Annotated in this window: 46 protein-coding genes, 2 tRNA genes and 3 rRNA genes (2 of these 51 cut by a window edge); 26 read left to right on the top strand and 25 right to left on the bottom strand. The window is 49.3% G+C overall.

Annotated features, from left to right (window positions below; genetic code table 11):
- A protein-coding gene (gene putA / locus KZ771_RS00795; protein WP_290654072.1) for a bifunctional proline dehydrogenase/L-glutamate gamma-semialdehyde dehydrogenase PutA crosses the window boundary here: on the top strand, positions 1–2692 show its 3' portion. Its footprint begins 476 nt before the window's first position; the window shows 2692 of its 3168 coding nt (coding positions 477–3168); its start codon lies off the left edge, out of view; its stop codon occupies positions 2690–2692.
- Positions 2693–2755: 63 nt separating this feature from the next.
- Here the strand turns inward: putA and KZ771_RS00790 are convergent, their stop codons facing one another.
- The 4 genes from KZ771_RS00790 to KZ771_RS00775 form a co-directional block, all read right to left on the bottom strand.
- Positions 2756–3184, bottom strand: coding sequence for a hypothetical protein (locus KZ771_RS00790; RefSeq protein WP_133539564.1), 429 nt, complete (start codon positions 3182–3184; stop codon positions 2756–2758).
- Positions 3165–4949, bottom strand: coding sequence for an acyl-CoA dehydrogenase C-terminal domain-containing protein (locus KZ771_RS00785; RefSeq protein WP_290654071.1), 1785 nt, complete (start codon positions 4947–4949; stop codon positions 3165–3167). The genes KZ771_RS00790 and KZ771_RS00785 overlap by 20 nt, the downstream gene beginning before the upstream one ends.
- Positions 4950–5043: 94 nt before the next feature.
- Positions 5044–5778, bottom strand: a complete 735-nt coding sequence (locus KZ771_RS00780) for a general secretion pathway protein GspB (RefSeq protein WP_290654070.1) — start codon at positions 5776–5778, stop codon at positions 5044–5046.
- A 3-nt stretch (positions 5779–5781) separates the two neighbouring features.
- Positions 5782–7230 (bottom strand): AAA family ATPase, encoded by a 1449-nt coding sequence (locus KZ771_RS00775; protein ID WP_290654069.1) that lies wholly within the window; start codon positions 7228–7230, stop codon positions 5782–5784.
- A gap of 102 nt (positions 7231–7332) precedes the next feature.
- Between KZ771_RS00775 and KZ771_RS00770 the strand changes: the two genes are divergently transcribed.
- A complete protein-coding gene (locus tag KZ771_RS00770) occupies positions 7333–8430 on the top strand; it encodes a multifunctional CCA tRNA nucleotidyl transferase/2'3'-cyclic phosphodiesterase/2'nucleotidase/phosphatase (protein WP_290654068.1) in 1098 nt (365 codons plus the stop codon).
- Between the two features lie 24 nt (positions 8431–8454).
- Here KZ771_RS00770 and folK read toward each other — a convergent pair whose 3' ends face one another.
- Positions 8455–8967 (bottom strand): 2-amino-4-hydroxy-6-hydroxymethyldihydropteridine diphosphokinase, encoded by a 513-nt coding sequence (folK, locus tag KZ771_RS00765; RefSeq protein ID WP_290654067.1) that lies wholly within the window; start codon positions 8965–8967, stop codon positions 8455–8457.
- 8 nt (positions 8968–8975) lie between these two features.
- The gene (gene folB, locus KZ771_RS00760) at positions 8976–9359 is read right to left on the bottom strand and encodes a dihydroneopterin aldolase (protein ID WP_290654066.1); all 384 of its coding nucleotides are present in this window, start codon (positions 9357–9359) and stop codon (positions 8976–8978) included.
- A 96-nt stretch (positions 9360–9455) separates the two neighbouring features.
- Here folB and plsY point away from each other — a divergent pair, with 96 nt between their 5' ends.
- A complete protein-coding gene (gene plsY / locus KZ771_RS00755) occupies positions 9456–10052 on the top strand; it encodes a glycerol-3-phosphate 1-O-acyltransferase PlsY (protein WP_290654065.1) in 597 nt (198 codons plus the stop codon).
- A gap of 2 nt (positions 10053–10054) precedes the next feature.
- On the opposite strand, the gene tsaD is transcribed toward plsY, so the two are convergent.
- Positions 10055–11074 carry a tRNA (adenosine(37)-N6)-threonylcarbamoyltransferase complex transferase subunit TsaD gene (gene tsaD / locus KZ771_RS00750; RefSeq protein WP_290570225.1) on the bottom strand — a complete coding sequence of 340 codons (1020 nt, stop codon included), beginning with the start codon at positions 11072–11074 and terminating at the stop codon, positions 10055–10057.
- Between the two features lie 136 nt (positions 11075–11210).
- On the opposite strand from tsaD, the gene KZ771_RS00745 reads away from it, so the two are divergent.
- Positions 11211–12812, top strand: coding sequence for an amidase (locus KZ771_RS00745; RefSeq protein ID WP_290654064.1), 1602 nt, complete (start codon positions 11211–11213; stop codon positions 12810–12812).
- Here KZ771_RS00745 and KZ771_RS00740 read toward each other — a convergent pair whose 3' ends face one another.
- Both KZ771_RS00740 and KZ771_RS00735 read right to left on the bottom strand, forming a co-directional pair.
- The gene (locus tag KZ771_RS00740; protein WP_290654063.1) at positions 12813–13847 is read right to left on the bottom strand and encodes an alkaline phosphatase D family protein; all 1035 of its coding nucleotides are present in this window, start codon (positions 13845–13847) and stop codon (positions 12813–12815) included.
- The gene (locus tag KZ771_RS00735; protein WP_290570195.1) at positions 13847–14881 is read right to left on the bottom strand and encodes a type IV pilus twitching motility protein PilT; all 1035 of its coding nucleotides are present in this window, start codon (positions 14879–14881) and stop codon (positions 13847–13849) included. The genes KZ771_RS00740 and KZ771_RS00735 overlap by 1 nt, the downstream gene beginning before the upstream one ends.
- A 30-nt stretch (positions 14882–14911) precedes the next feature.
- On the opposite strand from KZ771_RS00735, the gene KZ771_RS00730 reads away from it, so the two are divergent.
- From KZ771_RS00730 to KZ771_RS00715, 4 genes are read left to right on the top strand one after another with little or no spacing between them, the layout of a single operon-like run.
- Entirely contained in the window at positions 14912–15619 is a 708-nt protein-coding gene (locus KZ771_RS00730; RefSeq protein ID WP_290570194.1) for a YggS family pyridoxal phosphate-dependent enzyme, read from the top strand.
- Between the two features lie 2 nt (positions 15620–15621).
- On the top strand, positions 15622–16446 hold the full coding sequence (proC, locus tag KZ771_RS00725) for a pyrroline-5-carboxylate reductase (RefSeq protein WP_290570192.1): 825 nt from the start codon (positions 15622–15624) through the stop codon (positions 16444–16446).
- Between the two features lie 8 nt (positions 16447–16454).
- On the top strand, positions 16455–16982 hold the full coding sequence (locus KZ771_RS00720) for a YggT family protein (RefSeq protein ID WP_290570190.1): 528 nt from the start codon (positions 16455–16457) through the stop codon (positions 16980–16982).
- Positions 16983–16991: 9 nt separating this feature from the next.
- Positions 16992–17423 (top strand): DUF4426 domain-containing protein, encoded by a 432-nt coding sequence (locus KZ771_RS00715; RefSeq protein ID WP_290570188.1) that lies wholly within the window; start codon positions 16992–16994, stop codon positions 17421–17423.
- Positions 17424–17431: 8 nt separating this feature from the next.
- Here KZ771_RS00715 and KZ771_RS00710 read toward each other — a convergent pair whose 3' ends face one another.
- Positions 17432–19159, bottom strand: coding sequence for a potassium/proton antiporter (locus KZ771_RS00710; RefSeq protein ID WP_290654062.1), 1728 nt, complete (start codon positions 19157–19159; stop codon positions 17432–17434).
- A gap of 89 nt (positions 19160–19248) precedes the next feature.
- On the opposite strand from KZ771_RS00710, the gene rdgB reads away from it, so the two are divergent.
- Entirely contained in the window at positions 19249–19863 is a 615-nt protein-coding gene (rdgB, locus tag KZ771_RS00705; protein WP_290570184.1) for an RdgB/HAM1 family non-canonical purine NTP pyrophosphatase, read from the top strand.
- Between the two features lie 5 nt (positions 19864–19868).
- The gene (gene hemW / locus KZ771_RS00700) at positions 19869–21008 is read left to right on the top strand and encodes a radical SAM family heme chaperone HemW (protein ID WP_290570182.1); all 1140 of its coding nucleotides are present in this window, start codon (positions 19869–19871) and stop codon (positions 21006–21008) included.
- A gap of 26 nt (positions 21009–21034) precedes the next feature.
- Here hemW and trmB read toward each other — a convergent pair whose 3' ends face one another.
- The gene (trmB, locus tag KZ771_RS00695) at positions 21035–21751 is read right to left on the bottom strand and encodes a tRNA (guanosine(46)-N7)-methyltransferase TrmB (RefSeq protein WP_290570180.1); all 717 of its coding nucleotides are present in this window, start codon (positions 21749–21751) and stop codon (positions 21035–21037) included.
- Between the two features lie 110 nt (positions 21752–21861).
- Positions 21862–22950: an OmpA family protein gene (locus tag KZ771_RS00690; RefSeq protein WP_290570178.1), complete on the bottom strand. Its 1089-nt coding sequence runs from the start codon at positions 22948–22950 to the stop codon at positions 21862–21864.
- 204 nt (positions 22951–23154) lie between these two features.
- On the opposite strand from KZ771_RS00690, the gene mutY reads away from it, so the two are divergent.
- The 4 genes from mutY (at position 23155) to KZ771_RS00670 (ending at position 27038) form a co-directional block, all read left to right on the top strand.
- Positions 23155–24213, top strand: a complete 1059-nt coding sequence (gene mutY / locus KZ771_RS00685; protein ID WP_290570165.1) for an A/G-specific adenine glycosylase — start codon at positions 23155–23157, stop codon at positions 24211–24213.
- A 43-nt stretch (positions 24214–24256) separates the two neighbouring features.
- Positions 24257–24532, top strand: coding sequence for an oxidative damage protection protein (locus tag KZ771_RS00680; RefSeq protein ID WP_133539604.1), 276 nt, complete (start codon positions 24257–24259; stop codon positions 24530–24532).
- A gap of 140 nt (positions 24533–24672) precedes the next feature.
- A complete protein-coding gene (gene proB / locus KZ771_RS00675; protein ID WP_133539605.1) occupies positions 24673–25788 on the top strand; it encodes a glutamate 5-kinase in 1116 nt (371 codons plus the stop codon).
- Entirely contained in the window at positions 25785–27038 is a 1254-nt protein-coding gene (locus tag KZ771_RS00670; protein WP_290570163.1) for a glutamate-5-semialdehyde dehydrogenase, read from the top strand. Before proB ends, KZ771_RS00670 begins: the two co-directional genes overlap by 4 nt.
- A 78-nt stretch (positions 27039–27116) precedes the next feature.
- On the opposite strand, the gene KZ771_RS00665 is transcribed toward KZ771_RS00670, so the two are convergent.
- Positions 27117–29102, bottom strand: coding sequence for a 3-deoxy-D-manno-octulosonic acid kinase (locus KZ771_RS00665; protein WP_290570162.1), 1986 nt, complete (start codon positions 29100–29102; stop codon positions 27117–27119).
- 2 nt (positions 29103–29104) lie between these two features.
- Positions 29105–29857, bottom strand: coding sequence for a glycosyltransferase (locus KZ771_RS00660; RefSeq protein ID WP_290570160.1), 753 nt, complete (start codon positions 29855–29857; stop codon positions 29105–29107).
- 120 nt (positions 29858–29977) lie between these two features.
- On the opposite strand from KZ771_RS00660, the gene KZ771_RS00655 reads away from it, so the two are divergent.
- From KZ771_RS00655 to KZ771_RS00645, 3 genes are read left to right on the top strand one after another with little or no spacing between them, the layout of a single operon-like run.
- A complete protein-coding gene (locus KZ771_RS00655) occupies positions 29978–30646 on the top strand; it encodes a flavin reductase family protein (RefSeq protein ID WP_290570158.1) in 669 nt (222 codons plus the stop codon).
- Positions 30639–32201, top strand: coding sequence for a cryptochrome/photolyase family protein (locus KZ771_RS00650; protein WP_290570156.1), 1563 nt, complete (start codon positions 30639–30641; stop codon positions 32199–32201). The genes KZ771_RS00655 and KZ771_RS00650 overlap by 8 nt, the downstream gene beginning before the upstream one ends.
- 25 nt (positions 32202–32226) lie before the next feature.
- Positions 32227–32754 carry a lipocalin family protein gene (locus KZ771_RS00645; protein WP_290570154.1) on the top strand — a complete coding sequence of 176 codons (528 nt, stop codon included), beginning with the start codon at positions 32227–32229 and terminating at the stop codon, positions 32752–32754.
- A 37-nt stretch (positions 32755–32791) separates the two neighbouring features.
- On the opposite strand, the gene KZ771_RS00640 is transcribed toward KZ771_RS00645, so the two are convergent.
- Positions 32792–34558: a DEAD/DEAH box helicase gene (locus KZ771_RS00640; protein ID WP_290654061.1), complete on the bottom strand. Its 1767-nt coding sequence runs from the start codon at positions 34556–34558 to the stop codon at positions 32792–32794.
- Between the two features lie 382 nt (positions 34559–34940).
- Between KZ771_RS00640 and KZ771_RS00635 the strand changes: the two genes are divergently transcribed.
- The 9 genes from KZ771_RS00635 (at position 34941) to nspC (ending at position 47689) form a co-directional block, all read left to right on the top strand.
- Positions 34941–36383, top strand: a complete 1443-nt coding sequence (locus KZ771_RS00635; RefSeq protein ID WP_290654796.1) for an NAD-dependent succinate-semialdehyde dehydrogenase — start codon at positions 34941–34943, stop codon at positions 36381–36383.
- A complete protein-coding gene (locus KZ771_RS00630; protein WP_290654060.1) occupies positions 36380–37750 on the top strand; it encodes an aldehyde dehydrogenase family protein in 1371 nt (456 codons plus the stop codon). The genes KZ771_RS00635 and KZ771_RS00630 overlap by 4 nt, the downstream gene beginning before the upstream one ends.
- 85 nt (positions 37751–37835) lie before the next feature.
- On the top strand, positions 37836–38687 hold the full coding sequence (trxA, locus tag KZ771_RS00625) for a thioredoxin (RefSeq protein WP_290570148.1): 852 nt from the start codon (positions 37836–37838) through the stop codon (positions 38685–38687).
- A 73-nt stretch (positions 38688–38760) separates the two neighbouring features.
- A complete protein-coding gene (gene zapE / locus KZ771_RS00620; protein WP_290654059.1) occupies positions 38761–39840 on the top strand; it encodes a cell division protein ZapE in 1080 nt (359 codons plus the stop codon).
- 140 nt (positions 39841–39980) lie between these two features.
- A complete protein-coding gene (locus KZ771_RS00615) occupies positions 39981–41405 on the top strand; it encodes a sodium-dependent transporter (RefSeq protein ID WP_290570144.1) in 1425 nt (474 codons plus the stop codon).
- A complete protein-coding gene (locus tag KZ771_RS00610) occupies positions 41405–43042 on the top strand; it encodes a GNAT family N-acetyltransferase (protein ID WP_290654058.1) in 1638 nt (545 codons plus the stop codon). Before KZ771_RS00615 ends, KZ771_RS00610 begins: the two co-directional genes overlap by 1 nt.
- 76 nt (positions 43043–43118) lie before the next feature.
- The gene (locus KZ771_RS00605; protein WP_290654057.1) at positions 43119–45278 is read left to right on the top strand and encodes a prolyl oligopeptidase family serine peptidase; all 2160 of its coding nucleotides are present in this window, start codon (positions 43119–43121) and stop codon (positions 45276–45278) included.
- 74 nt (positions 45279–45352) lie between these two features.
- Positions 45353–46552, top strand: a complete 1200-nt coding sequence (locus tag KZ771_RS00600; RefSeq protein WP_290570138.1) for a saccharopine dehydrogenase family protein — start codon at positions 45353–45355, stop codon at positions 46550–46552.
- A gap of 3 nt (positions 46553–46555) precedes the next feature.
- Complete coding sequence (nspC, locus tag KZ771_RS00595; protein WP_290570136.1) at positions 46556–47689, top strand: carboxynorspermidine decarboxylase; 1134 nt, start codon at positions 46556–46558, stop codon at positions 47687–47689.
- Positions 47690–47718: 29 nt separating this feature from the next.
- On the opposite strand, the gene KZ771_RS00590 is transcribed toward nspC, so the two are convergent.
- The 10 genes from KZ771_RS00590 to pssA all read right to left on the bottom strand — a co-directional run.
- Positions 47719–48375, bottom strand: a complete 657-nt coding sequence (locus KZ771_RS00590) for a tetratricopeptide repeat protein (RefSeq protein WP_290570134.1) — start codon at positions 48373–48375, stop codon at positions 47719–47721.
- Positions 48376–48402: 27 nt separating this feature from the next.
- Complete coding sequence (locus KZ771_RS00585; RefSeq protein ID WP_290570132.1) at positions 48403–49164, bottom strand: type III pantothenate kinase; 762 nt, start codon at positions 49162–49164, stop codon at positions 48403–48405.
- Positions 49151–50131: a bifunctional biotin--[acetyl-CoA-carboxylase] ligase/biotin operon repressor BirA gene (birA, locus tag KZ771_RS00580; RefSeq protein WP_290570130.1), complete on the bottom strand. Its 981-nt coding sequence runs from the start codon at positions 50129–50131 to the stop codon at positions 49151–49153. Before birA ends, KZ771_RS00585 begins: the two co-directional genes overlap by 14 nt.
- A complete protein-coding gene (murB, locus tag KZ771_RS00575; protein ID WP_290654056.1) occupies positions 50124–51143 on the bottom strand; it encodes a UDP-N-acetylmuramate dehydrogenase in 1020 nt (339 codons plus the stop codon). Before murB ends, birA begins: the two co-directional genes overlap by 8 nt.
- Before the next feature lie 126 nt (positions 51144–51269).
- Positions 51270–51385 (bottom strand): 5S ribosomal RNA (rrf, locus tag KZ771_RS00570).
- A gap of 122 nt (positions 51386–51507) precedes the next feature.
- Positions 51508–54386: ribosomal RNA gene (locus KZ771_RS00565) — 23S ribosomal RNA — on the bottom strand.
- A gap of 241 nt (positions 54387–54627) precedes the next feature.
- Positions 54628–54703, bottom strand: a tRNA-Ala gene (locus tag KZ771_RS00560).
- A gap of 127 nt (positions 54704–54830) precedes the next feature.
- Positions 54831–54907: transfer RNA gene (locus tag KZ771_RS00555), tRNA-Ile, on the bottom strand.
- Between the two features lie 108 nt (positions 54908–55015).
- Positions 55016–56558: ribosomal RNA gene (locus tag KZ771_RS00550) — 16S ribosomal RNA — on the bottom strand.
- Together the 16S, 23S and 5S rRNA genes with 2 tRNA genes alongside form the textbook arrangement of a ribosomal RNA operon.
- A gap of 361 nt (positions 56559–56919) precedes the next feature.
- Positions 56920–57671: the 3' portion of a CDP-diacylglycerol--serine O-phosphatidyltransferase gene (pssA, locus tag KZ771_RS00545; RefSeq protein WP_290654055.1), read on the bottom strand. The gene runs 76 nt beyond the window's last position; the window shows 752 of its 828 coding nt (coding positions 77–828); the start codon falls outside the window, past its right edge; its stop codon occupies positions 56920–56922.

Below are 57671 nucleotides of genomic sequence, written 5' to 3'. Positions count from 1 at the left end.
CCGGCGCCTGGTTCGTAAGATGGGCAAGCCGGTTATCCGCAAGGCAACTTATGCGGCCATGCAGATTATGGGTAAGCAGTTCGTATTGGGACGCTCCATCGAAGAAGCCCTGAAAGAAAGCCGCGACAACCGCGATAAGGGCTATACCCACGCCTACGATATGTTGGGTGAAGCCGCGTTGACGATGAAAGATGCTGACTATTACAAGCAGCAATACGTCAACTCAATTAAAACTATCACCAAAGAAGAGTTTAACAACCCTGACGCGCCCCGGCCTACTATCTCAATTAAGTTGTCGGCATTGCACCCGCGTTACGAAGCATCCAATCACGAACGCGTGCTGACCGAGTTGGCAACGACCTTAACCGAGCTGGTAAAGCTGGCAAAAGAGGCTGATGTTGGCGTAACAATAGATGCCGAGGAAGCCGATCGCCACGAACTGTCGCTGGAGCTATTCGAAAAAGTTTACCGCAGCGGCGTATGTAAAGGCTGGCCGCGCTTTGGTTTGGTTGTACAAGCATACTCGAAGCGTGCATTACCAACGCTTTGCTGGATTTCAGCACTGGCCAAAGAGTGCGGTGACGAAATTCCGGTGCGTCTGGTTAAAGGCGCCTATTGGGATAACGAAATTAAGTGGACACAGGAAAACGGTCTGACCGGCTACCCGGTGTTTACGCGTAAATCGCATAGCGATATTTCTTATCTAGCCTGCGCACGTTATCTGTTAACAGATGATACCGACGGTGCTATCTATCCACAGTTTGCAACCCATAATGCGCAAACCATCGTCGCCATTCAGCACATGAACGAAGCGGCACAGCGACGCATTGAGTTCCAGCGCCTGCACGGTATGGGCGATAACCTTTATGACACCTTGATGGCCCAGGACAGCAATATGGTGGTGCGTATATACGCGCCGGTAGGCCCGCACCGCGACTTGTTACCGTACCTGGTACGCCGACTGTTGGAAAACGGTGCCAACTCGTCCTTCGTACACAAGCTGTTAGATGCTGATACCGATGTTATGGAGCTGGTTAAGCACCCGATGGAAACTGCATCCGGCTATGAAAAATACGCTAACAGCAAAATTTCGCTTCCGACCCAAATTTATGGGGATCGCACAAATTCGTTAGGATTGAATATGAATATTCACTCACAAGCAGATGACTTTATTGCGGCAGTACAGCAATACCGAGACAAACAATGGCAAGGTGGCCCAATCGTTGACGGTAAAACCGTCGAAACTGACCACCATGTCAGTATCACCAGCCCACAGGAAACATCCAAGCAAATTGGTAGTATCTACTGGGGCGATAAACAATTAGCCGATAAGGCGCTAACCAGTGCTAACAAGGCCTATCGTGCCTGGCGTGAGGTTCCGACAGAAGAGCGCGCAAAATGCCTGGAGAAGTTTGCTGACTTAATGGAAGCTAACCGCAATGAACTGATTGCAATTTGTTCCCTGGAAGCCGGTAAAGGCCTGCAGGACGGCATTGACGAAGTGCGCGAAGCCGTCGACTTCTGCCGCTATTATGCAAACCAGGCGCGTAAGCTAATGGGTGAGCCGATTCAGCTTCCGGGCCCTACCGGTGAAGACAACGAGCTATTCGTTGAAGGCCGCGGTACTTTTATTTGTATCAGTCCGTGGAACTTCCCGCTGGCGATTTTCGTCGGCCAGGTTGCCGCCGCACTGGTCACCGGTAACTCGGTCATTGCTAAGCCTGCGGAACAAACCGGTCTGATCGCTTATCGCGCCGTACAACTGGCGTTAGAGGCTGGCATTCCGGGTAACGTGTTGCACTTTATGCCGGGCAGCGGCGCCGAAGTGGGCAGCTTTCTGACATCACAGGAAGACATTGGTGGTGTTTGCTTTACCGGTTCAACCTACACCGCGCAAGCCATTAACCGGGCGCTGGCAGCCCGCACCGGCCCGATTGTGCCAATCGTTGCCGAAACCGGTGGCCAGAATGCCATGATGGTTGATTCAACAGCACTGCCTGAGCAAGTGGTTACGGACGTTGTTGCCAGTGCCTTCCAGAGTGCCGGTCAACGCTGTTCAGCATTACGCGTATTATTCGTACAAGAGGACGTAGCAGACCGCGTTATCGACTTGTTGCGTGGCGCTATGGAAGAGTTGTCTGTAGGCGATCCGTTGTTACATGAAACCGATGTTGGCCCGGTTATCGACGGTATAGCGAAGACCAACCTGGAACAACACATTTCGGATATCCAGCAGGCGGGCCGGCTGATTGCCCGGGCACCTATGCCTGATTACACGCTGGGTGGTACCTTCGTGGCACCGACGGCGATCGAAATTGACAGTATTAGCCAATTGGTGAAAGAAAACTTCGGTCCCATCCTGCATGTTATCCGCTACAGCACCGATAACATCGATGAGGTTATCGACAGCATCAATGCCACAGGGTTTGGTTTAACCTTCGGTATTCACAGCCGTAACGAAACCTTTGCCTATGACGTAGCCAGCCGTATCGATGTCGGTAACGTCTATATTAACCGCAACCAAATCGGTGCCATTGTTGGCGTACAACCATTCGGTGGTCGCGGCATGTCAGGTACAGGTCCGAAAGCCGGTGGCCCACACTACCTAACGCGGTTTATTACAGAAAAAACACGTTCTGATAATATTACTGCAGTCGGTGGTAACGCGACGCTGCTTTCTTTGGATGATTAACTATCGACCAATGATTGCAACTAGAAACCGGAGCTTTTGGCTCCGGTTTTTTATGTCAGTCCGTTAATTGCTGTTGCGTTTGTCCACATTGGCAACATCGCTACCGTCTAACTCAGCCTCGAGTTCAGCATCGTAAACGATAGCGATTTCATAGAGCTTGCCGCTATCTATAAACTGCAGTGCGGCCATATCCTCTTCGTAGCGCATTACTTTGGGGGGCTCCGGCAGTTTGTGGGTGCGGGGCGGTAAAATAAACCGTTTTTCCATTAACTCTCCGTTACTCCAGCGGGCCGCCAACTGCTTAGGCCGAAACTTGATAATAACCGCCGCAACAATTGCCATAGTCGATAATGCACCCACGGCAATAACCCAAATGGGTACCACGCCACCAATATAGATTGCCATCCAAATAGCCAAAAAAAAGCCGCCCCAACCTTGGGGGCGGCGGCTATCACGATAAAACTCTACGTGCTTAGAATTCGTCTTCGTCATGCAGATATAAGCTCTCACTTCCGTCTTTAATTGCAGCAACAAGGGCATTAACACGCGGCAGAATACGGGCAAAATAAAACTTAGCCGTTTTAATTTTGGCGCCAAGATAAGGCTTATCCGCCTGCTTTTGCTCGGCTACTGCTGCCATTCGCAACCATAAATAAGCATAGCAAACATACCCAACCAAATGCAGATACTCAACCGCAACCGCGCTAATAATATTCTCATCAGCGCCGGCTTTTTGTAACACTTCTGCACTAACACCGTTGAGCGAGTCTAATGCCTGCTGTAACTGGGCGCGTTCGGCATTCCAGTCATGTTTGCTACTCATCTGCGCCAGGAACTCGTTAACTTCCTGAGTAAAAGGCTCCAGTAACTTACCCTGCGAACCACACACTTTTCGGCCTAACAAATCAAGTGCCTGGATGCCGTTGGTGCCTTCGTAGATTTGCGCTATACGGGTATCACGAACTAGCTGCTCCTGCCCCCATTCACGCACGTAGCCGTGGCCGCCAAATACCTGCTGGCCATGAATGGTCGACTCTAAGCCGGTGTCGGTCAAAAAGGCTTTTGCAACCGGCGTTAGTAACGCCACCATGGCGTCCGCCTGCTGGCGAGTCTGTTCGTCGGCACCGTACTTGGCGCGATCCAACTGCTGTCCGACCCAGGTCGAAAACGCACGACCGCCCTCAGTCATCGCTTTCATGGTTAACAGCATCCGGCGCACATCACCATGGACCAGTATTGAGTCAGCTTCGGCGTTGTTGTCGCGCGTCGCTTTGGCACCTCGCCCCTGAATGCGGTCTTTGGCGTACTCCAGTGCATTCTGATACGAACGTTCAGCAGCGCCTAAGCCCTGAATGCCGACGCCCAGACGTTCATAATTCATCATAGTGAACATCGCCGGTAGTCCGCGGTGTGGCTCACCCACCAACCAGCCTTTGGCGCCATCAAAGTTCATCACACAAGTTGCCGATGCATGGATACCCATTTTGTGCTCAATAGAGCCGCAGCTAAGGCTGTTAGCTTCGCCCAGCGAGCCATCGTCATTAGGTATTACCTTCGGTACGACGAATAAAGAAATACCTTTGGTGCCAGCAGGCGCGTCAGGTAACTTGGCTAACACTAAATGCACGATGTTGTCTGTTAGATCGTGTTCCCCGCCGGTAATAAATATTTTGGTTCCGGTAATGGCATAACTACCTTCAGACTCGGGGATAGCTTTTGATTTGATAATACCCAGGTCGGTACCTGCATGAGGTTCGGTAAGGCACATGGTGCCGGTCCACTCACCTGATGCCATTTTCGGCAGGTATAATTGTTTTAACTCGTCGCTGCCGTGCAAGTCCAGCGTCATAATGGCACCCGAGGTCAGCCCCGGATACAATGAAAACGAAATATCTGCACTGCAGAGCATCTCTTCGTATTGCGCAGATAGTGATTTAGGCAGGCCCATACCGCCGAACTCAGGGTTTGCGGTAACCCCAACCCAACCGCCTTCGGCCAACTGCTTAAAGTTTTGCTTAAAGCCATCCGGGGTTGTAACTTTGCCTTCTGCAAATGAAACACCTTGCTCATCTGCTGCGCGCGACAAGGGGGCTATCAGGTTTTCGGCAACTTTCGCCGCTTCATCCAAAATCGCCGTTGCAGTGTCTTCATCCATCATATCGGCTAATTCGTCAGCCTGCTGCCAATCAGCCGAGACATTAAATACATCGTGTAAGACGAAGTCCATGTCGTCGCGGGGAGCTCTGTAATCTGCCATAGTTACCTCTTAGCTAAATAGTTATTTCAAACACGCGTTTGATTTCTGTTTGCTAGATTAAGAAGTAAACGGACTAAAGTCAATCGACTTAATGTTATTGACCGCTCCAGTCTTGCAACGCTTCAACACTAAAGGCTTTGCCGTCGACAGATAACACAAGTTGTTGTGGCTCAATTCTTTCGATCCTGACCCCTGCAAACTGCTCACCAACGTAAAAGCGTTGTTTATTGAGTTCAACCCAGCGTTGTTGAGCATCAGAAACGTACATATGGCCATCATAACTAAACTGCGGCACCTGACGTTTAAATGTTTGCTCAAGTTCATTCAATGGCGGGACGAGGCTACTCGTCTGAGCTGCACTGTTAGTATTCTCGTAATCGCTGTCAGCGATAGCCTGCTCAAATTTGGCCAACAGCTCCGGCGAGACTTGATTTAAATCCAGCGGCTCACGTTGTGAAGGCTGCCGAACAATTGCTTGTGATTCACTGCTGTCCGCTTCATTAATCACCCGCGCTTCCGTCGACGACGGCTGTACCGAGGCTTCCCATTCCAGGGCTTCAACGGCTAACGTGCTACCCAACTGATAGTCACTGAAGCGTTCCGCGGTCGCTTCGGTTGTGGCGATATTATTTTGCGCCAGCGTCGGACTGCGCCATTGCATCACCGATGCTGCTATCAACAGCAGTATAATGACGATCATGACGGCCCAAAGTAGCACCCTGCCCCACGGCTTATTGGTTTCTGACGACAGTAAGTCCGGGTCGATATCACTGCGCTGGCTAACTAACGGCGACTGTTGTTGTTTTAATGCCTTTAATAACGACGACATGGGTTATTGACCCCCTAAAGCCTGGCTGTCAGAAAAGTATTGCCCGCTTAACCACGCCAGCGTTACGGCATCGAGTTGTCCTGACACCGGCAGATTTTGCTGCCGTTGTAATTGCATCAGTTGCTGTTGCGAAGACTTTGAGCGTAACGTCTCGCTTAAATGCTGACTTAACTGTTCCTTCAGCCAGGTTTTTTTCTGTTCGCTGTCCATAGCAGCGCGCAAAAATGGATGCCGATATAGCAACAAGGTTTCGCCTGTCCAGCCCTGGGTGTCAACGTTAGCGTTTTGTTCTACCAGCAAAGGCTCTGCCTGTTGTCGAAATATTATGGCCGGGTAACCGATACTGCGAAGTTGCGACATACTCAAAGGTTCGCTAATGCATGCCAGCTGGTACTGTTGCACCCAGTCACAGAAAACGGCATCCGCCGGCGGCTGCGGTAACTCCCATGCGCGGGCCAATTGTTCCGCGGCCGAATAATCATTACTAACCGGAGCCGGTTGTTCGGCGTGTTGTAACGCGTTTAATTCGCTGTCAGCACCCGCTGAATCTGCTATAAACAATCCCAAATTAACCACAACTAATAGGCTGACAGTTACCACTGCGGCAGCAAGCCAGGGCATACCACGTTTTGCTTTTTGCCCCCCTGGGCCGGTCAGTTCAGCTGCAGCCACTTTGATATGCTGTGGGTTAACTTGCGCACTCTGGTCAGTGTAGGCTGCCAGCAACGCGCGGTCGCAGACCAGATTGAGTAGCCGCGGAACTCCCTGCGTGGCTCGATGAGCGGCGACACAGGCTGCATGACTAAACAACGCCCGGTTGGCACCGGCAATTTGCAGTCGATAAGCGATATAGCGCGCGGTGTCCTGTTCGGTCAATGGTAAAATATGGTAGCGTGCCGTAATACGCTGCGCCAATTGTCGTAATTCCCGGCGGCGCAACAGTTCTTGTAATTCCGGCTGTCCTATTAGGATAACACGCAGCAATTTACTCTGGTGGGTTTCTAAATTGGTTAGTAACCGCAGCTGTTCCAACACCTGGGGTTTTAAATGCTGGGCTTCGTCAATCAAGACTAAACATTGTTCGCCTTGTTCGTGCGCTTTCAGCAAAAAACTACTGAGCTTATCGGTGAGTGCTTTTCGTGTGGCGCTACGTTTTTGATAGCGAATGCCAAATTCGTCACAAAGCGTTGCTAATAATTCGTCTTCGCTTAACATCGGATTAAGAATAAAGGCAGTACGCGTGGTATCCCGTAATTGTTCCAGCAGAGCCCGCGATACCGTGGTCTTGCCGGTACCAACTTCTCCGGTCAGCAGAATAAAGCCACCGCTGCCTTCTAAGCCGTGAGTTAAGTGTGCAAGCGCCTCCTGGTGGCGCTCACTTAGGTAAAGGTAATGCGGGTCGGGCGCGATAGAGAAAGGCGCCTCGTTTAAGCCATAAAAATTTTGATACATAGTTGGCACTGGGTTATCGGCAATTTTCTATGCCAGTGTAACGAGTCACTTGCAGTTGGGCTAGTGATTAGACAAGATCAAGCAAAAAACTGAGGAGTTGTAGTGAAAACCTATTTAGTCGGCGGCGCCGTGCGCGATAAATTACTGGGTCTTACCCCCCATGAGCATGACTGGGTGGTGGTTGGAGCGACCGTAGAAGAAATGCAAGCGCTTGGCTATGAGCAGGTTGGCAAAGATTTCCCGGTGTTTTTACACCCTCAGACCAAGGATGAATACGCGCTGGCAAGAACTGAGCGAAAATCCGGCCGCGGCTATACAGGTTTTAGTGTCAGTTTCGATCCCGGCGTAACGCTGGAACAAGATTTATTGCGCCGCGACCTCACCATCAACGCCATTGCAGAAACACCAGAGGGAGAGCTAATTGACCCTGTTGCGGGCCAGCAGGACATTCAACAGCGCATACTACGCCATGTGTCTGACGCCTTTGTAGAAGATCCCTTGCGGGTGTTACGCATTGCGCGGTTTCTGGCGCGGTTTTCGCACTTGGGTTTTACCATCGCAGCCGAGACTCGGCAGTTACTGGAAAACATGGCTGCTACCGGCGAACTCACTGACCTTACCCCCGAACGTGTTTGGAAAGAGTGGCAGAAGTCACTGGATACGCAATCGCCGCACAAATTTCTTGAACTGCTACAGCAGCTTAACGCAACTCCGCAAGTACTCGATGGCTTGCTAGTCAACACGCAGGTACTGGACTGTATTCGGCGAGTCGCTGAGCAGACGGAAGCTACTGAGCTTCGGTTTGCTGCGGTCTTTGTAATGCAACCACCGACTTTTAAATTGGCTGAGTTTTGTCGTCAATTAGCTATTCCAAACCGTTTTTATGATGTCGCACAGTTAGCGCTGCAGCAACAACAGCTTATTTTACAACAAGCAAAACTCTCGCATCCGCAATTATTTGAGTTGTTGCAGGCAATTGATTATTGGCGCCGTCCGCAGCGGTTAACACAGTTCCTCTGTTTAAGGCGTGTTCTGGGGCATACGCAGCAGGATAGCAATGCCATTGAAAACGCTGCGGCCGCCGCTAAACAAGTCAACGCAAAGCAGTTAGTTGCTGACGGTTTAAAAGGGCCGGAGGTAGGCCAGGCTCTGGCGCAAAGGCGACAAGCTATCTTTTTTGAGCACCTAACAGATGATTAAATGCAGCCCAAGCGTTAAGCCGATTTAAAAAGGTAGCCAGCGCTCTTCTGATAACGGCCGCAACCATTGTTCGTGATTAGCCTGGTGCTGTTGTTGGTAAGCCTGCCAAAGTTGCTGATAAGACTCGCCGCAGATCGGATGCACTCGATCCGGTGCAATTTCGGCTAACGGCCTAAGCACAAACGCATTATGCAGGATTTCAGCGCGCGGTAATTGCGGACTGCGCTCATGGCAGAGTTCGCCGTACAGCAACAGATCGATATCCAGTGTACGAGGACTATATTTAGGGCTGTGCTCGGAGCGTCCGTGGTCCTGTTCGATTTGCTTGCAGCGCTGCTGCACCTGCTGCACACTTAAGTGGGTTTGTACTTCTACCACCAGGTTATAAAAGTTGCTGCCGTCAAAACCTACCGCACGGCTCTCGTAAACCCGGGAACGCTGCAGCCATTGAAAGTGTTCTGCAATATCGATTATGCCCGCTAAAATGTGTTTTTCGCGTTCGATATTCGAGCCTAAGCCCAAAAATACACTCACCATAATACGTTTTAACCAAACGCGCTGTCGAACCGCGAACGCCTAATCGTAACCGCCACGTTGTCGGCGGTAGGAACCGCACCCGGTTTACTCACTTTTACCTTAATATCACTAACGGAGAACTGCTCAAGCACGAGCTGCGCAACGCCTTCAGCCACGGTCTCGATCAGTTGTCGGGGTTGTTGTGTAACCCATGCCACAATTGCTTCACTTACCCTGGCATAATCGACAGCCTGGGCTATATCGTCGGTTTTAGCCGCGGCCTGAATATCCCAACCCATATCGACATCAATGCGGAGCTGCTGAGTCTGCTGCTGTTCCCAGTCATAAACGCCAATGACCGTGTCTATTATTAACCCTTCAATACTGATCCAGTCTAGATCGGAGATCGCCATCTAAATCCACCATTGGTATTTCAGCTAAAAAGCGCTTATTCTAGGGGGCGCTATATTCATTGCAGTCTACACCAAACATACAGAGAATCGTACCCTATGACCGCACTGACACTTCTGATGATTATAACCGCGTACCTGTTAGGTTCCATCAGCAGTGCCGTCCTCATCTGTAAACTATGGGGTTTGCCGGATCCGCGGCGCGGCGGTTCTGGTAATCCCGGTGCAACCAATGTCTATCGTATTGGCGGCAAACTGCCGGCCTTCCTGACCTTATGGTTTGATGTGCTTAAAGGCATGGTTCCGGTATGGGCGTCATATTTTTTCGGTATCGAACCATTTTTCCTTGGCCTAATCGCCGTTGCCGCCTGCCTTGGTCACATTTTTCCGCTGTACTTTAATTTTCGCGGTGGTAAAGCCGTCGCAACTGCCCTGGGCGCAATGTTCCCGGTTGCGTGGGAGATGGCACTGCTACTTATTGCGACCTGGTTGTTGGTATTTAGGATAAGCCGTGTATCGTCACTTGCCGCGCTTGTTACCGTAAGTCTGGCGCCGTTCTATGCGTTTTGGATAAAGCCTCAGTATACCGTACCGGTCATCATGATTTCGGTACTCATCGTCTGGCGTCATCAGGCCAACATCGTGCGCTTGGGCAGCGGGCAGGAATCATCATTCCGGCGCCGCAACCAAAAATAGTCTTATGCAGGCATCGGTTTTAAATCCGTCATCGGCCAGCGCGGATAGGTTTTTATAGCTAGTGGCTGAGACTCACCCGCCTGCAGGCGCAGCGCGCCAGCCAGAGCAATCATTGCGCCATTATCAGTACAGAATTCTGTGCGTGGGTAAAAAACCTCGCCGTTGATTTTATCGGCCAGCGCTGCCAGTTGTTCTCTTAAATGTCGGTTTGCGCTGACTCCTCCGGCAATAACCAAACGTTTGTAGCCCGTTTGTTGCAATGCACGTTTACACTTAATAACTAGCGTATCAACCACCGCATCTTCAAACGCGCGGGCAATATCTGCCCGGGTCTGTTCATTATTATCGTGACTCGCCAGCGTATTGGCGGTAAATGTTTTTAAGCCACTAAAAGAAAAGTCCAGGCCCGGGCGATCAGTCATTGGACGCGGGAACTTAAATCGATCACTGCGCCCCTGTTCGGCTAATTTTGCTAAGCGTGGTCCACCCGGGTAATCCAGCCCCATCAGTTTTGCGGTTTTATCAAAAGCTTCCCCCGCTGCGTCATCCACCGATTCGCCCAACAGTTCATAATCACCAATAGCTTTAACCTGTACCAACTGGGTATGTCCGCCAGAAACCAGTAACGCAACAAACGGAAACTGCGGTTGGTTTTCTTCCAACATCGGCGCCAGCAGATGGCCTTCCATATGATGCACACCAACTGCCGGCAGCTTCCAGCCATAGGCCAGACTGCGGCCAATACAACTACCAACCAGCAGCGCGCCAACCAAACCCGGCCCCTGGGTAAACGCCACACCATCAAGATCGGCAGGTTGTAGTTGCGCCTGTTCCAGTGCGGCACTAATCAGCGGCAGGGTTTTACGCACATGGTCGCGTGAGGCTAGTTCCGGCACGACACCGCCATAGTCGGCATGTAGCTTAACTTGCGAATAGAGTTGATGTGCCAACAATCCCTGTTGGGTGTCGTAAATAGCAATGCCTGTCTCATCACAGGAGGTTTCGATACCGAGTACCCGCATAACGTCCGCCGCTTCTGTTTCAATAAACGTGTGTTCAATAAACTCGTCAGGGCGACAGTTTACCGTATTTTTTATCGCCATTGGCGTGAATTTGTGTCAATTTAAGCCAAACAATAATAACCACAGGACAACTTCGATGATGCAGAATATCAACGCAGGCAAGCGACTTAAACAACTGGCAATTGCGAGTGCTGTCGCGCTGTCTTTGGCGGCATGCCAGACAGTTGACTCATCCAGCCAGCAGACTCAAGCGCCGGCATTTGCGTTCCAGCAAGCCTCGGTGACCGAGCTACAAACCGCCATGCAGCAGGGCCAGTTAACCGCCGAACAATTGGTGGCGTATTATCTTCAGCAAATCGAACAACACAATACCCAGGGAGCAGAATTACGTGCGGTCATTAGTCTGTCGGAAAATGCCCTCAGCGACGCTCGCCGCCTCGATGCTGAGCGGGCACAGGGCGAACTGCGCGGCCCCTTGCACGGTATTCCGGTATTATTAAAAGATAATATTGATACGGCCGATGGCCTGGCTAATACAGCCGGTTCGGTGTTACTCGCTAATAACTTCCCTGCCGACGATGCATTTTTAGTTAACGAACTGCGCGAAGAAGGTGCCATCATTCTTGGCAAAGCCAACCTCAGTGAGTGGGCAAACTTTCGTTCTACCCGGTCCAGCTCGGGCTGGAGTGGTATGGGCGGGCAAGCCGTCAACCCATATGATCGCAGTCGCTCTACCTGTGGTTCCAGCGCAGGCTCAGCCAGTGCCGTAGCTGCTGATTTTACCGCACTCTCGGTTGGTACAGAAACCGATGGTTCACTGGTTTGCCCTGCCGCCATTAACGGCATTGTTACCATCAAACCGACGTTGGGATTAATTAGCCGTGACGGTATTATTCCAATCGCGCACAGCCAGGATACCGCTGGCCCCATGGCACGGACGGTAACCGGTGCAACCCTAATGCTGCAGGCCATGGCAGAGCACGATGCCAATGATAATGCCGGCTATCGCGACGACACTGATTTTGCACAGCACCTTAAAACTGATGGCTTAAAAGGCAAGCGTATCGGCGTAGTGCGTAACTTAATGGGCTACAATGAACTACTCGATGAACAGTTTGATCAACAGCTCGAGGTTTTGCGAGCTCAGGGCGCAGAAGTCGTTGATGTTACCATGCCAACTTACGGCGAGTACGGTGGCGATGAGTTTACGGTACTGCTGTACGAATTTAAGTACGACATGGAAAAATACCTCGCGACTACCGAGTTACCCTACCAAACCATGGACGATCTGATTGATGCCAATAACGCGGCGGCCGACCAGGAACTCATCTACTTTGGTCAGGAGCTATTCCAAATGGCGGCAGCTAAGTCAGAAGACGATAAGGATGACTACTTAAAGGCGCTGGAAAACAGTAAGCGTTTAGCCGGCGAAGAAGGCATTGATGCGATGCTTAAGGAGCATGAGCTGGACTTATTAATTGCACCTACAACCTCGCCGTCGTGGAAGATTGATCGCGTTAACGGCGATAATTACTCCGGTTCAGCAAGCTCTCCGGCTGCAGTTGCCGGTTACCCACATATCACTGTCCCTATGGGCTACATACAAATCGGCGAAGAGCCCGCATTACCGGTGGGATTAAGCTTTTTCAGTACCGCTAAAGCAGAGCCTGTTTTAATCGAAGCGGCGTTTGCCTATGAACAGGCGACAAAGCATCGCAAAGCACCGCAACTCGACTAACTAATCGGTTAAACGAACGCTCTGTTCAACTAACGCCCGACCATCAACGTCACGCAGTGACAAGATGAGTTCGGGCGTATCTTGCCAGCGTACTTCTATTTGCCCATAGCGGGCTTGTTCAAGTGCCTCACCATGGCGTTGTTCAAACCGATAAGGCGCCTCGCTGGCGGATGACAAATAACCTGAAGTCACCTGCCACAATGGGTAACTTAACACATCATCGATTTTTGCCAGTTCACCGAAGCCCCGATCACCCGTTGCCAGGACCAGCCCCTGCGGCTGCAACTGTTGTAACATTTCTACCAGCCGCTGTTGTTCTGTCGCATACATCGCCCAACTGTCATACCCGTTTAGCGGCGCAAAAAAGGGCGTTGCGCTCATTAAAACCCGAACCTCGGCCGGCTCTTGCAGCTGTTCTGCTAACCATTGCCATTGCGCATCACCTAACAGAGTCGCTGACGGATTAGGCAGATAGGGACCTTGTTCACTATCCAGCGCACGCTTTAACCGTTCTACCCATCCAACCCGGGTTAATGGGTCCCGATTCCAACGACCGTCCAGCATAATCACCTGCACCCGCTGCGGAGCCTCTCCGAATACCACCGCCTTGGCAATGCCGTGTTCCTGAAACATTCGCGGAGAACTTATCGGTTCCCGCCAAAAGGTCAAAAAGTGATTGCGTACCGCATACTTCAATGGGTTATTCGTGCCTGCCTGGCCATCAATTGCATAGTCTGTGCGATTCCACATCGACATGACTGCCGATTGTCGGCGCAATACTTTGGGGCCACGAAAACGATTAAGGACGTCATAGGCTTCCAGCATATCGTCCATGTCACCGGCATCGACATCAACGGTATTGCCTAAAAACACGAATACTTCCGGGTCAGCTAAATTCAACGCATCAAATACATCCTGTCGCTCGCTGTGGTCCATACAACAACCAAAGGCAACCCGTGTGGATTGCTGCGCTAACGCAGGAGCAACCGCAACGAGTAGTGTAATAACGACATAAATCAGCTTTGCCAACGGCATTAAAAATCCTCTTTATTGACTGCGCAACGGCGCGCCTCTTCTCTTTCTATATCGCCCCGTGCTACTAATTTCTTTAATGCCTGATCGAGTGTCTGCATACCGCGTTCACCGCCGGTTTGGATTGCTGAATACATTTGCGCAACTTTATCTTCCCGGATCAGGTTTTTGATCGCCGAGTTGCTCAGCATAATTTCGTGGGCGGCGACACGCCCCCCACCGATGCGCTTAAGCAGGGTTTGTGATATCACTGCCCGCAACGACTCGGATAACATCGAACGAACCATCGGCTTATCATCGCCGGGGAAGACATCAATAATGCGGTCGATTGTTTTCGGCGCCGACGTGGTGTGCAGCGTACCCAACACCAGATGACCGGTTTCAGCGGCCGTCATTGCCAGGCGAATGGTTTCCAGATCGCGCATTTCGCCGACTAATATGACATCCGGATCTTCCCGCAACGCAGATCGCAGTGCCGCCTCAAAAGATCGCGTATCGCGGTGCACTTCGCGCTGGCTGACCAGACTTTTTTGATTGTCATGGACAAACTCAATCGGATCTTCGATGGTTAAGATATGTTGCGAACGCGAGCGGTTAATGTAATCGACCATCGCCGCCAGCGTAGTTGATTTACCCGACCCCGTTGGCCCTGTAACCAGCACCAACCCGCGTGGAGCATCGACAATATCTTTAAATATCGCCGGCGCATCGAGTTCGTCTAAGGTCGTCACTTTATTCGGAATCATCCTGAATGCCGCGGCAATACCTTTACGCTGTGTGAATACGTTAACCCGAAAGCGGGCTATGCCTTCTAAGGTGAACGAAAAGTCGCATTCAAACCGTTGTTCGAATTCCTCTTGTTGCGGTTTGGCCATGACCTCATACAACATCGCTTTGAGCTCATCAGCCTGATGCACGGGTTGATTTAATGGTCGAATGTCGCCATCTACACGTATCATAGGCACACTGCCCGAGGATAAATGTAAATCTGACGCAGATTGTTTCATACTGAAGGCAAGTAAATCAGTGACATTCATAGTTAGGCCCGAGTTTAAAGGATGATTAATGTGACTAAGGTAGCAGAAATCGATGCCGAAACCCTAGCAAAAAACCTGCATCAAACCCGACAACAACTGGCTGAATTTTCGGAAGAAAGTGCCTACAAGCAGTCAGTAAATCTAATCGCCGTCAGTAAAAAGCATCCGCCACAAGCGGTTGTAGCAGCGGCCGACGCAGGGCAACGTGAGTTTGCTGAGAACTATGTGCAGGAGGGCATCGATAAAATACATGCAGTCGATAACCCTGACCTTATTTGGCACTTTATTGGTCCTTTGCAATCGAACAAAACAAAAGATGTCGCGGCACACTTTGACTGGGTTCAAAGTGTTGAAAGAGAAAAAATAGCCCGCCGCCTTAATGACCAGCGTCCGCAACAACTGGAACCGTTAAATGTTTTATTGCAGGTTAACATCGATGACGATGACAATAAGTCAGGGCTTACGCCCGGGCAAGTGCCGACTTTAGCTGCCTTCGTTGCAGGTTGCGACCGGCTTAGTTTGCGTGGTTTGATGACGATCCTTAAAGCTGACACCAGCACTGAACAGCAAAGACAAAGTTTCGCAAAAATGCGAACTCTGTTTGAACAACTGCAAAGCCAATACGGCGAACACATCGATACGCTATCCATGGGCATGAGCGGAGACATGCGACAAGCGGTACTCGAGGGTGCTAACATGGTACGTATTGGAACAGCAATTTTTGGACAACGGGAGTGATAATGAACGATATCCGTAACATCGCCTTTATCGGCGCAGGTAATATGACACAAAGTATTGTCGGTGGTATGTGTAAAAGTGGCTACCCCGCAGACAAGGTATGGGTCAGTAATCCTAGCGCCGGCAAACTCGAAAAAATGAAAGCGGAATTGGGCGTTAATACCAGCCACGACAACCTCGAGATCGTTAATGCTGCAGACGCTATCGTGTTATCAGTTAAGCCACAATTAATGGCAGACGTTTGTGCCCATTTAAAAGAGCATGTGGATAACCTCAGCGACAAACTGATTATTACTATTGCAGCGGGCATCCGTATGCCTAAGTACAAACAATACCTGGGTGATGACATTAAAATCATTCGTGTTATGCCAAATACCCCGTCGTTGGTCGGCCAGGGGATGTCCGGGTTGGTCGCTGATGACGGTGTCAATGAACAGGACAAAAACTATGTCACCGAAGCCTTCAATGGCGTCGGCGATACGCTGTGGGTTGAAGACGAAGACCAGCTCGACATTTTAGGTGCTGTTGCCGGCAGTGGTCCTGCTTACTTTTTTGAGTTTATGGATAGCCTGGCTAAAGGTGCGGTTGAACTTGGCTTCGACCCTGAGAAAGCCCGTGCGATGGTACAGCAAACCTGTTTAGGTGCCGCACAAATGGCAAAAGAAAGTGATTTATCGTTGGAAGATTTACTCAAGCAGGTAACCAGTAAAGGCGGTTCTACCGCGAAAGGCGTCGAAGTCTATCAAGAGCGCGACCTGCATGGTATTTCTGCAGATGCTGTAAAAGCTGCCGTAAACCGTAACCAGGAAATGGCGAAACTGTTCTAGGAGCCGATATGAACAACGCTTTGACGTTTTTAGTGGCGACACTGATCGATTTGTATCTGATCGTCGTGTTGTTGCGCGTTTGGATGCAATTGGTTAAGGCGGATTATTTTAATCCGGTCAGCCAGTTTGTGGTAAAAGCCACACAGCCAGTGGTTGGCGTGTTGCGCAAAATTATCCCGGCAGCCGGGCGGCTGGATACGGCCAGTCTGGTATTTGCTATCTTAATTGGCATGCTTAAAGCAGCAGCATTAAGTAGTCTCAACGGCTACGGCTTCGCTATTGTGCCAGTGGTCATTACCGGGGTCTTGTTTACGCTCAGCAGCCTGCTGTCGATGCTATTCTGGATCCTTATTATTCGCGCAATTCTCAGTTGGTTCTCGCAGGGCTACAACCCGATGGAGGCAATGCTGCATCAGTTAACAGAGCCCTTGCTTGCCCCCGTACGTCGCATCGTACCGCCGATTGGCGGGCTCGATTTGTCGGTGCTTATTGTGATTATCGCACTACAGTTTTTGCGCCTGTTAATCGGTGTATAAGGACTAACTATGCGAGTGCTCACTTACACGTTAACGGCAGTATTATTAACTCTGATAGCCACTTTTGCTCAAGCTGAGCAAAAGCAAAGAGTCGGTGACTGGGAGGTGCATTACAGCGCCTTTAACTCAACCTTTCTGACGCCACAAATCGCCGCTCAATACGATATAACCCGCAGTGAAAAACGCGGGTTAATCAACATTGCGATATTAGATGCTGAAACGCAAAAAGCGGTGAAAGCATTACCAAAGGGGCATGTTAGTAACCCCCGCGGTGGCGTGCAGTCATTGGAATTTAAGCAAATCGTTGAAGGTGAATCCGTTTATTATTTAGCCAGCTTTTTGTTTGGTGACGAAGAAGTCATGAAATTCACTATTAATATTCCAAACAGTAAAGTCCCTGGCGAGCCGCTATTATTTGAGCAGAAATTTTACCAAGAGTGAGTGCAAACTCACTCTTTTGCTTTTATCCCCAGTGACTGTACTTCGCCCTGTTCGTTAACTTCCCGCACGGTTAACACAACATCACCGACCTGCGCTGTATCACCAATAACAACCCGACGATGAAACTTCTGGGTAAAGTAATCTTTTAGCGTTTTACCCAAAATCGCGTCATCAACCTGGCCCAGTGGATAGACCGACGATACCTCGGTAAAGGTCAAATCCCCACGCAGGCTAAAGTCACCGAAGAAGCCTTGCTCGTTAATTTTTAAGCCGCGCCCGCCGGATGCAAGGATCCGACTGACTTCATCAATATCGCGCAAGGTTGCAGTGACTAATAAATTGTCACCCTCTTCTACCGTCGGCTTAGTCTCTGGCTGCAGCCATTCACCATCGCGAATAAGGCCAACAAAGGTCGCCGGTGCGGTTAACTTCAGTTCACTCCAGGTGTGATCACAGGCCGGCGAGTCCTTATCGATTTTATACAGCCATACCTCAAGTGCCTCTTTGGAGGGTACCGATGAAAGCGGCATACGCTGCTGTGGTTCGGGACGTTTTGGCACTTCCAGGTTTAGCCAGCGAGCCATCGGCGCTATAGTCCAGCCCTGAATGAGCAACGACACCATCACCACCACAAAGGCGATATCAAAATAAAGCTCCTGCTGGTCGACGCCGCTAAGCCACGGGAATAAAGCCAGAATAATAGGAACGGCACCACGCAGCCCAACCCAACTTATAAAAATCTGTTCACGCCAGGGGAAAGAAAAGGGTAACAGGCTAATGACCACGGCTATCGGCCGCGCGATAAAAATTAAAGCAAAAGCAATACCCAGTGCAACCGGCAAATAAGCGACTAAATACGATGGTGTTACCAGCAGCCCCAGGATCAGGAACATCGATATTTGCGCCAGCCAGGCCAGGCCATCCTGCACATGAAGTATGTGTACTAGCTGCGGTAAGCGGGCATTGCCGATCAAAAAGCCCATCAAATAAACGGCTAAAAACCCGCTGGCACCCAGTTTTGCCGTTACCGCAAAGGCAAGAATGGCACTGGCAACCGCTAGTAACGGAAAGAACGAGAAGCTTAACGGCAACTTGCGACCGGCGACGATAAATAGTCGGCCTCCCAGCCAACCAAAGAAAAGCCCGCCAATAAGCTGCCAAAACACATCAGCAACCAGCCAATACCACTGATTAAACTCGCCACTGGCCACCGCTGCCGTCATTGTCAGTGTCAGAATAACAGCCATCGGGTCGTTACTGCCCGATTCAATCTCCAGGGTTGCACCAACACGTTCTTTTATCTGTAGGCCCTGCGATTGAAAAATACCAAATACGGCGGCTGCATCTGTGGAGCTTAAAATGGCACCAATCAACAAGGCAGCTGGCCAGGGCAAACCGAACCAAAACACCGCAGCACTGGCGACCAATGTGCAGGTAATAGCAACGCCGACTGTCGCCAGACTAATAGCAGGCCATAGCGCAACCCTGAAACGCTGAGGGTTGGTGCGCATGCCGCCGTCAAACAGAATGATCACCAGCGCCATTGAGCCAATAATAAAAGCAATATCAGGGTCATCGAAGTTGAGCCCGATAATACCGTCCGTGCCAGCTAACATACCTATGACAAGAAAGGTCAACAGGATGGGGGCGCCGAGTCGATTAGAGATAACTCCGGCCAGAATACTAACGACCAGTAGCAATCCACATATTAATAATAGTGTATTGGCAGTATCCAATCCCGACTCCCTTATTCCTGCATATCTGTTTGGCATGTTATCATACCCATTATCTTAGATTAGCTTTATTAGATCACGAAATAAAAACGATGCAAAAAACACCAAACGAAGTTGTTTTGGCTACCGGTAATGCGGGTAAAGTCAACGAGTTACAGGCCATGCTAAGAGAGCATCCGGAAACCGCTAACTGGCAGGTACACCCGCAATCGCAGTGGCAATTTACAGAAGCTGAAGAAACCGGCCTCGCGTTTGTTGAAAATGCTATCATAAAGGCACGTCACGCTTGTCGTCACACCGGTCTACCCGCAATTGCTGATGATTCAGGGTTGGCGGTTGACTATTTAGACGGCGCTCCCGGCGTGTTCTCTGCTCGCTATGCCGGTGAAAATTGTAGCGATCAGGACAATATTGATAAATTGCTTACCACCCTGCGGGATGTGCCTGATCAACAACGCGGTGCCACCTTCCACTGTGTGTTGGTTTATTTACGTCACGCCGCAGACCCGACACCGTTAATTTGCCACGGCCAGTGGTCTGGGCGCCTGTTACATGAGCCCTGCGGTGACGGTGGCTTTGGTTATGACCCTATATTTTGGGTCGACACTGAACAATGTTCAGCCGCCGAGCTACCTCGCTCGCGCAAACAACAGTTAAGCCACCGTGGTAAAGCGTTGAGCCAATTGTTATCACAACTAACCAAGTAGGCCCTATGCTATCGCTGCCGCCATTATCCCTGTACGTTCACATTCCCTGGTGTATTCAAAAATGTCCGTACTGTGACTTTAACTCACATAAGCTCAACGGCAGCATACCTGAAGATGCTTATATTGGCCGGTTGCTGGATGATTTACGTGCCGATCTGGACTGGGTTCAGGGCCGTAACATAGAGTCAATTTTTATTGGCGGAGGCACGCCCAGCGTAATGTCTGCTGCAGCTATTCAACGATTGATGGACGGCATACGCTCGCAGTTGACGCTGACAAGAGATTGTGAGGTGACGCTGGAAGCCAATCCCGGTACTTTTGAAACTGAAAAATTCAGTGACTTTGTTAAAGCCGGCATTACCCGGTTATCGATTGGTGTGCAAAGTTTGCAACAGCATCAATTACAAGCCTTAGGTCGAATACATGATCCAGCACAAGCTCGCGCCGCTGCCGCTCATGCAGCGCAGTTGCCGCTAACAAGCTTTAATCTGGATCTAATGCATGGTCTGCCCGACCAGACCCTGGCGCAGGCACTGGATGACTTGCGACAAGTTATTGCGCTGGATCCGCCGCATATATCCTGGTATCAGCTTACTATCGAACCCAATACGCTATTTGCCAGCAAGCCGCCGGAATTGCCTGACGACGACACCTTATGGGATATTTATCAACAAGGCCATCAATTGCTGGAAGCCGCGGGCTACCGTCAATACGAAGTAAGCGCTTACGCAAAACCGGGGCATCAGAGCCGCCACAACCGCAACTACTGGCAATTTGGCGATTATCTGGGCATCGGCTGCGGCGCCCATAGTAAAGTAACCTTAGCCGAGCAAAATCGAATATTACGCTGTGAAAAAGTCAAACATCCGCAAGGTTATTTGGATTTGACCCGGGCGCTACGTTACCAGTTAAATGACGTTGTCCCCGATGAGCGCTACTTTGAGTTTTTCATGAATCAATTACGCCTGTTAGAGCCGATCTCAAAGCGGCACTTCGAACTGACTACTGGCCTGAAAGCCACTGACGCCAGTAAAAAATTAGCCACCGCTGTGGATAAGCAGTGGCTAACTGAGACAGATTCAGAATGGCAGCTTACGCCCAGCGGCCATCGTTTTCTTAACAGTGTGCTGGAAACCCTGCTATAGCGCTTTTTGCGGTTATTGCTTACTAGTTATTGCTTACTAAAAATGAGATCCCAAACACCATGGCCTTTGCGTTCGCCACGTTGCTCGAATTTGGTTTTAGGGCGGTGCTGCGGGCGCGGAACATAGTCGTTAGTTGCCGATAAATTACGCAGATCGGAATTATCAGTGAGTACCTCAAGCATATGCTCAGCGTAGTTTTCCCAGTCGGTAGCCAAATGCAGCGTTCCACCCGGAGTTAACTTTGCAACCAGCAGTTCGACAAACTCAGGCTGAATAATACGGCGCTTGTGATGACGTTTTTTATGCCAGGGATCAGGAAAGAAAACCTGCACACAATCCAGTGACTGATTCGGAATGCATTGCTTTAGCACTTCTACCGCATCTTCGTTATATATCCGCAGGTTCGTTACTTGCTCCTGCCCCGCTGCCATAAGACAAGCGCCAACACCAGGTTCATGCACCTCGACACCAATAAAATTGCGCTCGGGGGCCTGCTTAGCCATTTCGACCAGTGAATGCCCCATGCCGAAACCAATCTCAAAGGTTACCGGATTGTTATTACCGAACACCTCAGTAAGGTCGAGTTGCCCGTTACTAATACTCAACCCCATTGCGGGCCAATGACGCTCAATCGCTGCTGCCTGACCTTTTGTTAAACGACCTTCCCGCTTAACAAAACTTCTTACTGTGCGCACGTACTTACCGGCCGCTGCAGCTTCTTCTGCACTTTTAAATTGCGTCATCGTTGTATGGTTACCTACTATCTCGTTAAATCCGAAATTAAAAATAAAAACGGGCCTGTATTAAAGGCCCGTTGGATATTTTAACGGTAATAGCGTTACAACCGCAACGCTTAACGTTCTACCGGTACACGATTAACGATTTTAAGTTCAGCTTCAATGCGACGGTTGTCTTGACGTGCCGCATCACTGTCACCCATGGTACGTGGTTGTGATTCACCGTGACCCTTGTAGCTTACACGGTTAGCATCAATGCCGAAGCGCTTAACCATGACATCACCAACAGCTTTTGCACGACGCTCAGATAACCACTGGTTATAATCTTCCGGGCCAACACTATCGGTATGGCCGTGGATAGTGATGTTTAGTTGCGGATGCTCTTTCAAGAACGTTGCCATTTTCTCGATTTCACCCATCGCCGACTTACGTACTACCGAAGAGTCAAAATCAAACTCAACAAGAATGTCTTCGCGAACGGTTTCATCCTTATACATTACACAGCCGTTTTCGTCGACTGAGTAATTTTCAGGCGTGTTAACACACTTGTCTTTACTGTCGACAACCCCATCACCATCACTGTCGACAGGCTGTTGTGGAGCAGGCTCAGGTTGCGCTTGCTGCGGTTGAACGTCAGGGCGTGGTGCAGGCGCTGCCGCGGTCGGCTCACCAAACCATAGTTGCAAGCCGATATTAGCGAACGTCTCCGTATAATCTAGCTCCCACCCCTGTTGCACACCAGCTTCAACACGCCATGACAGGTCGCCATTGATAAATTGCCGATGACCTACGGTTAATCGAACCATTGCGTCAGCCAAGTCACCTACTTCAGTGCCATTAATACCAACACCTGCGTATACCATATCGTTAAAATGGTACAGGAAATCAGAACCAAAGGACTGCCCATACAGATCACCTGAAGCGCCATCAATACCAGCCTGCACGTAATCGTAGTAGATCCGTGATTCCCAATACTCGGTTAACATGAAGCCGACTTCCACACCTGTGTCGAGTGTATTAAAACCATTGTCAGCTTGGTACAGAGTACCTTGTTTATAACCCGTGCGTTCTGAATCTAAGTTAAGCACCCCCAAACGAGCGCCGATGTAAAATTCGCCTGGCTCTTTCTCCGTTTGTTGCGCTAGTGCAGTCGATGTCATACCAACGCTGACTAACGCAAGCAATACTGCATTTAATTTTTTCATTGCAAGCTCCTTTTTAATTGCAACTGAAGAATTACTCTGACACCTTATACGCAATCAAGCCTATAACGATCACAATATGAAATACGTTTAAGGTAAGTATAACCTTAAATACAAAAATGTCAGATAGGTTTGCAATTATTTACAGATATTCTTAGGTAGGTTGTAATACGCCTCTGCAGTTATCATTAAAGAGGTAATACATCGATGACGTCACTTTCTACAGGGCAATGGTTCAGCAGGGACGTTTTACGATGGTTCGAGCAACATGGCAGAAAAGATCTCCCCTGGCAACAGCAAAAATCGCCCTATAAGGTTTGGGTCTCAGAAATCATGCTGCAGCAAACTCAGGTTGCTACGGTGATCCCTTATTTTTTACGATTTATGAATTCATTCCCCACCGTGGAGGCGCTGGCCGAAGCATCTCTTGATAGCGTACTGAGCCACTGGAGCGGACTTGGCTATTACGCCAGGGCACGAAACCTACACAAAGCAGCACAGCAAATTTGCAGCGAATTTGCCGGGCAATTCCCGACTCAGCCGGGACAACTCATGCAGTTACCCGGCATCGGACGCTCAACTGCCGGCGCCATCGCATCGCTCGGCTGCGGTGTGCCCGCTGCCATTCTGGACGGTAATGTTAAACGCGTTCTTGCGCGCTGCTTTGCAGTGGCCGGCTGGCCCGGTAAGGCCGACGTGTTACGCCAGCTATGGCAGATATCGGAACAGCTCACGCCAACAGCCCGGCACGACGAGTATAATCAAGCGATGATGGATTTAGGTGCACTCATTTGCACCCGTTCCTCACCACAATGTCATGCCTGCCCATTACAAAGCGCCTGTATAGCAAATAAACAGGGGCAACAACTTGCTTATCCCGGTAAAAAACCTAAGAAAGCACTGCCGGTAAAAACCGCCTATTTAGCCGTGCATAAAAAAGCCGATCAGGTGTTGTTACAAAAACGACCGCCAACAGGCATTTGGGGAGGGCTGTGGAGCTTTCCTGAGTTCAGCAGCGAAGCTGAGCTGTTGACACACTTTAACCTAACTAATAGTGAAGTGACGCCGCTATCACCGTTTCGGCACACGTTTTCTCATTTCCATTTAGATTGCTACCCCCTGCTACTATGCAACGCTAACAATGCAAACGCGCAGCTTGCAGACAGCAGCGAACAACAGCGCTGGGTTGAACCAGGTCAGTCACTGGACGTAGGTATTGCCGCAGCGACGCAAAAAATTCTAACTCAACTAGTAACCGAGTTATGATAAAACTATTACCTAAGCACCCTGCCAAAAAAAGGAACAGGTTATGAGCAGAACCGTATTTTGTGAGTACTTACAGCAACAAGCTGAAGGCCTTGATTTTCAGCTGTATCCGGGCGAGTTGGGTGAGCGAATTTATAACCATATCTCGAAACAAGCCTGGGCTGAATGGCAAAAAAAACAGACCATGTTAATTAACGAGAAGCACCTGAATATGATGGCAGAAGCCGATCGCCAGTACCTGGAACAACAGATGGTTGCGTTTTTATTTGAACGTAAAGAAATAACTATCGACGGTTATACACCGCCTGAAAGTCAATAAGCGTAAAATATATTGCAATAAACGTCCAAAAGCTAAATTATTGACTAAAATATTGACAATAGTTTCAGGTTATGAGCGTTACTGGAGCTTCGCTGTCGATTCTGTTAGACTACTAACGAATTCAACAAAAGGGAGTCTTTATGAAAGCGCCATCCTGGCGAAGAGCCGTACTTAAAGTAGGCAGTGCGCTCATCGCGCCAGATGAAACCGGAGTAAGTACCAAATACTTACTTCCCATCGCTCGGTTTATTAACGAGTGTCGTGAACGAGGCCAAGAGGTCGTGCTAGTTTCCTCGGGCAGTGTTGCCGCCGGACGAAAGCACATTCACTTCGAACATAAGAAAGTTCCGGTTGCTGTTCGCAAAGCGATGTCAGCCGTTGGACAGAATGAAATGATGGGGTATTGGTCGCGCTTTTTTGATTTCCCCTGCGCGCAGCTTTTGATGACCCACAGCGACTTGCGTGACCGCGCACGTTACGTGAGCATCAAAAATACGTTAAACAGATTGTTAGAGCACAATGTTTTGCCCGTCGTAAACGAGAACGACGCGCTCGCTACTGACGAAATGAAAGTGGGTGACAACGATAACCTGTCAGCAATGATTGCTACCCTGGTTGACGCAGATGCACTGTTTATCTGCTCAGACATTGATGGCTTGTATGACGCAGACCCTAACCTTAACCCGGACGCTAAGAAGATTCCCGTGGTTGAGCAAATTGACGAAAGCATTTTCTCGCTCGCTGGCGGGTCAGTGAGTGCCGTAGGGACAGGCGGTATGCGTACCAAAGTCGAAGCGGCCGAAAAAGCAACTTCTCACGGCATTGATACCTATATTGTCAATGGCCGCAAAGGCGAGACGTTTGAATCGCTGTTACAGGGCGAAATACCAGGAACACTTTTCCGTCGCCAATCTGATCCAATCAGCAATAAAAAACATTGGTTAAGACATACGCTTGTCGCCCAAGGCGAGATTCTAATCGACGAAGGTGCAGAAAAAGCGTTAATGGAAAACGGAGCGTCGCTATTGAGCTCCGGCATTGTTGATGTTCAAGGCGACTTTGACCGCGGTGATGCGGTACTCGTGCGCAGCGCAAACAACACCGATGCGCTGGCTAAAGGCATTTGCCAATACAGTTCGCACGAGCTGCTGCACATTAAGGGCCAGCAAACCGAAGACATTGCCGAGCAATTCGGTTACAGCCCGATTACTGAAGTAATTCATCGCGATGATTTAATGATTTTGGAGGATTCATGAGCCAGCAGTTAGCAACAGAAATTGCCCAACGCGCCGCTAAAGCCGCGCGTGCGGTAGCAACCTTGTCAGAGCATGACAAAAACAAGGTTTTACAAAAAATGGCTGACGCAATCCGTAGCCACAAAGATAAGATTTTAGCCGTTAACGAAAAAGACATGGTAGCCGGCAAAGAAAAAGGCCTAAGTGACGCCATGATGGATCGTTTGCAGCTAGACGATGACCGTGTCGAAGGCATGGCATCTGCGATAGAAGAAATTATCGAACTTAGCGATCCGGTCGGTGACAGCTACGTGCTTGAAGAGCGCCCTAACGGCCTCAAAATTGAAAAAATGCGTATTCCTCTGGGCGTTATCGCTATGATTTATGAAGCGCGTCCAAACGTCACTGCAGATGCCGGCGCATTGTGTTTTAAATCAGGTAACGCGGTGATCTTACGCTGTGGTCGGGAAGCGATCGAGAGCAGCAAGGCGATTGCCGATGCATTGCACGAAGCGCTGGAACAAAGCGGCTTGCCGAAAGACGTAATTACCGTCGTTCCTACGCCTGACCGTGAATTAATGACCGAGCTGTTGCAGCAAAAAGACTACATCGATCTGGTTATTCCTCGCGGCGGCGAAGGTCTTATCCATTATGTCAGTGATACCAGCAAAATTCCGGTTATCCAGCATTACAAAGGCGTCTGCCATCTGTATGTGGATAAAGACGCAGACTTAGATAAAGCACTGGCGATACTGTTAAATGGTAAAACCCAGCGTACCGGTGTTTGTAACGCTCTGGAAGGCTTATTGGTACATCAGGACGTTGCCGAAACGTTCTTGCCAATGGCGGCAAAAGCACTGGCTGAAAAAGGCGTAACCATTCATGCAGACAAACGTTCAGTCGGTTATTTTGATGGCGCTGATGAAATTGCTGATGATGCCTTTGGCGAAGAATATTTAGCCTTAGAAATTGCGATTCGCACAGTGGACGATTTTGATGCCGCTGCTGATCACATCCAGCAGTTTGGTAGCGGACACACTGAAGTTATCGTGACCGAAAACCAGGATACGGCTAAACGCTTTATTCGTGAAATCGATTCAGCGGTAACCATGGCGAATGCCTCATCTCGTTTCTCTGATGGTGGTCAGTTAGGGCTTGGTGCTGAAATTGGTATCTCAACCAGTAAGTTGCATGCTTATGGACCCATGGGTTTACAAGCGCTGACAACAGAAAAGTTTGTGGTAACTGGTAACGGCCAAATCCGCGACTAGTTCATACCAGCAAAAGCAAGTAAAACAAAAAAAGCCTGTTCAGCGCGCTGAACAGGCTTTTTTATTAGCTAAGCGCCATCAGCTCGTTTCGTAACCCGTTAAAAACTCAGGCCAATCACGTTCTTGCTTCCAATAGAAGGTTTCGTTCCTGGCTTTTTCTTTAAGCAGAGAGCGCTTTAATCGTGCCAGGTTCTCTTGCTTCCATTGTCCGTTTTCTTTAAAGCCACACTTATCAAAATCAACAATCCATGGACTGTCATGGTCATCAAGCATCAGATTGTGGCAATTTAGATCCGAGTGATAGACGTTTTCGTCGTGCATGCGACGGACGACAGCGCCTAATGCATGCCACTGCTTTGCCGGCAGTTGTCGTTCGCGCAACAACCGAAAGACATCCACTGCACCGGGTATAACCTCGACTAAAATATCGGCACGATAACTAAACAAGCCGGTTTTAATCATTCGTGCAGCAATCGGCTTTGGTACAGGCAGCCCCTTTTCCACTAACTGTGTAAGCAAATCAAACTCTTTTATTGCCCGACTTTGCTGTTCTGGTTCGCGCCAAAAACGGTCTTTATTAACTTTTCCTACCAGTCCACCACGATAATAGTGACGCAACAACATGCCGTGATCGCCCTGCTGAATAAACCAAACCGTTGCACGGCCTGTAGAATTGCCAGCGATAGCTTTTTGCTGTTGCCAGTAGCGTGGTGAAAAATGCTTTGCTTCACACTCGGGTAAAACTGCTGAATCAAATTTTATGAATTCTTTACCGTCTGTCTGAGTTTTTACCATGAAATTTCCTGTTAAAGTGGCGTCCGTTGCACGTTCCAACATGCGTAACGTCGCCCCTTTGTGTTGTTGTAGCACTGCGCTGGCGTTGTGTTTTTGTTGTTGCAACGCCTGCTTGTCTGTAAGCAGAGCTAAAAATTGATCGCGTAGCGTATCGCAATCATCCACCCAACGTATACCCTTTACCCGATTTAACGCTGCATAAACTTCGTTAAAGTTATAAACCGAGCGGCCGCTAAGTACCGCGCAATCAGCTGCAATTTGCTCTAACGGATTGTGTCCGCCGCGCTCAATTAAGCTGCCTCCGACAAACGCCATGTCAGCGCCCGCACTCAGCATTAACATATCGCCCATTGAGTCTGCCAATAAAAATGTCTGCTCAGCAGGGAAGCTTTCGATTTGACTGCGACGCACAAAAGAAATTTGTCGCTCAACAAGCAGTTGACTCACAGAGTTAAATTGCTCGGGGTGACGCGGCGCAATGATAAAGACAATATCGCTAAATTGTTTGACTAACTGTTGGTACGCATCAATTGCGACTTCGTGCTCACCCGGATGTGTACTTGCACAGAGTATTATCGGCCGCCCTGTAACCTGTGCAAAAAACTGCTCAGTTTTGAGCTGCTGTGCTTTTGTGAGCGCAATATCAAACTTAAGATTACCGTCGACAAAAACTTTATTTGCGCCTAACGCCCGCATGCGTAGTTGGGTTGCTCTGGTTTGTGCGCTTACTGCCGCTAGTTGCCTCCAGCAAACAGACAATAACGAGTGCACTTTTCGGTAGCCGGCCGCTGATCGTTTGGACAGGCGCGCATTAAGCATTGCAACGGCAATACCCCGGTGCCTCAATTCCGCCATAAAACGAGGCCACAGTTCAGTCTCCATTAGCCACACCGCGGTGGGTGCCAGCCGCTGAATAAACTGTTTTACTGCATACGGATTGTCGAGAGGAAAGTACACACAACGCACCGCGTCGCCAAAATGCTGTTCGATTAACCGCCGTGCTGTCGGTGTCATACAACTGATGGTGATAGCAAGGTTAGGCTGCTGTTGCAGAAGCCGGGTAATAAGCGGCCGTGCTGCCAAGGTTTCGCCCACCGATACACTGTGTAGTAACAGTCCGCCCTGACTTTCTTTTTCGCGGCTGATAAGACCCAGGCGCTCGCTTAAATGCTCGCGATAACCACTGTCTTTGCGGCTTCGAGCAATAAAATAGAGTAGCAATAACGGTGTTAAAACAGTCATTAACACCGAATAGAGTCGCAGCCACATAGTTAACGCCAGTATTCAGCGATCCAGCGCGTAGGTAATACCTTACGATACCATTTGCCGCTCTTACCGCGCACCGCATCATCCGGATGAGGTTTACCATGGAAAATAATGACTTTCGCGCCTTCAGGTATCCGTGGCTGCTGAAAGAAACTGAGCGGGAAAGGTCGTAAACAATGCCGCTTAAAGCTTCTGCACCATTCAGCAGGCCAGTATTTCAATTTGCCCTGACGGTCCACGAACTGAGTAATATACTCCTGTTCATTACGTACAGGCTCGGTTGCTTTTTCAGGATCTGCCTTAAGATAATCCAATGCATCCTCATGAGCGCCGGCTTCGAAGCGAAAGACTGAGGTATTCCCGGTCGCGTCAGACTTATCCCATTCTTTGATAACCAGAAAGTCACCCGCTGGCTCAAAAAATTCATCAAGACTACCCACGATCACAATATCCAGATCCAGGAACAGCGTCTGTCCCTGCAGGTCATGCAGCGGGTTTGCGAAGCAAGTCAGTTTTAACCAGCCATGGGCTTTTGTCCAGGCAACCTGATTGTCAAAGTCTTCAAAGCCAATTTTGGGAATAGGTTTAACCTCGACTTCTTCCCGGATATCTTCGTTATCATCGGTCAGACAGACAAAACGAAACGGTCGACTCAAATTCCGGCTAACCATTGAATACAGCGTGTTGACATAGTCAGCGCCGTATTTATTGCCCCATTTAATACACAGGACGTTAACTTGTTCAGTGGTGTTGTTCATAACATTCCTCTCTACTCAGCTGGAACGAATGATGCCATAAATTGCCATTTTTAACTATCAGATCTGCTTGCTTAAATAGATCGTATTAGTTATTTATTAAAAACCAAAACGGGTAACTTCATGCAGCATTTTGACCAACAACAACTCGCCGCTATGGAAAACCGCGAACGGGTTAAATTCATTAACTCGTTGTCAGGTTTTAAGAGCGCTAACCTCATCGGAACCAGTAACCGCCGCAACGAGGACAATCTAGCGATTATAAGTTCTGTGGTACACCTGGGCGCAAACCCGCCGTTGATAGGCTTTATCATGCGCCCGCACTCGGTCGACCGGCACACACTCGAAAACATTGAAGAAACGGGTGTTTACACGGTAAATCACGTTCATCGCGGTATCGTTAAGCAGGCACACCAAACCTCGGCACGTTACGACCGTGACCAGTCTGAATTTGCGGAAACCGGATTGACCCCCGCGCATTACGATGGTTTTCACGCGCCTTATGTTGAAGAAAGCCGCTTATCGATGGGCGTAAAACTCGTCGAGGTTGCCAGTATCACGCACAACGGTACCGAATTTGTTATTGGCGAGATCCAATGGGTGCGCACCGATGAAAAAGCAATTCACAGCGATGGCTTTATTGACATCGAGGCACTGGAAACCGTTGCGGTATCGGGACTCGACCGCTACCACGCAACGCAATCCTTGTGTCGTCTAAGTTATGCTAAGCCCGATAAACCGGTGACAGAGCTGGATCTAAACGGAGACAGCCACGATCAAAACGATGACTAAGCACGACTTTCGCTATATTCGGCTGATCCTCGGTGATCAGCTTAATGCATCCCATAGTTGGTATCAGCAGGACGCTGAAGATTCACTTTACGTGATGATGGAACTAGCGCAGGAAACCGACTACGTAAAACACCACCGCCAAAAAGTACTGGCATTTTTTGCCGCAATGCGAAATTTTGCGCAGGCGCTGCAACAAAAGTCATTTAATATTCGCTATCTGCGGCTGGATGATAAAAATAATAGTGGCTCGCTGACCCAAAACTTACAGACGATCCTTAACCAGTATCCCAATGCTCAACTACAAATTCAGTTGCCTGACGAATACCGTTTAGATCACCAACTACGTTCATGGGCCGGCGCTAACGATATTACTATCGAGTGGTTTGATAGCGAGCACTTTATTACCCGGCGCGATTCGCTGGCGAAAATCTTTGACGATGACCAGTCGCTACTTATGGAAGCCTTTTATCGTCATATGCGGCGGCGCCTGGGCCTGTTAATGGACGGCGACAAGCCGGTTGGCGGGCAGTGGAATTTTGATGGCGAAAACCGCAAGAAAATCCCCAAAAAACAGAGCGTACCTGAGCCTCTGTTATTTGCAAATGATGTTTCCGACATAGACGCCATGCTTGAGCAACAAAACGTCAGCATGATGGGCACTGTCAGTGCCCGGCAGTTTTTGTGGCCGACCTCGAGAAAGCAAGCGCGCCAGCTTCTGCACTACTTTTGTGAGCACTTACTACCGCATTTTGGCACATACCAAGATGCAATGTCGCTAAGTTCTCTGCATTCGTCCAGCTGGACGCTCTATCATTCTCGTTTGTCATTTGCGCTTAACTGTAAAATGCTCAGCCCACTCGAAGTCGTTACCACGGCTATTGATTATTGGAAGGCAAGCGACGACGAAATTGCATTAAACCAGGTCGAAGGTTTTGTTCGCCAGATTATAGGCTGGCGAGAGTATATCCGCGGTATTTACTGGCACTTTATGCCGCACTATAAGAATAACAACCAATTACAACATCAGCGTAGCTTGCCGCATTATTTTTGGGATGCCGATACGCAGATGAACTGCATTAAAAACTGTGTGCAGCAATCGCTCGATTATGCCTATGCGCATCATATTCAACGTCTGATGATTACCGGCAACTTCGCATTGTTGGCAGGGATTGCGCCTGATGAGGTCGATGCCTGGTACTTAGGCATTTACATCGATGCCATCGAGTGGGTAGAGTTACCCAATACGCGCGGCATGAGTCAATATGCTGATGGCGGCATACTGGCAACCAAGCCTTATGTGTCCAGTGCCAATTATATTGATAAGATGAGCCATTATTGCGGTGATTGCTACTACAGCAAGTCTATTAAAACTGGTGACAAAGCCTGTCCGTTTAATAGTTTGTACTGGCACTTCCTCAGCCGTCACGAGCAACGCTTCAAGAGCAACCACCGCATGGGGATGATGTATTCTCTGTGGCACAAGAAAAGCCCGCAAGAGCAATCTGAATTACTCCAGCAGGCTGATCATTACCTTGATAATATCGAGCAGTTGTAACCCGTTTTAGCCAAGGATGTCATTGATGAAAAAACTTATTATCGCGCTGGCGACTACTTTTACCTTACTCGCCTGTAGTTCGGAGCCGACTCCGGTGGCACCACCGGTGCAACAATTTAGCGCCGAACGTTATCTGGGCAAATGGTATGAAATTTTACGTATGCCCCACGGCTTTGAGCAAAACCTGATTGCCGTTACCGCAGAATATCGGCTTAACGCCGATAACACGCTCGAGGTTACCAACCGCGGCTGGCATACCAACGATAAAGAGTGGCAAACAGCTATTGGCAAAGCTGAACCCGTCGAAGGCATGCATGCAGCCTACCAGGTTACTTTCTTCTGGCCTTTTTACGGTGGTTACTATGTCAGCTGGCTGGATGAGGACTATCAAATGGCTATAGTCACCAGCGATTCAACGGAATACTTCTGGCTGTTAGCCCGCTCTCCTGACGTTGAGCAAAGCGATATTGACTATGCGCTGGCTAAAGCGAATGAATGGGGATTTGATATTGACCGGATGATCCAGGTGGAGCATCCGGCCACGTTACCTTAATACAACCGTTTAACACGGGCGTGCGGGTTGCAGCCGTTTAGTTAAACCGACGTGCTGCGCCCTGGCCACGACGACCGTTGTCACGGCGACCACCGCGAGGCGCACTGTCACGCCCACCGTCACGTCCACGTGGTGGGCGAGGTGCACGTTTTACCTGCTCTGAGGTCAATTCCAACGACATCGGCTGCTGGCGTACACGAGCCCGCTTCAATACTTTAACAACCTCGCCCGGCAAACCTTTTGGCAGCTGCACTAACGAGTGTTGGTCAAACAATTGAATTTGCCCGATAAAGCGACTGTCCATTGATGCTTCGTTAGCTATTGCACCAACGATATCGCCCGGACGTGCACCGTGTTCGCGGCCAACCTGAATTTTGTAGGTATCAAAATCGGCATCTGTCGGACGCGGCCCGCGTGCCTTTTTACGATCACCACGGTCAGCTCGGTCCTTGCGCTCAGCACGTTCACGTACCGGACGATCTTCTTTCAGGAACAATGGACGCTGTTTATGTTGTTGCTTCAGCAATGCCAATGCGATCTGCTCTGCGCTAAGCTCGCTCTCAGTCAGCCATTTTTGCAGTAACTGCTCAACCGGCTGATGATTTTCCTGCTCCAGTGTCGCTTGCATTGTCGACAGTAACTGCTGCTGACGGTGCTCACTCAACTGCTGCGCGCTGGGTACTTCAAAGTACTCAATTGACGAGTTAGTTAAACGTTCGTAGTGACGCAACAAGTGGCGCTCTTTCGGGCGGAAAAACAAAATCGCTTCGCCTTCACGACCGGCGCGGCCGGTGCGGCCAATACGGTGAACATAAGATTCAGTATCGCCCGGCAAGTCGTAGTTGATAACATGGGTAATCTCTGGCACATCAAGACCTCGAGCTACCACATCAGTTGCAACCAGAATTTCGATATGACCACTACGCAACTGTGCTACTGTCTGCTCGCGCTGTGACTGGTTTAAGTCACCACTTAATGGTGATGCTTTAAAACCCGAGCGCTGCAGTAGTTCTGCAACATCCATGGTGTCCTGGCGAGTGCGCACGAAAATTAGCGCACGCTGATAAGGCGTTACTTCTAATAAACGCGTAAGTGCCGTCATCTTAGTTAAACCGGCAACCTTCCAGGCTTTTTGCTTAATAGTCGCTTTTTCGCGTGCAATCGCTTCGATTTGAATATTAAGCGGATCGGTCAAGTAGGTTTTTGCCAATTTACGAATAGCAGTTGGCATAGTCGCCGAGAACAACGCACGCTGTGCGGTTTCCGGAACCTTGCTCAAAATAGTTTCGATGTCTTCGATAAAGCCCATGTTTAACATTTCATCGGCTTCATCTAATACCGCGACACGCAAACCATCAAGCTTCAACACATTTTTGTTGAGCAAGTCGATAAGACGACCGGGCGTGCCGACAACCACTGCGGTGCCCTTTTTAAGAGCCTGGATCTGTGGTCCAAACGCAGAACCGCCATAAACAGTTGCAACTTCTACGCCTTTAATTTGCTGGGCAAAGCTTTCCATGGCTTCAGCCACCTGAATGGCTAGCTCACGCGTCGGTGTAACTACCAACACCTGGGTCTGACGCACACTCGGATCGATCGCTGCAAGTGCAGGCAAACCAAATGCCGCTGTTTTACCGGTCCCCGTTTGCGCTTCGCCTAGCACGTCTTTACCGTCTAGTAGCGCAGGAATAGATTGCTGCTGAATAGGCGTAGGCTGGCTAAAACCGAGCTTTTCCAGTTGGTTTAATACAGTAGTCGGCAGAGACATGTCGGCAAACGACATGACAGAATTAGAATTTGACATGAATTACTCACTCATTCCTGTTTGCCATAAGCAAACATACAACTAAAAAAAGGGGTTCGGCCCGGCGACAGGAATCAATGATAAGCGCAACGATAGCGCACGCTGTGCGTGTGCAAGATGTTGAAATTACTCTCTGGAATCAGGCGCTCAACCCCACGAATCAAGGGTTACCGCAGCCTCTAGATGCCCGTTTCATTACGGGTTAAAGCGGATTTCCTTGAAGAAGTGCGCATTATACGCACTTTTATCGCAACTACAAGCTAAATCTACCGTTGCCCTGAGGTAAGCATAGTTTTTTCGAAAAAGTTGAACCAATACACACTTTATTGCCTACATTAATACTAGATACTTTTAGGAAGGAGGCACTATGTCAGCGCATTCTATGTCATCGCTTACAAAAACGGATTGTTTTATTGAAGGGCACTGGGTTCCCACCGATAACCGCTTTAAGGTCACTAACCCGGCTACCGGTGAAGTCATTGCCGAGGTTGCCGACGCCGGTGAGGATTTGACCCATCGCGCCATTAACGTAGCCGAGACGGCATTAGCAAAATGGTCAAAAAAGACGGCCAAAGAGCGCGCCGACCTGTTACGTAAGTGGTACCAGGCCATGATGGATAACAAACAAGCACTGGCTGAACTAATGAGTGCTGAGCAAGGCAAACCGGTCGCTGAGGCAGCCGGCGAAGTCGAGTACGGTGCCAGCTTTGTTGACTGGTTCGCCAGCGAAGCAGAACGTATCGATGGTGATATTTTACCCGTTGCTGACAATAGCAAACGCGTATTAGTGACGAAGCAGCCGATCGGCGTCTGTGCAGCTATTACGCCATGGAATTTTCCTAATGCGATGATTACCCGTAAAATTGCGCCAGCACTCGCTGCCGGTTGCACCATTGTGGTTAAGCCGCCGCAGTTAACGCCACTCTCGAGTCTGGCATTAGCGCAGTTAGCCAGCGAGGTGGGTATTCCTGACGGCGTGATTAACCTAATTCCTACGAGTGATGCTAAAACCGTGGGTAAAATACTCGCCACCTCCGAAAAGGTCAGAAAACTATCATTCACCGGCTCAACCGGTGTTGGCAAAGTGCTAATGCAGCAGTGCTCCGAAAACGTCAAGAAAATATCGCTTGAACTTGGTGGTAATGCACCCTTTATTGTGTTTGACGATGCCGATGTAAATGCTGCCGCAGAGCAGTTAATGGCCTGCAAGTTCCGTAACGCAGGACAAACCTGTATTGCGGCTAACCGCGTGTTGGTCGATGAGAAAGTTAAAGACGATTTTGTCAAAGCAATAACCACTAAGGTTAACGCACTTAAAGTCGGTCCGGGCGATAAAGAAGGCGTCGAATTAGGCCCATTGATTGATCAGGATGCGGTCGACAAAGTGCAACGTTTGGTATTGTCAGCTAAGTCGGATGGCGCAACTATCGAAACCGGTGGTGAAGTACTCACCGATTTAGGTAACCTGTTCTATGCCCCTACGGTATTGAGCGGCGTAACAACAGAGATGGATATCAACAATGACGAAATCTTCGGGCCGGTAATTGCCATCAGTACCTTCGAGACCGAAGAAGAAGCCATTAACAAAGCCAACGATACGCCATTTGGATTAGCTTCATACTTTGCCGCCAAAGATACCGCTCGCATATTCCGTGTCAGCGAAGCCCTTGAATACGGCATGGTTGGTGTTAATACCGGTGGTATTTCGCATGCTTACAACCCTTTTGGCGGTATCAAAGAGTCCGGGGTTGGACGCGAAGGGTCAAAATACGGTATAGATGAGTACCTGGAAATTAAAACGGTGACCCTCGGCGGACTCGGATGAACACATGGCATAATCTGTTAGATGAATTAAATCACACCTACCACACCGGGCTAACCCGCCCGGTGTCCTGGCGTAAACAACAACTACAACAGTTGCGTCAATTTCTTGTTGAGCAAGAAGCGCCGTTATTAGAGGCTTTGCGCACAGATTTAGGTAAACACCCCAGTGAAGCCCGCCTGACCGAACTGCAGTTTTTATTAACTGACATAAAGCACACGCTGAAACATATCAACCGCTGGGCCAAGCCCCGCAAGGTGGGCACTCCAATGCTTGCCTGGCCGGCCAAAAGCGAGCTTGTTCCTGAGCCCTTAGGAACCGTTTTGATCCTTGGCGCCTGGAATTATCCGGTGCAATTGTTGTTAGCACCACTTATTGCTGCAATTGCAGCAGGCAACTGCGCCATCATTAAGCCCTCAGAACACGCATCAGAGGTTGCTACGGTCATTGCCAGGCATTTGCCCGACTATCTGGATAGCTCAGCATTTAAAATAGTCACCGGCGATGTTCAGGTTTCTGCCGAGTTAACCCAATTACCCTTTGACCATATTTTTTATACCGGTGGCGAAAATGCCGCACGCTCAATTTTAGCGGCTGCCGCTCCTAATCTAACCCCGGTAACGCTGGAATTGGGCGGCAAAAGTCCCGCTGTCGTTATGGCCGACTGTGATTTAGCCGTAACAGCCCGACGCATTGTCTGGGGTAAGTTTTTAAATGCAGGGCAAACCTGCATCGCCCCCGACTATTTGCTGGTTGAGTCCTCGGTACAGGATCAACTTATCAATGCACTTAAACGCGCCATTACCGAGTTTTACGGTGATGAGCCGCAGCACAGCGATGACTACGGGCGTATTATTCATAGTCAGCACCATCAACGGCTGGTCGGCCTGCTTGAAGGGCAAACTATTGCCTTTGGCGGTGATAGTTCGGGCAAAGATAACTACCTGGCACCAACCCTGGTAACCAATGTGGCTAATGATCACCCGTTGATGACTGATGAGATTTTTGGCCCGATCTTACCCATTGTTCCGATAGATTCTGCCAACCAGGCTATCGAGATAATTAATGCCAAGCCTAAACCACTGGCGTTATATGCATTTAGCAAAAACCAACGAACCTTGAGCCAGTTTACTCGCCACATCGCTGCGGGTAATGTTTGCTACAACGATACCTTGATGTTCATGTTAAATGACGAAATGCCATTTGGCGGCGTTGGTCGCAGTGGCATGGGGCGCTATCACGGCAAATTCGGTTTCGACACATTCAGCCATTTAAAACCGGTCATGACCCGACGCTTTATCCTGGATGTAGCGCTGCGCTACCCGCCATACAGCAAACTAAAAGACAAACTTTTGTCCTGGTTTAGCTGACTAGCCATTGAATTTTGCTACCAGCGCCAGCATATCTTTAATTAACAACGCGATTAGCAGCAATTAAAGGGAGCAGGCGCTGGTTATGGCAGCTGACAATATCATCGACGTAACACTGCAGAATTTCCAACAGGTGTTGCTGGAAGGTTCAAAAGAAAAACTCGTTATTATCGATTTTTGGGCCGACTGGTGTGAGCCCTGCAAGCAATTAATGCCAATTCTGGAACGTATCGCGAGCCAATATCCCGACCAAGTTACACTGGCTAAAATTAACTGTGACGATCAGCAGGAACTTGCCATGCAGTTTGGTATTCGCAGCCTGCCGACTGTTGCATTTTTTAAGGATGGTCAGCCACTGGATAGCTTCGGCGGGGTAAAATCCGAGACTGAAATTAAAGAAATGCTCAGCAAACATTTGCCAAGCCCGGCTGATGAATATTTAAAACAAGCGCAACAGGCACTGGGTGAGGGTAATGCAGCCGACGCTTACACCTTTGCCAAGCAAGCCTACGACCTCGATAGTGGCAATATGCAGGCGATTAAATTGTTAGCCGAAGCCGCTGTCGACCATGGCCGTTTAGACCAGGCTAAAGAGTTAGCCGCGGCAATTCCTATGGTGGAACAAGACAACGACTATCAGCGCTTAATGAGTAAAATCGAATTAGCAGAAGAGGCTGCGGATTCGCCGGAGATAAGAAATTTACAGGAGCATGTCGAAACTCAGCCAGACGACTATGATACGCGTCTAAAACTCGCACTTGCCCTGCAACAGGCACATCGTGACGAAGAAGCGCTGGATCAGGCATTTTTTGTGATGCGTAAAGATCCCGCAAATGCGGATGCAAAACGTTTTGCATTGGATATTATCAATGCTCTCCCCGATGGTGATCCGCTCGCATCACGCGCGCGTAGAACCTTGTACAGCATGATGTATTAATGGCTGTTCACTAGCTACGAGTTTGGCCGGCATCCTCTGCCGGCCGTTTTTTTACTTTTTCTTAAAGACTACGATGCTGCAATCCGCCTACAAAAAACTTTGTCAGCAACAAAATCTGACTTCAGATAGCAATCAACTGGCGGCAGTCGAGGCACTGGACGCCGTATCACAGGCGCTCAGCAATAATCAGTCAGTAAACAGCCTCTACATTTTCGGCCCCGTCGGTCGCGGCAAATCGATGCTGATGGATTTATTTTTCCAGCAACTTCCCATAACCGCCAAGGTGCGCATGCACTACCATCATTTTATGCGGGAAGTGCATGCGCAGTTGAATCGATATGAAGGCGAGGAAAACCCGTTAATTCAGGTTGCTGAACAATGGTCACAGCGCTACCGCGTTATTTGCCTGGATGAATTCATTGTCGAGGATATTGGCGACGCCATGCTGTTAGCTACGCTTTGGACTGCATTGTTTAACAACAACACCGTACTAGTTACCACCTCCAACACACCGCCAAAAGAGTTGTACCGAGGCGGTTTAGCGCGTCACCGATTCGAACCATTTATTGAGCTGCTTGAACAACAATGTAATGTGCTTAACCTCGACTCTGGCGTTGATTACCGGCGTCTTAAGTATCAGTATTGCCCGTATTTTTTTGTTAATGACAATCAAAACGCGCTTGCCAAGTTGTTACAACAAACGGGTACCATCACCACCGACTCGCTGATAACTATCATGAACCGACCGTTGCGTTGCTTATGGCCCAATGACACGGTAATCGGCTTTGATTTTTGGCAGCTCTGCTCAGGCCCTCGTAGTCAGCGCGATTACATGGAGCTAGCCGACCAATTTAAGGTTATCGCGGTCGACGCCGTGCCGCAATTTAGTGCCGGCCCCGAACAAGCTGCGGCACAGGGGATTGAAGACAGCTACCAACGGCAGCAGTCGCTGCATCTGAGCCGGCTTGATAACGAAGCCCGTCGCTTTATTGCACTAGTGGACGAATGCTATGACCGCGGTTGCTTGTTGCTAATTAATGCCGCGGTTCCCATTGACGAGCTTTACCAGGCCGAGCACCTCAAGTTTCCTTTTCAACGTTGCGCGTCGCGCCTGATCGAAATGCAAAGTTGGAAGTTTCCGGATTCAGTTTGAGCGCATGCTTTACACCTTTAATCGCATAAAGCATCTTGCCGCGCTTGCCGACTCGCAAGCCCCTTGCTAGGATTGCTGGAATTTTCTGCGCACGATAAATAATGGCGCCTGATAATAATAACGATTAAAGAAGGAAGACCATGAGCGAGCAACGCGATCAATTTAGCTCTAAAATCGGCTTTATCCTGGCGGCCGCCGGTTCCGCCGTTGGTATTGGTAACCTCGTTGGGTTCCCTGTCGCAGCCACCAAAAATGGTGGTGGTGCATTCTTGCTTATATATGCGCTGTTCGTTGCATTTATTTGTTTACCGATCATGCTGGCCGAAATGGGGCTTGGCCGTCACGCGCAAAAAAACCCGTTAGGCTCTTACCTCAAGTTAGGCGGAGGTAAAAAGTTCTGGAGTTTTGCCGGCTTCCTGGCTGTTTTAACGCCCTTTATGATTGCCATTTTTTACATGGTCATCACCGTTTGGATATTCGGCTATTTGTTCTATGCCGTAACCGGCGATCTGGCACAATTAGCACAGCCCGGTTACTTTGGTGAGTTTGTTAACGATTACAAGTTTATCGGTTTTTTAGTTGCCGTAACGCTGGTCATTAACTTTATTTTGATGGGTGGTGTGCGTCAGGGCATAGAAAAGGCGGCTAAGTTTCTAATGCCGGCCCTGTTTGTAATGCTGATTCTGTTAGTTATTTTTGTATTGTCGCTTGATAACGCAGAGTTGGGCATTCAATTTTACCTGGTACCAGACTTTTCTAAAATCGATGGTTCGGTAGTCAGCGGCGCGCTATCACAAGCATTCTTCTCGCTGTCTTTAGGTATGGGCATTCTCATTACCTATGGCTCATACTTTAGCCGCTCAGACGACATCGTGACTTCCGGTAAGCTGGTAGCCATTACAGATACCGCGGTTGCCTTTACTGCCGGTTTAATGACGCTACCGGCAATCTTTGCCATCAATCCTGATACCAACCCCGCTGAATTAAGCGAGTCATCGGTTGGTATGATTTTCTCGTTCTTCCCGCAAATCTTTATGGAACTGGAAGCCAGCATTGGCTACGTGGCAGCAAGTGTCGCGGCATCAGTTTTCTTCTTATTGGCTTTTGTTGCCGCTATCACGTCGCTGGTTTCAATTTTGGAAGTACCAACCGCAGCTATTATTGAGCAACGTAAAACCAGCCGTAAAAAAGCGCTGTTATTTATGGTTATTGCGAATACCATTTTAACCATTATTGCCGCGACCTCGTTCGGGTTTATTCCGGCCTTTACTGAGTTTGTAGAGTACGCCGGCCAGCCTAAATCAGTGTTTGATCTCATTTATGATGTTTTTTATGACACTATTTTGCCACTTAACGGGCTGCTAATTTGTTTGTTTGTGTGGTTGCACTGGCGCAACAGCAATCTGGAACAAGAGTTAACTCATGGCAATCACAAATACCCGACAACCTTTTTGGCCAAGTACGTACGCGTATCAATTACCACATTTATTCCGCTGATTTTGGCGGTGGTCTTTGTCAATACGGTATTAGCTAAATTCTTTGGCCCTCAATACGCCATGTTTTAATGTTAGCAACAGGCTATCGCCAATTAATTTTTGCCACCCACATGAACAGCTGGCAGCAACTGCTGCCAGCTCCCACCGACCTTAGCTTAGTATTATCAGACAGTCCGTCACAGGGTGATGCTACGCTGTCCCGTTACCGTGATTATTTAGGCCACGAGTACCCGTGCGTTGTTATAGACTGCACCAATTCTATCCATGTTGATGCAATTGCAGCCTTAGCAGGCACGATTACAGCAGGCGGCTATCTGGTATTAGTCGGGAATCACCCAACGTCGGCTATATGGCAGCGATTTAAAAGCGCCTGGTCAGAATTGCAGCAGACACCTCAGGGACAACAGCCGCAAGCCTCCGAACTACCGGCGTTACCTACGCCGCAGCAGCGTACGTTAATCCAGGAGCTCAACAATACGGCTGCAGTGCATATTGTTACCGCCCCCCGCGGGCGAGGTAAAAGTCATGTTCTGGGTGCGGCTATTGCAGAGCTGTCAGAGCACCAGCCTGACCGCCGGGTTGTCGTAACCGCACCACGTAAAGCCAATGCACGTGTGTTACTTAACAAAGCTCCTAAGGTGCAATTTGTCGCCTGGGACAAACTGTTAAAAGAAAAAAAAGCTGATGCGCTACTGGTTATCGATGAAGCGGCGGGACTGCCCTTATGGGCTATCCAGCAACTTTGTAATGACTATACCCCGTGGTTAATGGCCACAACAGTGGAAGGCTACGAGGGCTGTGGTCGCGGCTTTGCGATTCATTTTTCGCAATGGGCATCTGAGCACTTGGCTAATGTGCAGCAACACGCTTTAGAGCAACCTATTCGCTGGCCCATTAATGACCCGCTGGAGCGCTGGTTACAGCAAACCCTGCTGCTAACAAAAGCTCCCGCTGACGCATCACGGAATGAGGGTCTGCTGACAACACAGGCACGCCACTTACCCGAAGCCGATCTGCATCAGGCATTTGAACTGCTACTTGAAGCGCATTACCAAAGCAGCCCCAACGATCTGGCCCTATTACTGGATGACAGCAGTCAATTTATCACCCTGCTTTATCAGGAGCAGCGTGTTATCGGCGTGTGTTGGCACGCATTGGAGGGGCCACTGCAAGACGATTTGTGCAAGCCCATTCTACAAGGCAAACGGCGCCCGCCGGGTAATTTGCTGCCACAAGCTATCGGCTATTATCTGCAACAACCGTGGGCGCTAAAAACACGCTGGTGCCGCATCACTCGCATTGCGGTACATCCGGATTTTCGCCGCCGCCATTATGCTTCGGCGTTGATCGCTGAGGTAAAGGCTTGGGCTAAGCATAATCAATGCGAAGCGCTGGGAACGAGTTTCGGGTATAGCCCGACATTAGCTAAATTTTGGCAACACAATAGTTTTACTGCGATTCGTACCAGCAATAAACGTGACAGGGTAAGTGCTCGCCATCAGCATATTCGGGCCTGCTGGCTGACTGACACTGCGCCGACGAATTGGCACCCATTACTTGATTACGCGCAGGCTGAATTACAATGGATAAACGGCACACCCGGCTGCTCACTATCCGCTAACCCGATAATTCAGCAAATCAAAAAGGCCGTTGCCAATGGTTATATGCCCGAAGCCGCCGCAGCCTTCGCCCTCAGCCAGGGTTAAGAAAAAGTAAAGATACTCAGAGGGCCTGCCCACTTCGTGCTAGTGTTAATAACAAGGCGTTAATTTAGAGAGAACTATGGTGAGTCAGTCATTTTATAAATTGTTTAGCCTATGTTTGCTAGCCAGTGTTATCGGCGGCTGCAGTGTATCCAAAGAGCCTGCTCCTGAGGCTGCTTATGAAAGCCTTGAATACCCCAACACACCTCGTTCGCAACAACAAGTAACGCTGCACGACCAGACCATTGCAACGCCTTATAAGTGGCTGGAGCAGTTAAACTCAGAACAAAGCCAACAGTGGGTGACGCAACAGCAATTGTTTTCGGGACAGCAATTAGCTTCACTAAGTGCAACCGATTTCATTAAAGAGCGATTAACCGAGTTATTCAACGTCGTTCAAATTAGCGCCCCTATTGAGCAGAACGGAAAAATCTTTTACCTGCGCAATGATGGTTTACAAAGCCAAGCAAGCCTTTACATGCAAACTGATTTAGACAGCCCCCCGATTAACGTGGTGGATGCAACTCAACTTGATAGCAGCGGACTAAAGGCAATAACCCGCTTTAGTGTATCGCCCAACGCCAATTACTTAGCCTATGCTGTCTCTGAAGTGGGTAGTGACTGGAGTGCCTGGTATATCAAAGACCTCCGCTCGGGAGAGGTATTGGATGAGGTCATCACCGGAACAAAATTTACCAACATAAGTTGGTACCCTGATAGCAAAGGTTTTTATTACAGCCGCTACCCCCGAACAGACGATGGTTATAATGAGCAAGTTTCGGTTGAAGTTTTTTACCACAAGCTCAACACCCCGGTTGATAATGATATTCAAGTAACTCCGGGCGGTTACCAACCGGGCGTCAATCCTTACCCACAAGTATCCAGCGACGGCGAATATTTATTGCTGCGGCTACAGCATGGTCCCAGCATTAATAATTTTTATATTCGCCCGCTTAAACAAACGACGGCTGAGTTCAAGCCAATACGATTAGCTGCTGGCGAACATCGCTACCTGGGTTCACGCGATAACCACCTTTATTTTTACAGTAGCCAGAAAGATGATACCGGTCAGATTGTCCGTGTTAGCAACGCTGAGTGGGACAATGCTGAGGTCATTATTGCATCGCAAAAGCTACCTTTGGCTGACGCCGCTATCGTTGGCGAGCAACTATTCGCGCACTACCTGCAAGATGCTCAATCACGGGTAATGACGTTTAATTTATCGGGCAACTACTTACGCGAGCTTGCGTTGCCGGGATTTGGTACCGTCGAGGGATTTGTAGGTGGGACCGATTCGTCACAAACATTCTTTAAATTTTCCAGTTATACCACGCCAGGTAATATCTATCGCTACAACGCCGACAATCAGCGCACAACGCTATGGCACCAATCACAGTTACCAGTAGACGACAGCCGTTATCAAACCGAACAGGTTTTTGTAGAAACCAGCCCGGGCATTAACGTTCCGGTTTTTCTGGTGCACAGCAAAAACGCCAAGCAAAAACGCAGAGGGCCGCTGTTATTGCACACTTATGGCGGTTTTGCACAAACCCTTACACCCCGTTATCAGCCTGAGTTTATGGCATGGCTGGAGATGGGCGGAAGCCTGGCCATAGCGAATGTCCGGGGTAGCGGCGTTTATGGCTCAGGCTGGCACCAAGCTGCCATTAAAAACAATAAACCCAATGCGATAAACGACTTTTTGGCTGTGGCTGACTGGCTGGTTAGCAATGACTATGCCGAAGCAAACAAGCTAGTTGCTTATGGAACAGGTCATGGCGGCATGCTGGTTACCGCTGCAATGCTAAAAAGACCATCGCGATTTAGTGTGGTCTTGGCCACAGCCGGCGTTTTCGATCTGCTGCGCTATCAATACGCCAATGCTAACGCACTCAGCTGGCAATCAGAGTTTGGTTTAAGCGACAACGCCGAAGAGTTTCAAACGCTGCGTTCTTATTCGCCGTTGCATAACGTCACATCGGGTACCTGTTATCCGGCGACTCTGCTGAGTACCGGAGCAGAAGACCAGCGGGTTGCGCCATGGCATAGCTTTAAATTGGCCGCAACATTACAACGCGCCCAGGGGTGCAAAAAACCGATCTTACTAGACGTAGATGACAACGCAGGTCACGGCAATAAAACGCCGGTTTGGCTGCAGATAGAACGCACCCACCGACAGTGGAGTTTTGCCTTTAACCAATTAAACGTCGATTGGCTCAAAAATTCCGAACAGCAATGATGCACTAGCAAAAATGTGCTATCTTTCGCGTCAATTATTGAGTTAACGAAGCGAACAGATTAAGGATTAAAATCATGTCAAAAGTTCTTGTCATTGGCGCCGGCGGTGTATCAAGCGTTGTGGTGCAAAAATGTGCCATGCTACCGCAAGTGTTCTCAGAAATTCATTTGGCTAGCCGCACCCTCGCTAAATGCGAAGCGCTGCAGGAAAAAGCCGGTAAAGACCGTGTTGTCGGTGTTTACCAGGTTGATGCAGACGACGCCGCCAAAGTAGCCGATTTGATCCGTCAGGTACAACCGTCGTTGGTAATCAATGTGGCTCTGCCATATCAGGACCTGCCGATTATGGATGCTTGTCTGGAGACCGGTGTACACTATTTGGATACCGCAAACTATGAGCCAAAAGACGAAGCGAAATTTGAGTACTCTTGGCAGTGGGCTTATCAGGAACGATTTAAAGAAAAAGGCCTGATGGCGCTACTTGGTGCTGGTTTTGATCCAGGCGTAACCAACGTATTTACTGCTTACGCTGCTAAACATTACTTTGACGAAGTACAGTACTTAGATATCGTCGACTGTAATGGCGGTGATCATGGACAAGCCTTTGCAACCAACTTTAATCCGGAAATCAACATTCGTGAAATCACTCAACGCGGCAAGTTCTGGGAGAACGGCGAGTGGCACGAAACGGACCCTATCAGCGTACGCAAAGATCTCGACTATCCGAACGTTGGTGTGCGTCCTTCGTACTTGCTATTCCACGAAGAGCTCGAGTCGCTGGTTAAACATTTCCCGACCTTAAAGCGTGCTCGCTTTTGGATGACCTTTGGCGATGAATACCTGACTCACCTGCGGGTTTTGGAAAATGTCGGCATGACTTCCATTCAACCGGTGCAGTTCCAGGGGCAGGATATTGTGCCACTTGAGTTCTTAAAAGCGGTATTGCCGAATCCGGGCTCATTAGCCGAGGGTTATACCGGTAAAACCTGTATCGGTACTTACGTAACCGGTATTAAAGATGGCCAGCAAAAAACCATCTTTATTTATAATAATTGCGACCATGCCGAGACCAATAAAGAAGTTGGCGCTCAGGCCGTGTCTTACACCACCGGCGTGCCGGCAATGATTGGTGCAGCGATGATGCTGGAAGGTCACTGGATGAAGCCCGGTGTCTGGAACATGGAGCAGTTTGATCCGGACGAGTTCATGAACCGCCTTAACCAACATGGCTTGCCATGGCACGTCACTGAATGTGATAAGCCTTTCGGTGCTTAATTTATGAATAAATACACGGCAGCCAATATTCCCTCACCTTGTTATGTATTGGACGAGGGGTTGTTACGCAATAACCTTGAACTCATGCAGCGGGTTCAGCAGCAAAGTGGCGCAGATATTATTTTAGCGCTTAAAGGTTTTGCTATGTGGTCGGCATTTCCGATCGTGCGCGAATACCTTAAAGGCTGCACCGCCAGCTCAGTGTGGGAAGCTCGCCTGGCGGCCGAGGAATTCGGCCGTGAAGTGCATGCCTATGCGCCTGCCTACAAGCAAGAGGATATCGACGCTTTATTGCCGCTGGTTAACCATATTTCGTTTAATAGCGTTGCCCAATGGCAGCGCTATCAGGAGCAAGCAGCTGCTGCGGGCGTATCTATGGGATTGCGGATAAATCCTGAACACCAGGAAGCGGAAACAGAGCTGTATGATCCCAGTGCGCCAGGATCGCGTCTTGGCGTTCGTGCCGACAGCCTCGAGGGCTTAGATCTTGATACTATCGAAGGTCTGCACGTGCACAATCTATGTGAATGTGATTCCTACGCACTTGAGCGCACGCTGGCTGCCGTAGAAAAACGCTTTGGCAATTTGCTGCATAAAGTTAAATGGTTGAACCTGGGTGGTGGACATCTGATGACTCGCCAAGGTTATGATGTCGAGCATTTAATCACGCAGTTAAAGCGACTGAAACAAACCTACGATGTACAGGTGATTCTGGAACCGGGCTCTGCAGTAGCCTGGCAAACCGGTCCGTTAATTTGTGAAGTGGTCGACATTGTTGAAAATGACGGAAAAATTGCGTTGTTAGACATTTCAGCCACGGCACACATGCCGGATGTACTGGAAATGCCTTATCGACCAGCTATTACTGGTGCGGGGCTTCCGACTGAGAAACCTTTTGCTTACCGTTTGGGCGGCAACAGTTGTCTAGCCGGCGATGTCATTGGTACTTACAGCTTCGACCAGCCCCTGGCGGTCGGTGATCGTTTAGTGTTTGAAGACATGATGCACTACACCATGGTCAAAACCAGTTTCTTTAATGGCGTACAACACCCTGCTATCGGCATTTTACGCGCCGATGGTAAGTTTGATTGTATTAGGCAATTCAGTTACCAGGACTTTCGTGACCGTCTTTCGTAACTGCCATTATTAACAGAACATGGGCTCGCCTACAGTGAGCGTTGGCGAGCCTTTTCTACCGCAGATGCCGGCATTAACTGCCCTAGCTGCTCTAATTGTTGTTGGATCTGTTGATGCTCTTCTTCGCCACCAGTAACCGCGTTATGTAACCAGTGATAAGCATGGGTAAAATCGTACGGACTACCCTCGCCGTTAAGCATAATGTTCGCAAACCGTTTTTGTGCAGGCAAGTAACCTAACGAAGCAGCCTCACGCAAATACAAAATCGCCCGGTCAACATCTTGTTGTACTAATGTCCCTTCGTGATAGTAGCGCCCTAACTGCTCTAAGGCCTGTATCAGCCCCTGGTCAGCAGCTGTTTGCATATAGAGAAGACCTAACTCCACATCACGTTCATAACAAATGCCCCAGGCCAGCATATCGCCGTATAAGAACTGGTAGGTCGGGCGCTGTTCAAGTTCAGCCTGCGCTTCAATATCCATAACTAACTGACAACGGTCAACAGTCTCTACTTGATACAAATGAGTATTATCGTCGAACATATCGACCAACTGTTCATCGCTGTATAACTGCACCGCTTCTAACTCGTCCTGCGGCTCACCACCATTTGCATCCTGCCATGCGAGTGCCGGACATGTCAGCGTAATCGTCGTTAGTAGGGTTAGCTTGCTCAGCCAAGATGCCATTGCACACTCCGGTAAGGTATTAATAGCTTAGTTATCGGCAGCAAATGCCAAACCCTTGAATACCAAATCGTCGATACGGGTATAGTTTATACTTTCTACAGCTTGCAACGATTTAACCAGTCGCTCCCCATCACCGCCGGTTACGATAATCGAGAACGGTTGCTGACTAAATATTTGCTCAGAGGCTTTAATTGCCTGAGAAATAGCCCCCACCAACGCATAATGTACACCAAAACTCATACCCTGCTGGGTATTAACGGCTGGTTCGCGATAACAGGACTCGGACAACAACGCGTTAAGATTGGCCGTACCTGAATGCAGCGACTGTTGCATTAACCGACGGCCCGGCACGATCCAGCCGCCTAAATGACGGCCATCGCTAACTAACCAGTCTATAGTTAAGGCAGTTCCCGCATCAATGATCAGCGCATTTTCCTGTTTTAACTGGTAATAACCAACTAAAGCAAACCAGCGATCCGCCCCCAGTTGCTGCCAACAGTCGTTATAGCCGTTAGTAACACCGCCCGCTTCGGCGGATGTTTTTAACCACTCAACCACGAGACCGCTTTGTGCCAGACGTTCACTAATTATCAGTCGATCGGCAGCTGTGCCCACACTACACCCAAACACCTTGGTGTCTGTGCCTAACGCCAGTTTTATGTCTTTTACCCACGTCGGATCAATTGTTACTGCTAAGTCCGCATTAACCACTTTAACGTCGTGACGCAATTCACCCTTATTGTAAACGGCGAATTTTGTTCGGGTATTACCGTTATCAATAAGTAACATCTGTTGCCCTTAATGAGATCTCTCCACCAAAATAACGTACCGTATTACCGTTAGTTTCTAATAGTACTGCGCCATTTTCATCGATCCCGCGGCAAATTCCGATAACTGAGCGTTGGCCCATGGTCAATGTAACCGCTTTATTGAAGTAAACGTCGTAGCGTGGCCATTGCTGCCGTGTCCACTGTAATCCATTGTTATCAAACTCGTTCAAACCAGCAACGACTTCACGATAAATACACCCACTAATAACATTACGGGAGACAGGCTTGCTTAACTGCGACCGAAGATCGGTCCAACGTTGGTCGATTTGACTGCCGGTCGACTCAGGCATAGCCAGGTTCAGTCCAATGCCTATAATGCTGTTTGCACTGCCATCAGTATTAGATTCCAATTCAACCAGAATTCCGGCGACCTTTTGATTGTCGATATAGACATCATTGGGCCACTTTACACCGGCATTACTCACTCCCAGCTGTTCCAGTGCTTTTACTAGCGACAAGCCAGCGACCAGGCTTAGCCCCATAGCGCCGTTAATACCCTCTGCAATAGGCCAGTAAAAACTAATATATAAGTTACAGCCAAAAGGTGAAAACCAGCGTTTCCCTCTACGGCCACGGCCTTGGGTTTGTGCTTCGGCTATAACTGCATAGCCCGCCGGCAATGAGCCCTGCGTTAATAAATCTCTTAAACTATCATTGCTCGATGTAACCACTGACTCGACCAGGATATTTTGGTCATTTACCTGTGCTGCCTTGCAAATAGCTTGCTGATCAAGCAGTTCCAACGGCGTAGCGAGTTTATAGCCTTTACCGTGGACCGAATATATATCAACACCGAGCTCGAGCAGTTTATTGATATGTTGATTAATCGCCGCACGTGATACACCCAGCGTGGAGCCTAATGCTTCACCCGAATGAAACTCACCATCATTTAAACAGTTAAGTAATTGATTGACGCGACTATTCACTACTGTTTGCTCCGACGTCTGGTAACCGCATTAAGCCCTGTTTACCGATTAATCGTACTTCAGGTTCTAATAATACCTTATAGCGGTGTAACACCGCTGCGCGAATTTGCTGACATAACTCGACTAACTGCGACCCCGTTCCATTGCCCAGATTAACAAGCACTAACGCCTGTTTATCGTGAACTGCGATGTCACCGCAACGCCTTCCCTTAAAACCTAGTTGATCGATCATCCAGCCTGCAGCGATTTTATTTCCTGCGGCTGCCGGGAAAGTGGGGATATCCGGAGCAATTTGTTTTATTTCATCTAGTAGCGATGACGAAACCACTGGGTTTTTAAAAAAGCTACCGGCATTAGGAGTTATCGCAGGATTTGGCAGTTTTTGGTTTCTTATATCGATTACCTTTTGATAAATTGTCTGTGCATCGACCGTGCTAGCGTTTAAAGATTGCAGAGGTCCGTACTCGAGCACGGGCGACCACTGTTTTGGGAGAAAAAAGGTAACGTGCGTTATTAAATAACGATTGGGATGACGTTTGAATAAACTATCGCGGTAGCCAAATCCACACTCATGATTAAGCAAAATTTCTGTGGCATGACTGGCTAGCGAGTAGCACTCTACACTGACAATAAAGTCGGATACTTCACGACCATACGCCCCTATATTTTGCACAGGAGCTGCGCCTACTGTTCCCGGAATTAATGCCAGGTTTTCGAGGCCGTTAATATTTTTTTTGCAGCAATAAGTGACAAGATCATGCCAGTTTTCGCTCGCGCCAACACGAATCTGATAGCCATCTTCGAGCTCGGAAATCTCAATACCGGTAAACCGGGGGGATACGATGGTTCCCGGGTAATATTCCACAAAAAGGGTATTGGTGCCACCGGCAAGTATTAAGTACTCGTCAAGTTGATCTAATCGATGTAGATCCTTTTCGCTGCTTATTTGCAGCTGTTCTTTGGCGCAGGAGTGCAGTCGAAAACTATGGCGTTCGGTAAGGTCAAAAGGCATGCTGGATCCCAGAATTAAACTCAAAAGGATTGTACCAGCCCTTCACTCAACCGCAAAATAAAGCAAATGGCTGAGCGATAGGTATAAAAAAACCCCAGCCGATTGGCTGGGGTTGTTTTATTTGAAGTCTGGCGGTGTCCTACTCTCACATGGGGAAGCCCCACACTACCATCGGCGCTGGTATGTTTCACTGCTGGGTTCGGAATGGAGCCAGGTGGTGCCATACCGCTATGGCCGCCAGACAAAAACTGTTGTAACAACTGAAAGGCTGATTGTGATGCCACTCTTGTCGCGTCAGGACGCGACCTACCTTGGTAAAGGTTATCAACTTGTGCTTAACGACACCAAACACCTTGGGTGTTGTATGGTTAAGTCTCACGGGCAATTAGTACGGGTTAGCTCAACGCATTACTACGCTTCCACATCCCGCCTATCAACGTTGTCGTCTTCAACAACCCTTCAGAGCACTTAAAGTGCTAGTGAGAGCTTATCTTGAGGCTCGCTTCCCGCTTAGATGCTTTCAGCGGTTATCGATTCCGAACGTAGCTACCGGGCAGTGCCATTGGCATGACAACCCGAACACCAGCGGTTCGTCCACTCCGGTCCTCTCGTACAAGGAGCAGCCCCTCTCAACTCTCAAACGCACACGGCAGATAGGGACCGAAATGTCTCACGACGTTCTAAACCCAGCTCGCGAACCAATTTAAATGGCGAACAGCCATACCCATGGTACCGACTTCAGCCCCACGATGTGATGAGCCGACATCGAGGTGCCAAACACCGCCGTCGATATGAACTCTTGGGCGGTATCAGCCTGTTATCCCCGGGTACCTTTTATCCGTTGAGCGATGGCCCTTCCATACAGAACCACCGGATCACTATGACCTACTTTCGTACCTGCTCGACGTGTATGTCTCGCAGTTAAGCTGGCTTATGCCGTACGATGTCCGACCGTACTTAGCCAACCTTCGTGCTCCTCCGTTACTCTTTGGGAGGAGACCGCCCCAGTCAAACTACCCACCAGGCACTGTCCACAATCCCGATAAGGGACCAATGTTAGAACATCAAACATACAAGGGTGGTATTTCAAGGACGGCTCCACACAATCTAGCGACTGTGCTTCAAAGCCTCCCACCTATCCTACACATGTAGGTTCAATGTTCAGTGCCAAGCTGTAGTAAAGGTGGTTCACGGGGTCTTTCCGTCTAGCCGCGGGGACACAGCATCTTCACTGCGATTTCAATTTCACTGAGTCTCGGGTGGAGACAGCGTGGCCATGGTTACACCATTCGTGCAGGTCGGAACTTACCCGACAAGGAATTTCGCTACCTTAGGACCGTTATAGTTACGGCCGCCGTTTACCGGGGCTTCGATCAAGAGCTTCGTCCGAAGACTAACCCCATCAATTAACCTTCCGGCACCGGGCAGGTGTCACACCGTATACGTCCACTTTCGTGTTAGCAGAGTGCTGTGTTTTTAATAAACAGTCCCAGCCACCTGGTCACTGCGACCGCCAACAGCTTACGACGCGAAGTCTTCACCGTCAGCGGCGTACCTTCTCCCGAAGTTACGGTACTATTTTGCCTAGTTCCTTCACCCGAGTTCTCTCAAGCGCCTTAGTATTCTCTACCTGACCACCTGTGTCGGTTTCGGGTACGGTCGATGTCTATCTGAAGCTTAGAGGCTTTTCCCGGAAGCATGGCACCAACAGCTTCGCACCCTTAGGTGCTCGTCTCGTGTCTCGGCCTTAAGATGGTCCGGATTTACCTAAACCATCAGCCTACGCACTTTCACCAGGACTACCAACGCCTGGCCTGCCTAGCCTTCTCCGTCCCCCCATCGCAATATACATCGGTACAGGAATATTAACCTGTTTCCCATCGACTACGCGTTTCCGCCTCGCCTTAGGGGCCGACTTACCCTACCCTGATTAGCATGGGATAGGAAACCTTGGTCTTCCGGCGTGCGGGTTTTTCACCCGCATTATCGTTACTCATGTCAGCATTCGCACTTCTGATACGTCCAGCATGCTTCTCAACACACCTTCATCCGCTTACAGAACGCTCCCCTACCCAGCACATAAATGCGCTGCCGCAGCTTCGGTGTATGGCTTAGCCCCGTTACATCTTCCGCGCAGGCCGACTCGACTAGTGAGCTATTACGCTTTCTTTAAAGGATGGCTGCTTCTAAGCCAACCTCCTAGCTGTCTGTGCCTTCCCACATCGTTTCCCACTGAGCCATAACTTTGGGACCTTAGCTGGCGGTCTGGGTTGTTTCCCTCTCCACGACGGACGTTAGCACCCGCCGTGTGTCTCCCGGATAGTACTCTGCGGTATTCGGAGTTTGCATGGGGTTGGTAAGTCGGGATGACCCCCTAGCCCAAACAGTGCTCTACCCCCGCAGGTATTCGTCCGAGGCTCTACCTAAATAGATTTCGGGGAGAACCAGCTATCTCCGGGCTTGATTAGCCTTTCACTCCTAGCCACAAGTCATCCCCTAATTTTTCAACATTAGTGGGTTCGGTCCTCCAGTTGATGTTACTCAACCTTCAACCTGCTCATGGTTAGATCGCCCGGTTTCGGGTCTATACCCTGCAACTAAACGCCCAGTTAAGACTCGGTTTCCCTACGGCTACCCTATACGGTTAACCTTGCTACAAAATATAAGTCGCTGACCCATTATACAAAAGGTACGCAGTCACGGAACAAGTCGGCTCCTACTGCTTGTACGTACACGGTTTCAGGTTCTATTTCACTCCCCTCGCCGGGGTTCTTTTCGCCTTTCCCTCACGGTACTGGTTCACTCTCGGTCAGTTGGGAGTATTTAGCCTTGGAGGATGGTCCCCCCATGTTCAGTCAGGATATCACGTGTCCCGACCTACTCGTTTTCACATTTCATGCACCTTCACATACCGGGCTATCACCGTCTATGGCTCTGCTTCCCAACAGATTCTGTTAGCACATGTAACGCTTAAGGGCTGCTTCCCGTTCGCTCGCCGCTACTAGGGAAATCTCGGTTGATTTCTTTTCCTCCGGGTACTTAGATGTTTCAGTTCTCCGGGTTCGCTTCCTGGCACCTATGTATTCAGTGCCGGATACTCTGTAAACAGAGTGGGTTTCCCCATTCGGAAATCCATGACTGATAATGGCTCTTACTGCCTCGTCATGGCTTATCGCAAGTTAGTACGTCCTTCATCGCCTCCAACTGCCTAGGCATCCACCGTGTACGCTTAGTCACTTAACCATACAACCCGAAGGTGTCTGGACTACATGACCAAGATTGTTTGTTCTCGCTGTACACAAGTTCGATACGCCTCTACTACCAAAAGGTTCAAGTAGAGTGGCATTTCAAATCTTTTTACAATCAGCTTTCCAAGTTGTTAAAGAGCATGTAACGCAAAGTTACCGGTAAGAAGCCTTTTTAAGCTGCTTAACGCTAACATCGCATCTTGCGTCAGGACGCAAGCTACATTAAAGAGAAGAAGTGGTGGAGCCAAGCGGGATCGAACCGCTGACCTCCTGCGTGCAAGGCAGGCGCTCTCCCAGCTGAGCTATGGCCCCACAGACCGCAGGTCTGTCGGCGTGTCCGACACAACCCGAAAAGGGAATTTCAAGCTGTGGCAAGGCCGCAAGGAGGAAGCATACACCAGTATGCGACGACGCAGCAACGCAGTCCACAGCGCAGAAATGGTGGGTCTGAGTAGACTTGAACTACCGACCTCACCCTTATCAGGGGTGCGCTCTAACCAGCTGAGCTACAGACCCAGTAACCTTCAGCAATGTCGCGCAAAATGCGCGACCTACCGAATTCTTCTCTCTGTATCTATCAAACCAAACAATCTGTGTGAGCACTCACGTCCGATAAGCTTAATGTAAGGAGGTGATCCAGCCGCAGGTTCCCCTACGGCTACCTTGTTACGACTTCACCCCAGTCATGAACCACACCGTGGTGATCGTTCTCCCGAAGGTTAAACTAACCACTTCTGGTGCAGCCCACTCCCATGGTGTGACGGGCGGTGTGTACACGGGAACGTATTCACCGTGGCATTCTGATCCACGATTACTAGCGATTCCGACTTCATGGAGTCGAGTTGCAGACTCCAATCCGGACTACGACGCACTTTATGAGATTCGCTTACCTTCGCAGGTTCGCTGCCCTTCCCTTTGTACCGACCATTGTAGCACGTGTGTAGCCCTACTCGTAAGGGCCATGATGACTTGACGTCGTCCCCACCTTCCTCCGGTTTATCACCGGCAGTCTCCCTAAAGTTCCCACCATTACGTGCTGGCAACTAAGGATAAGGGTTGCGCTCGTTGCGGGACTTAACCCAACATCTCACAACACGAGCTGACGACAGCCATGCAGCACCTGTCTCAGTGTTCCCGAAGGCACTAATCCATCTCTGGAAAATTCACTGGATGTCAAGGGATGGTAAGGTTCTTCGCGTTGCATCGAATTAAACCACATGCTCCACCGCTTGTGCGGGCCCCCGTCAATTCATTTGAGTTTTAACCTTGCGGCCGTACTCCCCAGGCGGTCAACTTAGTGCGTTAGCTGCGTTACTCACGTCTTAAAGACACGAACAACTAGTTGACATCGTTTACGGCGTGGACTACCAGGGTATCTAATCCTGTTTGCTCCCCACGCTTTCGTACCTCAGCGTCAGTCTCTGACCAGGTGGCCGCCTTCGCCACCGGTATTCCTTCCAATATCTACGCATTTCACCGCTACACTGGAAATTCTACCACCCTCTTCAGGACTCTAGCGTGCCAGTTCAAAATGCCATTCCCAGGTTGAGCCCGGGGCTTTCACATCTTGCTTAACACACCGCCTACGTACGCTTTACGCCCAGTAATTCCGATTAACGCTTGCACCCTCCGTATTACCGCGGCTGCTGGCACGGAGTTAGCCGGTGCTTCTTCTGTGGCTAACGTCAACTGTAACCGCTATTAACGATTACCCTTTCCTCACCACTGAAAGTGCTTTACAACCCGAAGGCCTTCTTCACACACGCGGCATGGCTGGATCAGGGTTGCCCCCATTGTCCAATATTCCCCACTGCTGCCTCCCGTAGGAGTCTGGGCCGTGTCTCAGTCCCAGTGTGGCTGATCATCCTCTCAGAACAGCTAGGGATCGTCGCCTTGGTGAGCCTTTACCTCACCAACTAGCTAATCCCGCTTGGGCCCATCTCTAGGTGTGAGGCCCGAAGGTCCCCCACTTTGGTCCGTAGACATTATGCGGTATTAGCCACCGTTTCCAGTGGTTGTCCCCCGCCTAGAGGCAAGTTCCCAAGTATTACTCACCCGTCCGCCGCTCGTCAGCAAAGAAGCAAGCTTCTCTCTGTTACCGCTCGACTTGCATGTGTTAGGCCTGCCGCCAGCGTTCAATCTGAGCCATGATCAAACTCTTCAATTAAAAGTAGTTCAATCAACTCAATGAATTACGCGTTTTTGCTTGGCTTCTTTCGAAACCTTGCTGAACACTCATTCAAAAGTTGCAATACATATTTCGTTTTGCTTAACTTCTGCAAGTGCCCACACAGTTTGCTTGGCTTGATATATTGTTAAAGAGCGTTGCTTCTTTCCGAAGCAGGGAGGCGTATTTTACATCCCTTTTCGTTATCGTCAAGTGCTTTTTTCAGCTTTTTGATAACGCCGTTGTCAGCGTTTGGCGCTTGCCTTTTCTCCCTGACAACGGCGGCGAATTATAGCGATCTTATTTGCCCTTGCAAGACCTTTTTAATAAAAAACAACTAACTGGTCAGTTACTAACCAAATCAGTCGTTTTTGCTGCTTTTTTCATCGCTTTGCTGGCTTTCTTCCCGTTTTCCCGCTTTGGCATCAAAGTCAGCATCATCGGCATCGTTGTCGCCGACCACATGTTCCAGCTTTAACCGCTTCACATTTTTAATCGTTAATACCGGCCCGGACAACGCATACAGGAAGAAGATGGCAAACAATACCAACGACGGTTGGGTCGCCACAATAACAAAGGCCAGTACGATAACCAGTATAACGACAAACGACACGCGGCCTTTCCAATCGACATCTTTAAAAGAATGGTAACGAAAGTTAGTTACCATCAATAAGCCGGCCGCAATAGTGACTAAGGCAGCAAAGCTACCAATATCGGCACCGTCAATGCCGTACTCAGTCCCTACCCATACCAATCCGGCAACAACTGCCGCAGCACTTGGAATAGCCAGTCCCTGAAAGTAACGCTTATCTGCACTACCCAGGTTAGTATTAAACCGAGCTAGCCTTAATGCGCCACCGGCAACAAAGATAAACGCAGCTAACCAGCCCAATTTACCCAAATCAGCCAGGGCGTAGTTATACATAACCAGCGCCGGTGCCATACCAAAGGAAACAATATCCGCCATGCTGTCATATTCAGCACCAAAATCACTTTCGGTGTTGGTCATACGAGCAACCCGGCCGTCGACACCATCAAATACCATCGCAATAAAAATGGCGACGGCAGCCTCGATATAACGTTCATTCATAGACGCTACGATCGCATAAAAGC

The sequence above is a fragment of the Idiomarina sp. genome (genome assembly GCF_019431395.1).
Classification (GTDB): domain Bacteria; phylum Pseudomonadota; class Gammaproteobacteria; order Enterobacterales; family Alteromonadaceae; genus Idiomarina.
This window is presented reverse-complemented; position numbering and strand designations above follow the sequence as displayed.

Excerpts from the sequence above, each read along its gene's own strand:
- KZ771_RS00790 (WP_133539564.1), bottom strand. The coding sequence starts at position 3,184 with ATGACGAAGACGAATTCTAAGCACGTAGAGTTTTATCGTGATAGCCGC.
- KZ771_RS00785 (WP_290654071.1), bottom strand. The coding sequence starts at position 4,949 with ATGGCAGATTACAGAGCTCCCCGCGACGACATGGACTTCGTCTTACAC.
- KZ771_RS00780 (WP_290654070.1), bottom strand. The coding sequence starts at position 5,778 with ATGTCGTCGTTATTAAAGGCATTAAAACAACAACAGTCGCCGTTAGTT.
- KZ771_RS00775 (WP_290654069.1), bottom strand. The coding sequence starts at position 7,230 with ATGTATCAAAATTTTTATGGCTTAAACGAGGCGCCTTTCTCTATCGCG.
- folK (WP_290654067.1), bottom strand. The coding sequence starts at position 8,967 with ATGGTGAGTGTATTTTTGGGCTTAGGCTCGAATATCGAACGCGAAAAA.
- folB (WP_290654066.1), bottom strand. The coding sequence starts at position 9,359 with ATGGCGATCTCCGATCTAGACTGGATCAGTATTGAAGGGTTAATAATA.
- plsY (WP_290654065.1), top strand. The coding sequence starts at position 9,456 with ATGACCGCACTGACACTTCTGATGATTATAACCGCGTACCTGTTAGGT.
- tsaD (WP_290570225.1), bottom strand. The coding sequence starts at position 11,074 with ATGCGGGTACTCGGTATCGAAACCTCCTGTGATGAGACAGGCATTGCT.
- KZ771_RS00745 (WP_290654064.1), top strand. The coding sequence starts at position 11,211 with ATGATGCAGAATATCAACGCAGGCAAGCGACTTAAACAACTGGCAATT.
- KZ771_RS00740 (WP_290654063.1), bottom strand. The coding sequence starts at position 13,847 with ATGCCGTTGGCAAAGCTGATTTATGTCGTTATTACACTACTCGTTGCG.
- KZ771_RS00735 (WP_290570195.1), bottom strand. The coding sequence starts at position 14,881 with ATGAATGTCACTGATTTACTTGCCTTCAGTATGAAACAATCTGCGTCA.
- proC (WP_290570192.1), top strand. The coding sequence starts at position 15,622 with ATGAACGATATCCGTAACATCGCCTTTATCGGCGCAGGTAATATGACA.
- KZ771_RS00720 (WP_290570190.1), top strand. The coding sequence starts at position 16,455 with ATGAACAACGCTTTGACGTTTTTAGTGGCGACACTGATCGATTTGTAT.
- KZ771_RS00715 (WP_290570188.1), top strand. The coding sequence starts at position 16,992 with ATGCGAGTGCTCACTTACACGTTAACGGCAGTATTATTAACTCTGATA.
- rdgB (WP_290570184.1), top strand. The coding sequence starts at position 19,249 with ATGCAAAAAACACCAAACGAAGTTGTTTTGGCTACCGGTAATGCGGGT.
- hemW (WP_290570182.1), top strand. The coding sequence starts at position 19,869 with ATGCTATCGCTGCCGCCATTATCCCTGTACGTTCACATTCCCTGGTGT.
- trmB (WP_290570180.1), bottom strand. The coding sequence starts at position 21,751 with ATGACGCAATTTAAAAGTGCAGAAGAAGCTGCAGCGGCCGGTAAGTAC.
- KZ771_RS00690 (WP_290570178.1), bottom strand. The coding sequence starts at position 22,950 with ATGAAAAAATTAAATGCAGTATTGCTTGCGTTAGTCAGCGTTGGTATG.
- mutY (WP_290570165.1), top strand. The coding sequence starts at position 23,155 with ATGACGTCACTTTCTACAGGGCAATGGTTCAGCAGGGACGTTTTACGA.
- KZ771_RS00680 (WP_133539604.1), top strand. The coding sequence starts at position 24,257 with ATGAGCAGAACCGTATTTTGTGAGTACTTACAGCAACAAGCTGAAGGC.
- proB (WP_133539605.1), top strand. The coding sequence starts at position 24,673 with ATGAAAGCGCCATCCTGGCGAAGAGCCGTACTTAAAGTAGGCAGTGCG.
- KZ771_RS00670 (WP_290570163.1), top strand. The coding sequence starts at position 25,785 with ATGAGCCAGCAGTTAGCAACAGAAATTGCCCAACGCGCCGCTAAAGCC.
- KZ771_RS00665 (WP_290570162.1), bottom strand. The coding sequence starts at position 29,102 with ATGTGGCTGCGACTCTATTCGGTGTTAATGACTGTTTTAACACCGTTA.
- KZ771_RS00660 (WP_290570160.1), bottom strand. The coding sequence starts at position 29,857 with ATGAACAACACCACTGAACAAGTTAACGTCCTGTGTATTAAATGGGGC.
- KZ771_RS00655 (WP_290570158.1), top strand. The coding sequence starts at position 29,978 with ATGCAGCATTTTGACCAACAACAACTCGCCGCTATGGAAAACCGCGAA.
- KZ771_RS00650 (WP_290570156.1), top strand. The coding sequence starts at position 30,639 with ATGACTAAGCACGACTTTCGCTATATTCGGCTGATCCTCGGTGATCAG.
- KZ771_RS00645 (WP_290570154.1), top strand. The coding sequence starts at position 32,227 with ATGAAAAAACTTATTATCGCGCTGGCGACTACTTTTACCTTACTCGCC.
- KZ771_RS00640 (WP_290654061.1), bottom strand. The coding sequence starts at position 34,558 with ATGTCAAATTCTAATTCTGTCATGTCGTTTGCCGACATGTCTCTGCCG.
- KZ771_RS00635 (WP_290654796.1), top strand. The coding sequence starts at position 34,941 with ATGTCATCGCTTACAAAAACGGATTGTTTTATTGAAGGGCACTGGGTT.
- KZ771_RS00630 (WP_290654060.1), top strand. The coding sequence starts at position 36,380 with ATGAACACATGGCATAATCTGTTAGATGAATTAAATCACACCTACCAC.
- trxA (WP_290570148.1), top strand. The coding sequence starts at position 37,836 with ATGGCAGCTGACAATATCATCGACGTAACACTGCAGAATTTCCAACAG.
- zapE (WP_290654059.1), top strand. The coding sequence starts at position 38,761 with ATGCTGCAATCCGCCTACAAAAAACTTTGTCAGCAACAAAATCTGACT.
- KZ771_RS00615 (WP_290570144.1), top strand. The coding sequence starts at position 39,981 with ATGAGCGAGCAACGCGATCAATTTAGCTCTAAAATCGGCTTTATCCTG.
- KZ771_RS00610 (WP_290654058.1), top strand. The coding sequence starts at position 41,405 with ATGTTAGCAACAGGCTATCGCCAATTAATTTTTGCCACCCACATGAAC.
- KZ771_RS00605 (WP_290654057.1), top strand. The coding sequence starts at position 43,119 with ATGGTGAGTCAGTCATTTTATAAATTGTTTAGCCTATGTTTGCTAGCC.
- KZ771_RS00600 (WP_290570138.1), top strand. The coding sequence starts at position 45,353 with ATGTCAAAAGTTCTTGTCATTGGCGCCGGCGGTGTATCAAGCGTTGTG.
- nspC (WP_290570136.1), top strand. The coding sequence starts at position 46,556 with ATGAATAAATACACGGCAGCCAATATTCCCTCACCTTGTTATGTATTG.
- KZ771_RS00590 (WP_290570134.1), bottom strand. The coding sequence starts at position 48,375 with ATGGCATCTTGGCTGAGCAAGCTAACCCTACTAACGACGATTACGCTG.
- KZ771_RS00585 (WP_290570132.1), bottom strand. The coding sequence starts at position 49,164 with ATGTTACTTATTGATAACGGTAATACCCGAACAAAATTCGCCGTTTAC.
- murB (WP_290654056.1), bottom strand. The coding sequence starts at position 51,143 with ATGCCTTTTGACCTTACCGAACGCCATAGTTTTCGACTGCACTCCTGC.